The sequence below is a fragment of the Paraburkholderia sp. GAS348 genome, assembly GCF_050434205.1.
GTDB lineage: Bacteria > Pseudomonadota > Gammaproteobacteria > Burkholderiales > Burkholderiaceae > Paraburkholderia.
Genome location: NZ_JBNPVT010000001.1, coordinates 282,924 through 339,952 on the forward strand (window position 1 = coordinate 282,924; position 57,029 = coordinate 339,952).

At 60.0% G+C, this 57,029-nt stretch carries 51 protein-coding genes and 7 pseudogenes (2 of these 58 cut by a window edge); 37 read left to right on the top strand and 21 right to left on the bottom strand.

Annotated elements, in window-relative coordinates; all coding sequences use genetic code 11:
* Positions 1–6: the 5' portion of a GNAT family N-acetyltransferase gene (locus P3T22_RS01335; protein ID WP_429324004.1), read on the bottom strand. The gene continues 732 nt to the left of window position 1, outside the view; only the first 6 of its 738 coding nucleotides appear in the window; its start codon is at positions 4–6; its stop codon lies off the left edge, out of view.
* 108 nt (positions 7–114) lie between these two features.
* Here P3T22_RS01335 and P3T22_RS01340 point away from each other — a divergent pair, with 108 nt between their 5' ends.
* Positions 115–1,710, top strand: coding sequence for a PLP-dependent aminotransferase family protein (locus tag P3T22_RS01340; RefSeq protein ID WP_429324005.1), 1,596 nt, complete (start codon positions 115–117; stop codon positions 1,708–1,710).
* 224 nt (positions 1,711–1,934) lie between these two features.
* Positions 1,935–2,267 carry a hypothetical protein gene (locus P3T22_RS01345; protein WP_429324006.1) on the top strand — a complete coding sequence of 111 codons (333 nt, stop codon included), beginning with the start codon at positions 1,935–1,937 and terminating at the stop codon, positions 2,265–2,267.
* A gap of 142 nt (positions 2,268–2,409) precedes the next feature.
* Here the strand turns inward: P3T22_RS01345 and P3T22_RS01350 are convergent, their stop codons facing one another.
* Both P3T22_RS01350 and P3T22_RS01355 read right to left on the bottom strand, forming a co-directional pair.
* Positions 2,410–2,670, bottom strand: a complete 261-nt coding sequence (locus tag P3T22_RS01350) for an aminoglycoside phosphotransferase family protein (RefSeq protein WP_429324007.1) — start codon at positions 2,668–2,670, stop codon at positions 2,410–2,412.
* A gap of 161 nt (positions 2,671–2,831) precedes the next feature.
* Positions 2,832–3,317 (bottom strand): N-acetyltransferase family protein, encoded by a 486-nt coding sequence (locus P3T22_RS01355; protein WP_429324008.1) that lies wholly within the window; start codon positions 3,315–3,317, stop codon positions 2,832–2,834.
* A gap of 164 nt (positions 3,318–3,481) precedes the next feature.
* Between P3T22_RS01355 and P3T22_RS01360 the strand changes: the two are divergent.
* Both P3T22_RS01360 and P3T22_RS01365 read left to right on the top strand, forming a co-directional pair.
* Positions 3,482–3,688, top strand: a pseudogene (locus P3T22_RS01360) (hypothetical protein); the annotation flags it as partial.
* A 186-nt stretch (positions 3,689–3,874) separates the two neighbouring features.
* Positions 3,875–6,631 (top strand): UPF0182 family protein, encoded by a 2,757-nt coding sequence (locus tag P3T22_RS01365; protein WP_429324009.1) that lies wholly within the window; start codon positions 3,875–3,877, stop codon positions 6,629–6,631.
* A 40-nt stretch (positions 6,632–6,671) separates the two neighbouring features.
* Here P3T22_RS01365 and P3T22_RS01370 read toward each other — a convergent pair whose 3' ends face one another.
* Complete coding sequence (locus P3T22_RS01370) at positions 6,672–6,797, bottom strand: hypothetical protein (protein WP_256390493.1); 126 nt, start codon at positions 6,795–6,797, stop codon at positions 6,672–6,674.
* 29 nt (positions 6,798–6,826) lie between these two features.
* On the opposite strand from P3T22_RS01370, the gene P3T22_RS01375 reads away from it, so the two are divergent.
* The 3 genes from P3T22_RS01375 (at position 6,827) to P3T22_RS01385 (ending at position 9,536) form a co-directional block, all read left to right on the top strand.
* Entirely contained in the window at positions 6,827–7,393 is a 567-nt protein-coding gene (locus P3T22_RS01375; protein ID WP_429324164.1) for a LysR substrate-binding domain-containing protein, read from the top strand.
* A gap of 85 nt (positions 7,394–7,478) precedes the next feature.
* The gene (locus P3T22_RS01380; RefSeq protein WP_063500435.1) at positions 7,479–8,294 is read left to right on the top strand and encodes a helix-turn-helix transcriptional regulator; all 816 of its coding nucleotides are present in this window, start codon (positions 7,479–7,481) and stop codon (positions 8,292–8,294) included.
* 153 nt (positions 8,295–8,447) lie between these two features.
* The gene (locus P3T22_RS01385) at positions 8,448–9,536 is read left to right on the top strand and encodes a threonine aldolase family protein (protein ID WP_429324010.1); all 1,089 of its coding nucleotides are present in this window, start codon (positions 8,448–8,450) and stop codon (positions 9,534–9,536) included.
* Positions 9,537–9,625: 89 nt separating this feature from the next.
* Here the strand turns inward: P3T22_RS01385 and P3T22_RS01390 are convergent, their stop codons facing one another.
* On the bottom strand, positions 9,626–10,540 hold the full coding sequence (locus P3T22_RS01390; protein ID WP_429324011.1) for a LysR substrate-binding domain-containing protein: 915 nt from the start codon (positions 10,538–10,540) through the stop codon (positions 9,626–9,628).
* 163 nt (positions 10,541–10,703) lie between these two features.
* On the opposite strand from P3T22_RS01390, the gene P3T22_RS01395 reads away from it, so the two are divergent.
* From P3T22_RS01395 to ycaO, 4 genes are all read left to right on the top strand, one after another.
* On the top strand, positions 10,704–10,838 hold the full coding sequence (locus P3T22_RS01395; RefSeq protein ID WP_429324012.1) for a hypothetical protein: 135 nt from the start codon (positions 10,704–10,706) through the stop codon (positions 10,836–10,838).
* A gap of 68 nt (positions 10,839–10,906) precedes the next feature.
* The gene (locus P3T22_RS01400) at positions 10,907–11,773 is read left to right on the top strand and encodes an NmrA family NAD(P)-binding protein (RefSeq protein WP_429324013.1); all 867 of its coding nucleotides are present in this window, start codon (positions 10,907–10,909) and stop codon (positions 11,771–11,773) included.
* Between the two features lie 133 nt (positions 11,774–11,906).
* The gene (locus P3T22_RS01405; protein WP_063500431.1) at positions 11,907–12,671 is read left to right on the top strand and encodes a ParA family protein; all 765 of its coding nucleotides are present in this window, start codon (positions 11,907–11,909) and stop codon (positions 12,669–12,671) included.
* A gap of 719 nt (positions 12,672–13,390) precedes the next feature.
* Positions 13,391–15,118, top strand: a complete 1,728-nt coding sequence (ycaO, locus tag P3T22_RS01410; RefSeq protein WP_063500430.1) for a 30S ribosomal protein S12 methylthiotransferase accessory factor YcaO — start codon at positions 13,391–13,393, stop codon at positions 15,116–15,118.
* Between the two features lie 141 nt (positions 15,119–15,259).
* On the opposite strand, the gene P3T22_RS01415 is transcribed toward ycaO, so the two are convergent.
* Complete coding sequence (locus tag P3T22_RS01415) at positions 15,260–15,853, bottom strand: TetR/AcrR family transcriptional regulator (RefSeq protein WP_429324014.1); 594 nt, start codon at positions 15,851–15,853, stop codon at positions 15,260–15,262.
* Positions 15,854–15,956: 103 nt separating this feature from the next.
* Between P3T22_RS01415 and P3T22_RS01420 the strand changes: the two genes are divergently transcribed.
* Both P3T22_RS01420 and P3T22_RS01425 read left to right on the top strand, forming a co-directional pair.
* Positions 15,957–16,925 carry a quinone oxidoreductase family protein gene (locus P3T22_RS01420; RefSeq protein WP_429324015.1) on the top strand — a complete coding sequence of 323 codons (969 nt, stop codon included), beginning with the start codon at positions 15,957–15,959 and terminating at the stop codon, positions 16,923–16,925.
* 105 nt (positions 16,926–17,030) lie between these two features.
* The gene (locus tag P3T22_RS01425) at positions 17,031–17,762 is read left to right on the top strand and encodes an SDR family oxidoreductase (RefSeq protein WP_429324016.1); all 732 of its coding nucleotides are present in this window, start codon (positions 17,031–17,033) and stop codon (positions 17,760–17,762) included.
* A 283-nt stretch (positions 17,763–18,045) separates the two neighbouring features.
* Here the strand turns inward: P3T22_RS01425 and P3T22_RS01430 are convergent, their stop codons facing one another.
* Positions 18,046–18,699 carry a protease pro-enzyme activation domain-containing protein gene (locus tag P3T22_RS01430; protein WP_063500426.1) on the bottom strand — a complete coding sequence of 218 codons (654 nt, stop codon included), beginning with the start codon at positions 18,697–18,699 and terminating at the stop codon, positions 18,046–18,048.
* A gap of 367 nt (positions 18,700–19,066) precedes the next feature.
* Positions 19,067–19,354: a hypothetical protein gene (locus tag P3T22_RS01435; protein ID WP_148662397.1), complete on the bottom strand. Its 288-nt coding sequence runs from the start codon at positions 19,352–19,354 to the stop codon at positions 19,067–19,069.
* Between the two features lie 346 nt (positions 19,355–19,700).
* Between P3T22_RS01435 and P3T22_RS01440 the strand changes: the two genes are divergently transcribed.
* The 3 genes and pseudogenes from P3T22_RS01440 to P3T22_RS01450 form a co-directional block, all read left to right on the top strand.
* Positions 19,701–20,498 (top strand): hypothetical protein, encoded by a 798-nt coding sequence (locus tag P3T22_RS01440; RefSeq protein WP_429324017.1) that lies wholly within the window; start codon positions 19,701–19,703, stop codon positions 20,496–20,498.
* Between the two features lie 60 nt (positions 20,499–20,558).
* The gene (phaP, locus tag P3T22_RS01445; RefSeq protein WP_429324018.1) at positions 20,559–21,125 is read left to right on the top strand and encodes a TIGR01841 family phasin; all 567 of its coding nucleotides are present in this window, start codon (positions 20,559–20,561) and stop codon (positions 21,123–21,125) included.
* A gap of 135 nt (positions 21,126–21,260) precedes the next feature.
* Positions 21,261–21,404 (top strand): annotated as a pseudogene (locus P3T22_RS01450) (antibiotic biosynthesis monooxygenase); the annotation flags it as partial.
* 180 nt (positions 21,405–21,584) lie between these two features.
* On the opposite strand, the gene P3T22_RS01455 reads toward P3T22_RS01450, so the two are convergent.
* Positions 21,585–21,986, bottom strand: a complete 402-nt coding sequence (locus tag P3T22_RS01455) for a hypothetical protein (RefSeq protein ID WP_429324019.1) — start codon at positions 21,984–21,986, stop codon at positions 21,585–21,587.
* 40 nt (positions 21,987–22,026) lie between these two features.
* On the opposite strand from P3T22_RS01455, the gene P3T22_RS01460 reads away from it, so the two are divergent.
* The 4 genes and pseudogenes from P3T22_RS01460 to P3T22_RS01475 all read left to right on the top strand — a co-directional run bounded on the left by P3T22_RS01460 (position 22,027) and on the right by P3T22_RS01475 (position 24,532).
* Positions 22,027–22,446: an aldo/keto reductase gene (locus P3T22_RS01460; RefSeq protein ID WP_429324165.1), complete on the top strand. Its 420-nt coding sequence runs from the start codon at positions 22,027–22,029 to the stop codon at positions 22,444–22,446.
* Positions 22,447–22,778: 332 nt separating this feature from the next.
* Positions 22,779–24,173, top strand: a complete 1,395-nt coding sequence (locus P3T22_RS01465) for a TIGR00366 family protein (protein WP_429324020.1) — start codon at positions 22,779–22,781, stop codon at positions 24,171–24,173.
* Complete coding sequence (locus P3T22_RS01470; protein WP_429324021.1) at positions 24,170–24,295, top strand: hypothetical protein; 126 nt, start codon at positions 24,170–24,172, stop codon at positions 24,293–24,295. The genes P3T22_RS01465 and P3T22_RS01470 overlap by 4 nt, the downstream gene beginning before the upstream one ends.
* Positions 24,285–24,532: pseudogene (locus P3T22_RS01475) on the top strand (hypothetical protein). The gene P3T22_RS01470 and the pseudogene P3T22_RS01475 overlap by 11 nt, the downstream one beginning before the upstream one ends.
* Positions 24,533–24,586: 54 nt before the next feature.
* Here P3T22_RS01475 and P3T22_RS01480 read toward each other — a convergent pair.
* Complete coding sequence (locus P3T22_RS01480) at positions 24,587–25,504, bottom strand: LysR family transcriptional regulator (RefSeq protein ID WP_063500419.1); 918 nt, start codon at positions 25,502–25,504, stop codon at positions 24,587–24,589.
* A 139-nt stretch (positions 25,505–25,643) separates the two neighbouring features.
* On the opposite strand from P3T22_RS01480, the gene P3T22_RS01485 reads away from it, so the two are divergent.
* Positions 25,644–26,408: an SDR family oxidoreductase gene (locus P3T22_RS01485; protein WP_063500418.1), complete on the top strand. Its 765-nt coding sequence runs from the start codon at positions 25,644–25,646 to the stop codon at positions 26,406–26,408.
* 8 nt (positions 26,409–26,416) lie between these two features.
* Here P3T22_RS01485 and P3T22_RS01490 read toward each other — a convergent pair whose 3' ends face one another.
* On the bottom strand, positions 26,417–27,454 hold the full coding sequence (locus P3T22_RS01490; protein ID WP_063500417.1) for a methyl-accepting chemotaxis protein: 1,038 nt from the start codon (positions 27,452–27,454) through the stop codon (positions 26,417–26,419).
* 338 nt (positions 27,455–27,792) lie between these two features.
* Here P3T22_RS01490 and P3T22_RS01495 point away from each other — a divergent pair, with 338 nt between their 5' ends.
* Complete coding sequence (locus tag P3T22_RS01495) at positions 27,793–29,139, top strand: 2-hydroxycarboxylate transporter family protein (RefSeq protein WP_429324022.1); 1,347 nt, start codon at positions 27,793–27,795, stop codon at positions 29,137–29,139.
* A gap of 273 nt (positions 29,140–29,412) precedes the next feature.
* Here P3T22_RS01495 and P3T22_RS01500 read toward each other — a convergent pair whose 3' ends face one another.
* From P3T22_RS01500 to P3T22_RS01515, 4 genes and pseudogenes are all read right to left on the bottom strand, one after another.
* Entirely contained in the window at positions 29,413–30,309 is an 897-nt protein-coding gene (locus tag P3T22_RS01500) for a fructose bisphosphate aldolase (RefSeq protein WP_429324023.1), read from the bottom strand.
* A gap of 73 nt (positions 30,310–30,382) precedes the next feature.
* Positions 30,383–31,693 (bottom strand): MFS transporter, encoded by a 1,311-nt coding sequence (locus P3T22_RS01505; RefSeq protein ID WP_429324024.1) that lies wholly within the window; start codon positions 31,691–31,693, stop codon positions 30,383–30,385.
* 185 nt (positions 31,694–31,878) lie between these two features.
* Positions 31,879–32,513: pseudogene (locus P3T22_RS01510) on the bottom strand (pyruvate kinase).
* A 70-nt stretch (positions 32,514–32,583) separates the two neighbouring features.
* The gene (locus P3T22_RS01515) at positions 32,584–33,660 is read right to left on the bottom strand and encodes a tartrate dehydrogenase (RefSeq protein WP_063500412.1); all 1,077 of its coding nucleotides are present in this window, start codon (positions 33,658–33,660) and stop codon (positions 32,584–32,586) included.
* A gap of 109 nt (positions 33,661–33,769) precedes the next feature.
* On the opposite strand from P3T22_RS01515, the gene P3T22_RS01520 reads away from it, so the two are divergent.
* From P3T22_RS01520 to P3T22_RS01550, 7 genes are all read left to right on the top strand, one after another.
* Entirely contained in the window at positions 33,770–34,696 is a 927-nt protein-coding gene (locus tag P3T22_RS01520) for a LysR substrate-binding domain-containing protein (RefSeq protein WP_429324025.1), read from the top strand.
* Between the two features lie 152 nt (positions 34,697–34,848).
* Positions 34,849–35,337 (top strand): SRPBCC family protein, encoded by a 489-nt coding sequence (locus P3T22_RS01525; protein ID WP_063500411.1) that lies wholly within the window; start codon positions 34,849–34,851, stop codon positions 35,335–35,337.
* Positions 35,338–36,014: 677 nt separating this feature from the next.
* On the top strand, positions 36,015–36,719 hold the full coding sequence (locus P3T22_RS01530) for an SH3 domain-containing protein (protein ID WP_429324026.1): 705 nt from the start codon (positions 36,015–36,017) through the stop codon (positions 36,717–36,719).
* A 516-nt stretch (positions 36,720–37,235) separates the two neighbouring features.
* Complete coding sequence (locus P3T22_RS01535) at positions 37,236–38,318, top strand: hypothetical protein (RefSeq protein WP_429324027.1); 1,083 nt, start codon at positions 37,236–37,238, stop codon at positions 38,316–38,318.
* A gap of 25 nt (positions 38,319–38,343) precedes the next feature.
* A complete protein-coding gene (locus P3T22_RS01540) occupies positions 38,344–39,174 on the top strand; it encodes an FAD binding domain-containing protein (RefSeq protein ID WP_429324028.1) in 831 nt (276 codons plus the stop codon).
* Positions 39,171–41,891 (top strand): molybdopterin-dependent oxidoreductase, encoded by a 2,721-nt coding sequence (locus P3T22_RS01545; RefSeq protein ID WP_063500407.1) that lies wholly within the window; start codon positions 39,171–39,173, stop codon positions 41,889–41,891. The genes P3T22_RS01540 and P3T22_RS01545 overlap by 4 nt, the downstream gene beginning before the upstream one ends.
* Positions 41,892–41,894: 3 nt before the next feature.
* Entirely contained in the window at positions 41,895–42,884 is a 990-nt protein-coding gene (locus tag P3T22_RS01550) for an antibiotic biosynthesis monooxygenase (protein WP_429324029.1), read from the top strand.
* Positions 42,885–43,043: 159 nt separating this feature from the next.
* Here the strand turns inward: P3T22_RS01550 and P3T22_RS01555 are convergent, their stop codons facing one another.
* The 3 genes from P3T22_RS01555 to P3T22_RS01565 form a co-directional block, all read right to left on the bottom strand.
* Positions 43,044–43,331 (bottom strand): DUF1330 domain-containing protein, encoded by a 288-nt coding sequence (locus P3T22_RS01555; protein ID WP_063500406.1) that lies wholly within the window; start codon positions 43,329–43,331, stop codon positions 43,044–43,046.
* 87 nt (positions 43,332–43,418) lie between these two features.
* A complete protein-coding gene (locus tag P3T22_RS01560) occupies positions 43,419–44,393 on the bottom strand; it encodes a quinone oxidoreductase family protein (RefSeq protein ID WP_429324030.1) in 975 nt (324 codons plus the stop codon).
* A 208-nt stretch (positions 44,394–44,601) separates the two neighbouring features.
* On the bottom strand, positions 44,602–45,519 hold the full coding sequence (locus P3T22_RS01565) for a DMT family transporter (protein ID WP_429324031.1): 918 nt from the start codon (positions 45,517–45,519) through the stop codon (positions 44,602–44,604).
* Positions 45,520–45,603: 84 nt separating this feature from the next.
* Here P3T22_RS01565 and P3T22_RS01570 point away from each other — a divergent pair, with 84 nt between their 5' ends.
* Positions 45,604–46,470, top strand: a complete 867-nt coding sequence (locus P3T22_RS01570) for a LysR family transcriptional regulator (protein WP_063500403.1) — start codon at positions 45,604–45,606, stop codon at positions 46,468–46,470.
* A 266-nt stretch (positions 46,471–46,736) separates the two neighbouring features.
* A complete protein-coding gene (locus P3T22_RS01575) occupies positions 46,737–48,182 on the top strand; it encodes a DEAD/DEAH box helicase (RefSeq protein ID WP_429324166.1) in 1,446 nt (481 codons plus the stop codon).
* Between the two features lie 437 nt (positions 48,183–48,619).
* On the opposite strand, the gene P3T22_RS01580 is transcribed toward P3T22_RS01575, so the two are convergent.
* On the bottom strand, positions 48,620–49,315 hold the full coding sequence (locus tag P3T22_RS01580; protein ID WP_158515378.1) for a TetR/AcrR family transcriptional regulator: 696 nt from the start codon (positions 49,313–49,315) through the stop codon (positions 48,620–48,622).
* Between the two features lie 285 nt (positions 49,316–49,600).
* On the opposite strand from P3T22_RS01580, the gene P3T22_RS01585 reads away from it, so the two are divergent.
* The 4 genes and pseudogenes from P3T22_RS01585 to P3T22_RS01600 all read left to right on the top strand — a co-directional run.
* Positions 49,601–51,232, top strand: a complete 1,632-nt coding sequence (locus P3T22_RS01585) for an AMP-binding protein (RefSeq protein ID WP_429324032.1) — start codon at positions 49,601–49,603, stop codon at positions 51,230–51,232.
* A gap of 105 nt (positions 51,233–51,337) precedes the next feature.
* A complete protein-coding gene (locus P3T22_RS01590) occupies positions 51,338–51,994 on the top strand; it encodes a 2-hydroxychromene-2-carboxylate isomerase (protein ID WP_429324033.1) in 657 nt (218 codons plus the stop codon).
* Positions 51,995–52,003: 9 nt separating this feature from the next.
* Positions 52,004–53,029: an NAD(P)H-dependent flavin oxidoreductase gene (locus P3T22_RS01595; protein ID WP_429324034.1), complete on the top strand. Its 1,026-nt coding sequence runs from the start codon at positions 52,004–52,006 to the stop codon at positions 53,027–53,029.
* A gap of 751 nt (positions 53,030–53,780) precedes the next feature.
* Positions 53,781–54,157: pseudogene (locus P3T22_RS01600) on the top strand (phosphate ABC transporter substrate-binding protein PstS); the annotation flags it as partial.
* A gap of 60 nt (positions 54,158–54,217) precedes the next feature.
* On the opposite strand, the pseudogene P3T22_RS01605 reads toward P3T22_RS01600, so the two are convergent.
* Together P3T22_RS01605 and P3T22_RS01610 are read right to left on the bottom strand one after the other, a co-directional pair.
* Positions 54,218–54,736, bottom strand: a pseudogene (locus P3T22_RS01605) (LysR family transcriptional regulator); the annotation flags it as partial.
* Between the two features lie 208 nt (positions 54,737–54,944).
* Positions 54,945–55,334 (bottom strand): annotated as a pseudogene (locus P3T22_RS01610) (class II aldolase/adducin family protein); the annotation flags it as partial.
* 403 nt (positions 55,335–55,737) lie between these two features.
* Here P3T22_RS01610 and P3T22_RS01615 point away from each other — a divergent pair.
* Together P3T22_RS01615 and P3T22_RS01620 are read left to right on the top strand one after the other, a co-directional pair.
* Positions 55,738–56,226, top strand: a complete 489-nt coding sequence (locus P3T22_RS01615) for an NUDIX domain-containing protein (RefSeq protein ID WP_063500394.1) — start codon at positions 55,738–55,740, stop codon at positions 56,224–56,226.
* A 381-nt stretch (positions 56,227–56,607) separates the two neighbouring features.
* Positions 56,608–57,029: the start of a methyl-accepting chemotaxis protein gene (locus P3T22_RS01620; protein WP_429324035.1), read on the top strand. 754 nt of this gene lie beyond the right edge of the window; the window shows 422 of its 1,176 coding nt (coding positions 1–422); it begins with the start codon at positions 56,608–56,610; its stop codon lies beyond the right edge, outside the window.

Here is a 57,029-nt window from a genome sequence, read left to right on the forward strand (position 1 = left end):
TTCCATGTCTGCTCTCCTGTCGATAGTGGGTGACCCCTGCTTATGGAGAACGATACGGCAAACGTGGTATGTTAAAAAGATCCACGAGAACAGCATTTGATAGGTCCAGCCGAGATGATCGAGATCATTGGCCCGCTCGCCAACCGGGCCGCCGCGCCCCCCGTTGGTAGTGGTGAAAAGTCCGCGCCGCTGCAAAAACAACTGATCGAGCGTTTGCAGCAGGCCATCCTCGCGGGGCGTTTGCCGACGGGGTCGCTGCTGCCGTCGTCGCGCTTGCTGGCAGCGGAGATGGGCGTGTCGCGTAATACCGTGATGATCGCGTACGAGCATTTGGCCGCGGTCGGCTACGTGGTTGCCGACAAAAAGGGCACACGTGTGAGCCCGCTCTCCAGTCCGGCGGCACGCGGTGAACCGCAGACACTGCCGGCCGCACCGGAGATCGCGTACGCGGCGCGTGTCGAGCAATTCGCGGCGACGCGCACCCATGCCGACAACACCTTGCCGCTGACACCCGGCACGCCTGCGCTGGACCGCTTTCCGCTAGCTGCCTGGCGGCGCGCGCTCGAACGTTCGATGGAGCGCGCGTTGCCGCTCGCGCTCGGCTACGGCGACCCGGCGGGCGAACCGGCGCTGCGCGACGCGATCGCGGCGCATTTGCGGATGGCGCGGGGCGTACGCTGCGAGGGTTCGCAGGTGGTCATCACCGAAGGCGCGCAGGAAGCGCTGAACCTGTGCGTACGGCTGTTCACCAATCCGCGCGACATCGCGTGGGTTGAAGATCCGGGCTATCGCGGCGCCAAGGCTGCGTTCAATCTCGGCGATCTGGCCATGCTGCCGATGCCGGTCGATCCCGAGGGCATCGCGGTGCCGCCCGACGCGTGGCGGACGCATCCTCCCAAGCTGATCTATACGTCCCCCGCGCATCAATATCCGACCGGTGCGGTGTTGTCGGTGGCGCGCCGGCTGGAGCTGATCGCGCAGGCGCGCCGCTGCGGCGCCTGGCTGATCGAAGACGACTACGACGGCGAATTCCGCCATACCGGCGAGCCGATCGCCAGCATGCAAGGGCTGGTCGAGGACGCGCCGGTTTTGTACGTCGGCTCGTTCAGCAAAACGATGTTTCCGGCGCTGCGTATCGGCTTCGTGGTGCTGCCGCGCGCCATCGCCGCGCACACGGCTGTCGCGTTGCAGGAGATGCTGCGCGGCGGGCATCGTCTGGAGCAACTGGCGCTGGCGCACTTCATTGACAGCGGGGAATTCGGGCGGCATCTGGGCCGCATGCGGCGTTTGTATCGGGAGCGCCAGCAGGCGCTGCGCGATGCGCTCACTGCGCATTTCGCGCCGTCGCAGATTCTGGGCGGCAATTGTGGCATGCATCTGACGCTTCGCTTGCCGCTGCATATTTCCGATCAAACCCTTGCCGAACGCGCGCTCGCCGAGCGGCTCAATCCGCGTGCGCTGTCGGGTTTTGCGTTGCAGCAGCGTGAGGAGGCAAATGGCCTGGTGATCGGCTATGGCAGCACGCCAGACGGGCAACTGGCGCCCGCTGTGCGCGTGTTGGCCGAGTTGGCGCGCGAGATGGCGCGCGAGTCGGGCAACGGGTCGGGCAACGGGTCGGGCAGCGGGTCGAACCGCGGGTCGATAAGGGGGGCGGTGAGCGGGTCGACAAGCGGGTCGACAAGCGGGGCGGCCACGCGGCGTGCCGTGTAAGTTTTTACGTTTGTCCGCGTGACCCATGTCGCGCTATCGTGTTGTTTATGCGCGGCGATTTCGAAGTGCGCGACGTCGACGAATCGCCCGCAGCTCATGCCCAGCGCACCGCTCCGCAGCATCGGGTGGCATGCGGCGCCCACCTGCCGGGCCGCCAACGGGCGCGGGCATGAAGAATGCCTTTGTTGTGGTTACCTATGACGATCTATCTGACCGGAGACGACATGAAGGAAATCGAACCGACCGCCTGGTTTGAGCTTGCTGCCCATACACCCGTCCGTGAAGGCTGGTACGAGGTGCAGTTGACGAGCGGAGACACGGCATTTGCGAAATATGGCGACGGCGTATGGACCGAGAAGCCGTTGCTGGTGTTTACGCACTGGCGCGGCCTCTCCGCCGACCCGTCGAACGCTGCCGACGGCGAGGCAGAATCGATTGGCGCCGAAGCCACCGTGGCTCAGGGCGTGCGCGCCGCATGGAACGCGTTCTTCCCAGGGCTGGGCGAAGAACAGCACAAACCGCTGGATGCCCTGCCCAACGGCAAAGCTCCGCATTGATTGACGGAATGTCTGGGCGGCGGCTTGCCGGCTGCCGCCTGACGATGTCTGCTCGCCCCGGGATTGGCAGGCTCGGGGTGATAGCGGCGAGGCCTGGGGGTAGCGGCTGTCCCGGATGGTTGTCCTCTTCAGTTCCCAGCGTTCACTTCTGCCTCAGCGCTTCGGCCGCCATTCTGCCGATGTCTATGTCGATGTCCGGCGTCTCACCCGTTTCGAGAATCCACGCCGCGGACAAACCCGACCACGCCATCAGCTGCGCGCCGAATCTCTCTTCGGGATCCTGTGCAACTTTTAGCATCGCGGGGACGCCATGCCGGCGCACGGGCAGCAGACGGCTGCTGTGCGTGCGAATCGGCTCACCGTCCGGCAGCAAGTCCCACTTGATCATGTACTCGGTGAACATCGCGCTTCAGGGGGCGAGTGCGGCTGCGTGGATTGCGGCGGTTCGGCCATGCCGCGCGCTATTTCCACCGCTGAGGGTTGCGCAGGCGGTTCTTGCTGCAGATAGACAAGGCGCGCATCGCTGATTACCTGGCTACGTTTCTGTTCGGGGGCAAGCGTATCTCACGTATTGCCATCGGCGAAGGCCGTGAGTGCATCGCCCGCCAGCCGGTAGCGCACCCATTCGCTTTGCGCGCTCGCGCCGATCGATTCATAGAAGCCGATCGCCGGCTCGTTCCAGTCGAGCACGCTCCATTCGAAGCGCCCACAGCCGGCTTCGCACGCAATTTGTGCGAGGTGGCGAAGCATCTGTTTACCCGCGCCGCTGCCGCGCGATGTCGGCGATATGTATAGGTCTTCAAGATAAAGCCCTTGCTTGCCGAGCCACGTCGAATAGGAAAAGAAGTATACGCAGAAGCCGATCGGCTCGCCGTTCATTTCGCAGATCAAAGCCTTCGCGGTAGACGTGGCGGAGAACAGACTCGCTTCGATGTCTTTAACGGTCGCGACGACTTCGTGCTCCGCTTTCTCATACACCGCGAGTTCGGTGACGAAGCGGAGAATCAAGGCGGCGTCGGACGCGTGAGCGGGGCGGATGTGGATCGTCAAGGTAAGGTGCTCGGTCGGTTGGATAGGGGATTGAAGTTTAGCGAAGCCGCGTCGGCTTCGGATCAAGCATCCATCGTATCGGTTTTTCTGCTTGCCACGCGGCCCGCGATGCGTGCGAGCCATTCGGCACCGCGTTCTGCACGACCGATACCAGGCACGCCAGGCCGGACGTTGATATTCAGATCGTGCAAGGGGATCCAGCCAAACCGGGTGGCGTTGGGGAGCGGTCGAGTCCCTCGGTGGCGCACGCGGTGGCTAGTGCGGTGTTTAAGCTGACGGGACGGAGGTTGCGGGATACGCCTTTTGATTTGGAGAATGTGGGGGGCCAGGCGGGTGTTCACGGCAAGGTCAGCGAGAAGGCGAAGGCTTGACCGGGTGAGCGTACGCCCCCTGTCTCACCGGACTACAATCACTTATATGACCCTAATCATGCGTTGACCATGCACCGGCTTCGACGGCGCATTGGCAAGGCGGTCAGCCAACTTCACGGCAGATCAACGGTTTAAGCAGAGCTGATCGCAGCCAGCCACGAGTGGCGTCCCGGCAAAGGAAGGGCGATGCATTGGCAACCAAGCTCCCGCGTGCACTTCAGACGCACCGCAATCACGGTGGCGGTCGTCGTGGGCTGCCTGATCGTCGCCGGGCGCATCACCGGCGTCGCGGTCGACTGGCTGTGGTTTTCTTCAATCGGTTATGTCGACGTTTTCTGGACGGTTATCTCCGCCAAGGCGATCCTGTTTGCCGCCGTGTTCGCAGCGTCGGCGGCCGTCATAGCCGGATCGGGGTTCCTTGCGCATCGTTATGCGAGGCGTCCCGGCAGCTGGCAAGTAGAAGCGGCCCGTCTGTCCGGTACGCCTGAGTTCATCAGCGAACTGGCAGACCAGCTCGCCCCGCGCATTCCCTGGCGCGCCTGCATTGCCGGTAGCGCTATTGTCCTGGGGCTGATCATCGCCGCCGGCGACATCTCCAACTGGGATCTGGTGCTGCGCTTCCTGCGCCAGGTGCCCTATGGCGACCGCGATCCGATCTTCGGCCAGGACATCAGCTTCTATCTGTTCTCACTGCCCGCCAATATTGCGTTCAAGAACTGGCTGCTGCAGTTGCTCTTTTGCAGTGCGATCATTGCAGCCGCGGTCTATGGGGTACGGGGCGACATCACGTTCGAGCGGCCGCCGTGCCGACTCTCGCCCGCTGCCGCTGCTCATGGTTCGGCGCTGCTCGGTGTGTTCTTCGTCCTGAAGGCCTGGTCTTACGCACTCGACCGCTTTCTGCTGCTCTACGGCGACAACGGCGTCGTGGTCGGCGCCGGCTATACCGACATCCACGTCGAGCTCCCGGTCTTATGGGTACTCATTGGCCTCGCCGCCGCAGCAGCCGTCGCGTCGTGGGTCAATATGCGCCGGCTGGACTATCGAATTTCTGCTGCCTCGGTGCTGCTGGTGTTCGGCACCTCGTTCGTATTCGCCCTGATCTACCCGGCGCTGTTCCAGCGCCTCTATGTCAAGCCGAGCGAACTGCAACTGGAGATGCCCTATATCAAGCACAATATCGCGCTAACGCGGATGGCCTATGGCCTCACCCAGATCGCGGTAAAGCCGTTTCCGGCCGAGCAGGAATTGAATCTCGCCTCGCTCGATGCCAATCGCGCAACCATCGGCAACATTCGCCTGTGGGACGTGCAGCCGCTGATGGACACCTACGCGCAGCTGCAGGAGATCAGGACTTACTACAAATTTCTCTCTGTCGACATCGACCGCTACCGGCTCGACGCCGGTTACCGGCAGGTGATGCTGTCGGCCCGCGAACTGGAGCCGTCGATGCTTCCCGCGAACGCCCAGACCTGGGTGAACCTGCACCTGCTGTTCACGCACGGCAACGGCGTCGTGATGTCGCCCGTCACGGAGAAATCGACGGAAGGCTTACCCTCGTTTTATCTGCAGGATATTCCGCCGGTCGCCCACGGTGGGCCGGACATTCACGAGCCGCGTCTGTATTTCGGGGAGGGAGGTGAAGGTTACGTCATCGTAAAAGGCAGCGTCCCCGAATTCGACTACCCCAAGGGCAAGGACAACGCTTACACCACCTACGGCGGGAGAGACGGTATTGCTATCGGCAGCACCGCGCGCCGCAGCCTGTTCGCCTGGCAGTTCGACGATCCGAACATTCTGCTCACCGACTACATCACGAACGCCAGCCGCATCCTGCTGCACCGTAACGTACAGGACCGGGTGCGTACGATCGCGCCGTTCCTCAGGCTCGACCATGATCCCTATCTCGTCACAAGCAACGGGCGCCTTTTCTGGATGCAGGACGCCTATACGACAAGCCGCTGGTTCCCCTACGCCCAGCCGGGTTTCGGCGATGGCGTGAATTACATCCGTAACGCAGTCAAAGTTGTGGTCGACGCGTATAACGGCACGGTCGATTTCTATGTCAGCGATCCTAACGATCCGATCCTGCGAACTTATCAGCGCATCTTCCCGGGTCTGTTCAAATCTCTCGCGACGATGCCGCAAGACCTGCAGCAACATATTCGCTACCCCGAGGATCTGTTCCTGATCCAGGCGCAACTTTATCGGGCCTACCACATGGATGCGCCGGAGGTCTTCTACAATCGCGAGGATCTCTGGCAGTTCCCCCGGGAATTGATCGGCATTGATGGTGGGAATAGTCCCGGCACACCGATGACGCCTTACTACATGATCATGCGGTTGCCCGAGGAACCGCGCGAGGAGTTCGTCCTGATGCTGCCGATGGTGCCAAGCCAGCGCGACAATATGATCGCGTGGCTCGCGGCGCGTTGCGATCCACCCAACTACGGCAAGCTTATCGTCTACGCGTTCCCGAAGGATAAGCTCGTCTATGGACCCTTCCAGATCGAGGCGCGCATCCAGCAGAACACCGAGATATCGCAGCAGATTTCGCTGTGGAACCAGATGGGGTCGCGTGTCATTCGCGGCCATCTTCTCGTCGTACCGATTGAAAACTCCATCCTCTACGTCTCTCCGCTCTACTTGCGTGCCGAGTCGGGTCAGCTACCCGAGTTGAAGCGGGTAATCGCCGCGTATGGGGACCGGGTGGTGATGCAAGAAACCCTGGGCGAAGCGCTGGCGGCGCTCTTCAAGGAACGCGCCCCAATCGCATCGCCGCCTCAGGGCACGGCGGACGCGCGCGCCCGCGAGGCGCTTGCACATTATGACCGTGCAATGGAGCGATTGAAGGCGGGAGACTGGAGTGGTTTCGGTGCGGAACTGGATGCCTTGCGGCCACTGCTCGAGGCGCTAGGTGGGGGGCGTTCGGAGGGGCAAAAGTGACTTGTGTGCGAAAGGCACGGTATGCCGCGCCTTTCGCTGGTTATCCCAACTTGACGAGATTAAGCACCGGCAGCGGCCCGCCCGGGATTTGAACCAGCCGGCCCCCGCCTTCGAGCGAACCCAGGTCGATGCCGAAGAAGCCGAGCCGCTCGATCAGTCCGCTCACTGCCGCTTTCGCATGCGCGTCGTCTTGCGCTGACGCCCGCCGCGGTCAGCAGGAACGTCGCGCTGCTCGAACGCAACCTGGGCGTGCGACTGTTCCAGCGCTCGACGCGCAAGCTCACGCTGACCGAGGCGGGCGAGCGCTTTCTCGTGGAAATTGGCGACAATCTGGACGCGCTGCAGGCAGCGATCGCGTCCGTCTCGACCGATCGCGGCGATCTTGCGGACCTCGACGGCATCGTGATGCGCTCGAGCCGCACCGGCCGCGTGCACCACCGGACGATGCGCAACGCGGCGGGCGGCAAAATGCCTGCGCAGCTTGGCGAGACCATCATGGTCAACGACCCGGCAGCGATGCGCGAGGCTGCGATTCTCGGGCTGGGTGTTGCGCTGCTGACTGTGTCGGACGTGCTGTCGTCGATCGAACGTGGGGAACTCGTGCGATTGCTGCCGCACTGGTACGCGGACGCCGGGGCAATTTCGATCTATTACGCGACGCGAGCGCTGCTGCCGGCGAAAACACGGGTGTTTGTCGATTTCGTTGTCGAGGCGTTCGAGCGGGAGAAGTTGGCTGAAAGGTTTGCGGGAAGCATCGGATGAGTGGTGCCGGGCAGGCAAACAGGCCGAGATTAGCGGCGTTATACTCTGCGAGCGCCCGCCAACACGTGTCATCGCTTCCTGTTCAATGACTGAGTCTGTCCAATTCCAGCAAGTGTCCGAGATACCCGGCCTGGTGCTGAGTACCGCACGCTTCGCGGCTTTCAGTTTCGACCGCCACTTCCACCTTGATTTGCACGTCGGGCTGGTGACGGATGGGGTTCAGCGCCAGAGGGTCAACGGAAAGACTGTCCTGCACGGACCTGGGTCCATCGTTCTGATGCCGCCAGGCGAGATTCACGACGGAATCACTGTGGACGGCAGCCAATCCACGCTCAAGACATTCCGCCTTTCGCAGGAACTCGTCGCAAGCGTGGCGGAAGAGATCAGCGGCTTGCACCGCGAGCCGGAATTCGCAGGAGCCTTGCTTGAAGACCCGCTGCTCGCCGGCCATCTTCTGCGCCTGCACAATGAGATGCGGTGGTGCAACGCCGCGAGCAGTCTTGCAATGCAGGCTGAGTGGCTCACGTTGCTGGAGCGCTTGTTGAGCCAATCGCGCACGATCGTGCCGGAAACGGTCCCGGGCTCGCTTTCGCGCATTCAATGGCAACGCGTCAGAGACTACTGCTTCAGTCATCTCAGCGACAAGATCACGCTCGACGAACTGGCCGGGTTGTGCTCACTCGGCAGATTCCAGTTCCTCAAGCAATTCAAGCAGACCATCGGGATGACGCCCCACGCGTGGCTGCTCCGTCTTCGTCTCGAGCGGGCTTGTGCGCTCCTGTCGCGAAGCTCGCAAGCGATCGCAGCAGTCGCTCAGGAAGTCGGGTTCTACGATCAAAGCCACTTCAACCGCGCTTTCCGGCAGGCATACGGCGTCGCGCCGTCGTGCTACAGGGCGTAAGCCGCGCGGTCGTCGGCAGAGTACGAGGTTCAGCGCTATCTCGCCCCGTGGCTGGGCGACTGATCAATTTTTTACAAGTCCGGCGGCCTCACTCGACATAGGATGCGCCAATCCGGGGGGAAGTTCTCCTCCCGCCGAGTTGAGGATATGACAATGGACAGCAGTAATCGATCACACGGTGCTAGGGCGCCGGCTTTGGGTTTCACGAGCGATAACATCGCAGGCGCGTCGCCAGAGGTAATTGAAGCCATCGCGGCGAGCAGCGCCGGGCAAGCGAGCCCATACGGAGGAGATGATCTTACTGCCCGCGTCGAACGCAAACTGAGCGAAATCTTCGAGCGCGAAGTCGACGTGTTTCTCGTGCCGACCGGCACCGCCGCCAACTCCTTGTGCCTGAGCGCGATGACGCCGCCCTGGGGCAACATCTATTGCCATCCGGCGAGCCATATCAACAACGACGAATGCGGCGCGCCCGTGTGGTACACGAATGGCGCGAAGCTGGTCGGCGTAGAAGGGCAATCGGCGAAGATAGACCCCGCAAGTCTTCATAGCGCGGCTCGCGTGAAGGTGGGCGACGTACATTCGACGCAACCGTCGTGCGCGAGCATCACGCAGGCGACGGAAGAGGGCGGCGTGTACACACTGGCCGAGATCGAAGCGCTGGGGGAGGTCTGCAAGGCATCCTCCATCAAGCTTCATATGGATGGCTCACGATTCGCCAATGCGCTGGTGTCGCTGGACTGTTCGCCCGCGGAGATGACATGGAAGGCCGGGGTCGATGCACTGTCGTTCGGCGCGACCAAGAACGGTGTGTTCGCAGCGGAAGCGATCGTGCTGTTCGATGCATCCCTTGCGCCCGAAATGGGCTACCGTCGCAAGCGCGCGGGCCATCTGTTCTCGAAGATGCGCTTTCTTTCGGCGCAGATCGACGCGTACTTGACCGACGATCTCTGGTTGCGCAACGCACGCCAGGCCAACGACGCTGCGCAGCGCCTGACCCGAGGACTTGCGGGGTTGAGCGGCGTCGAAGTGCTTGGCGCGACTGAGGCCAACATCGTCTTTTGTCGATTGCCTTCCGCGATGATCGAATCACTACATCAGGCGGGATTCGAGTTTTATCACGATCGTTGGGGACCAAACGTTGTCCGGTTCGTGACTTCCTTCTCTACCACGGTTGAGGATGTCGACAACCTGCTGACACATGTGACGCGCGCCGCCGTCACTCATCGATCCGGCAATTGACGGCAGGAGACGTTGCATGCTCGCGCCGATCGACGTCAGCATGGTCCTGGATGCGCACGGAATCTCGACAACAGGCCTATTTCGGCTTGCTAACTCGTACTCGTCAAAGCGACGATAAAGTCAAGAAATACCCTTGTCCTGGCCGGCACGTGATGCCGCGATGGATGGTACGCATAGAGCGGGAAGCGCTCATCCGGCCAGTCTGGGAACAGGTTGACGAGCTGTCCTTCCCGGATCAGGTGCTCGGCGCCGAGCAGAAGCATCTGCGCGACGCCGGACCCGGCCAGGCACGCGTTGAGGAGTGCGCTCGGATCATTCACCGTAAGCCGTCCATTCGTTTCGACAACAAGCTTTTTGCGCTTGCGATGAAACGCCCACGGATACGGCTTTCCGGTTTCCGGGTTCCGGAACTCGAGACACCTATGCGCACCGCACCCCAGCTCTTGAGGCTCCGCTGGCCGCCCCCGGCGAGCGAGGTACGAGGGCGATGCGACGGTGACAACCGTGGTGTCAAGGAGCTTTCGCGCAACCAGACTGGATGAGCGAGGTTCGCCAAATCGCAGGGCCAGATCGAAGCCGTCCATGATGAGGTCGCCGAGCTGATCTCTCGCAATGAACTCGAGTTCAAGTTCAGGATGCACATCCATGAATTCGTCGAGCTTCGGGCCCAGAATAATTCGCGAAACAACCGGATCAAGATTGATTCGCAGCTTCCCGCGCACCGTCGCGACGCCTCCTGCCGCGGCGACGGCCGCTTCCTCCATTCCCCTTAAGTGCGGCATGACCTGCTCGTAGAACCGTCGGCCCTCTTCAGTGAGGGAAACGGCGCGGGTCGTCCGATTGAAGAGCCGTATTTTCAGCCGCTTTTCGAGTCGAGCGATTGCCCGGCTAACCCCCGGTGGCGACATACCCATCAATTCGGAGGCGGCTGCGAACGTCCCCGCATCGACGACGGCAGCAAATACGCCGATACCGCTGGAGAGATTCTCGCTGGGCGATCTCATAGGGCCTGCACAGTGCGTCAAAAACCGCACTATGACTCATTGGTAACTATCCGTCATTTCACAAGTGTCATTCGTGTCATTTAGTTTCTTGTCGCGTTTACCCACAATGCATCCCAACAGGACGTTTCAACCTCAGTTCGTTCCAATTTCCAAGGAGTAGGAGATGACCGTTCAACTCACTCGCCGTGACCTGTTGAAGCGAGCGTCCGGCTTCCTGGCCGTCGACAACGGCACCGTAGCTGGTGTGGCAGCCGGGGAGTTTGAACGGAGTTTGTATCAGGGCTTGCAGCGAGCCTGAGCGAATAGCGAGCTGTGATGTACCGATGAAATATTGAAAGACGCTTATTTATGCAAGGAGAAGCAAACATGTACGCGATAACAGGAATAACAGGGAAGGTCGGTGGCGCTATGGCCCGCACGCTGCTCGCGGCAGGTCAGTCAGTACGCGCGGTGGTGCGCGATGCCGCTCGGGCACGTTCATGGGCTGAGCGCGGGTGTGAAGTCGTGACAGCCGACATGGACGATGCGGCGTCCCTGACCGCCGCTTTCGAGGGCACGCACGGCGTCTTCATTCTGCCGCCGTCCGAGTTCGATCCGTCGCCGGGCTTTCCCGAGGCACGGGCTGTCATTGACGCCGTGCGCGGGGCGCTTCAGTCGGCAGCACCTGGCAAGGTTGTCTGCCTGTCGACGATCGGCGCGCAGGCCACCGAGACCAATCTGCTCACGCAACGTACGCTGATGGAGCAGGCGCTTCGCGATTTACCGATGCCCGTGACATTCCTGCGTCCCGGCTGGTTCATGGAAAACGCCGCATGGGACGTTGCGCCGGCCCGGGACATGGGAGTGATCCCCAGCTTTCTGCAACCACTCGACAAGGCTGTGCCGATGGTCGCGACCGCGGACGTTGGTCGCATTGCCGCACAACTCCTTCAACAAACCTGGCGCGGCGTGCGTGTCGTCGAGCTCGAGGGGCCGCAACGTGTGAGCCCGAACGATCTGGCCGAGGCATTTGCCCAGGTGCTCGGTCGTCCGGTTCGTGCGGAGGTGGTGCCGCGCGAAACATGGGACGCGCTGTTCCGGTCACAAGGTATGAAGGAACCATTGCCGCGCATCCGCATGCTCGACGGGTTCAATGAAGGCTGGATCGCCTTCGAAGGCGATCCAGCCGACATCGTCAAGGGCGAAGTGGACCTGGAAGCCGTTCTGCGAGGCCTCGTCTCGCAGGCGGCCTAACGCGGGCATACCCGGCGACGCGCACGCCCGACCAACTGACCGCTAAGCCAGAAAACAGCCGATCGAATCCAACCAGGTCCGCTGGCTCAGGTATGCTGAGCGCTTTTGGGTAGGTTCCGCTCAAGGGGAGAACATGCGGCGCGTCGTATTCAATCAGAAAGGTGGTGTAGGCAAATCGACCATTGTTTGTAACCTGGCGGCAATCAGCGCCAGCGAAGGCATCCGCACACTGGTCATCGACCTGGATGCTCAGGCGAATTCAAGCCAGTACCTGCTCGGCTCGCAGGCCGGCGAGGCCAGCCCCACCGTCGCCGGCTTCTTTGAAACCGCGCTAACGTTCAGCTTCAGGCCTGTAGAAGTCACGTCGTTCATTCATCCGACGCCATTTGAGAACCTCGACGTCATGCCCGCTCATCCTGATCTGGACACGTTGCATGGCAAGCTGGAATCCCGTTACAAGATCTACAAGTTGCGTGACGCGCTGAACGAGCTCGACATGTATGACGCGATTTATATCGACACGCCGCCTGCGTTGAACTTCTATACACGCTCCGCGCTGATCGCGGCCGAGCGTTGCCTGATTCCGTTCGACTGCGATGACTTTTCCCGTCGCGCGCTTTACACGTTGATGGAGAACGTGAAGGAGATCCAGCAGGATCATAACGTCGCGCTTGAAGTGGAAGGCATTGTCATCAACCAGTTTCAGCCTCGCGCGAGCCTGCCCCAAAAGCTGGTCGATGAACTTGTCAGTGAGGGCTTGCCGGTGCTGGCTTCAAAGCTGTCTTCGTCCGTGAGGATCCGCGAATCGCATCAGCAGGCAACCCCCCTCATTCATCTCGATCCGGGACACAAACTTTCGCAAGAATATCGAGCCTTGCATCGTGAATTGGCTGAATAAGGGGGCAGCGGACGGCCGCCCTTGGCCGATTGCATTATTCAACAGCTGCGGGTGAATCGTTGAATCTGCGTCTCTGTCGATGCGGTCCCCGTCCGTGCCATGCTGGCGCGAATACGGCACAATGATCAAACCCACGGGTGCCTGCACCGCAAGTGTGAAGGTGCGCATCACTCGCCAGCGTATGGTCGGAAAAATCGCCCGACACAGTGGTGCGAACATAGCAGCCGGAGTAACGTCCGGCCGCCCGTGGCATGCCGCTCTACGAGCAATCGGAACCGAGTGACCATTGCTCGCGGCGGACGGAGCGTCAGTTCACGTCTCGACAACGGACGACGGAGTGCAACTGTTGGCAAGCAACTTATCGCGCACCGGCCGTTCGACATCGGGCCGCGAATCGTCGACAATCCCGTACGCGAAAGTGGACCACACACGACGCGTGCGGTCCGCACTGTAAGATCGAGCCGTTTTATCGTGCGGCGAATTAACTGACCGGGATCGCGCGCGGTCAGGACTGCAAAGCCCGCATCCAGCCCCATCACACTGCCTGCGCCGAATTGGCGTGGATCCGTTTCACTGAGACTGCCAGACGGACCTGAGACTTGCCGTCTCCTCAATCAGGTCAAATCCCAGATATCCGATGACTGCCTTCGGCAGCGGTTCAAAAATCCGAGCGTTCGGATGAAATTTACGTAAGTCCCACTAGATAAAGGCATTACCTCATGCAAACCGAAAGCTTCATTCCTGGCAAGGATGCATCGCTGGAATTTTCCATTGCCACCATGCAGCAGAAGCTGGCGGCGCGCGGCTTTTTCCTCGAAGAAAGCTCGTGGCTCAATCCGGCCGAGAACATCTGGTCATGCCACATGCGCGACAAGGCATGTCCGATGCTGTTCACCAACGGCAAGGGCGCCTCGGAACTGGCTGCCCGTGCCAGCGCGATCGGCGAATTCATCGAGCGTTTGGGTTGCCACTATTTCTGGACGCACTTTTATCTTGGCGAGACCCGGGCCAACCGTCCCTTTGTTCACTATCCGCAGGAACGCTGGTTCGCTCCCACCGAAGATGGTGCTTGGCCGGCGGAATTGCTGAACCCCGAGTTGCACGCGTTCTACAACCCGGACAGCGATATCGACGGATCGGTGATTGTCGATTTGAACTCCGGCAACGTGGATCGTGGCATTTGCGCTTTGCCCTACACCCGTCTGCGAGACGGTACGACGACATGGATCCCGGTGAATATCATCGGCAACCTGTATGTCAGCAACGGCATGTCGGCGGGCAATACCAAACTCGAAGCGCGGACCCAGGCGTTGTCCGAGATTTTCGAGCGCCAGGTCAAGTACCGCATCATCAGCGAAGGCCTGTGCCTTCCCGACGTGCCGGAAGAAGTGATTGCGCGTTACCCGGGGATTGCCGCTGGTGTGAAATCGCTGCGTGACGCGGGCTTCGGCATCCTCGTGAAGGACGCGTCGCTGGGCGGCCGCTATCCGGTGATGAACGTGACCTTGCTGCATCCGAAGGATCAAGGCGTGTTTCCGAGCTTCGGCGCGCATCCGCGTTTCGAAATCGCACTGGAACGCGCGTTGACTGAGTTGCTGCAAGGCCGCTCGCTCGAATCGCTGGAAGATTTTCCGGAGCCCGGCTTCGACATGGACGAGATTTCGGCTGTGGCGAATCTGGAGATTCACTTCGTCGATTCGAGCGGTGTGGTGAGCTGGAATTTCCTGAGCGACAAACCCGACTATGACTTCGCGGACTGGAATTTCAGCTCGACGACGCAGGAAGATTATGACTGGCTGTGTGCGTGCATCGCCGAGGAAGGCAAAGATGTCTACGTCGCCGACTTCGAAGAACTCGACGCCTACGCCTGCCGGATTCTCGTACCGGGTATGTCGGAGATCTACCCGGTCGAAGATCTGCAATGGGAAAACAACAGCGTGGGCAACGACATCCGCCCGGCGTTGGTCCGCCTGAACGATCTTAGCGACGAGGAGTGCCGCACGCTGCTTGACGATCTGCAGACCATGAATCTCGGCGATGAACGCCCTCTCTGGGAAATTCTCGGTCTCGCCGTACCGCTCGGAACAGCGTGGAAAGAACTGCGCATCGGCGAACTCAAGACCTTGTTGGCGCTCGCGATCGGCGACGTGGAGGTGGCGCGCGAAGGCTGCGACTGGATTCACCATTACCGCCAGATGAATCAGGGGCGCTGGCTGGTTTACCGTTGCGTCGAGGCGCTGCTTAATCTCGACGAGCCGGCTAATTTCACCCATTCGCTGACCTTGCTTTATGGCGCGGAAACGCTAAGGCAAGCGCGAGCGCTGGTGGATCGCAAGGAGCGTTTCTTTGGTCTCGCTACGCTCGGCGTGGATTTTGAGGGAAGCGCCATGCACAGCAACCTGCTCGCGGCTTACGACAAGCTTTTTGCTTCGACAGCCGGGGCTTGATCAAGCGCGCCCGTCGCGTCCTCGGGCGTCGAGGACCGGTGTCGTAACCGGTGCCTCCTATCGTCCAAGGACGTGGTATCGACGTCCTCGCCATCCACACACTCGAGGCAAGAACCGATTCCGGCAAATGACCGCGTGCGACTAGGCCAACAATTTCATGGCAGCGTCGATGAGGTCGCCTCTCAGATCGTCCGACTCCGCTATCAAACCGGTGACGTACGCACCGTTGATGAGCAGTGCTAGCTGAGACGCGGTACGGTTGGGATCACTGACGCCCAGCCTGGCAACAATGGTTGCAAGCCTTGCCCGCATTTCCTCCTTGTTGTTTCGGGCGATAAGCCTGCCTGGATAGTTGCCGTCGGGAAACTCCGCCACCAGGTTAAGAAACGGGCAGCCACGAAAGGCGGGGTGAGCAATCCGCTTCGCGATTCCGGATAGCAGCGCGTCCAGCGAAGCGCGCGGGTCCTCAGCGTGCTTCTCTTCAACGTTATCCCACCACGCCCAGAACAACCGATCTTTCTCGGCGGCGAAAGCGGCGATCAAAGCGTCCTTGGAGTCGAATACGCGATAGAGGCTCGTCTTCGATACCCCGGATCGTTCGACGACCGTGTCCACACCGATGGCACGTATGCCCTCGCGGTAGAACAACTCGCTTGCCGTCGCGAGGATACGCTCGCGTGCGCTCACTTCGCCCTTTGGCGGGGCTCCCCGCCGGGGCCGGGCTCCTGCCTTCATAGCCGCAAACTCCTTTGATTCGGATTTTTCAGGTTGACAAAGTAACAGATCGGTACCTAGTATGAAAGTTACGTACAGGTCTGTTACTTTAAAGGATATACCAATGCGCGTGATCGAAGCGGAAACCTTTTTGGGCTATGACAGGTTACGGCAGATTGAATTACCAAAGCCGCAACCGGCGAAGGACCGGGTGCTGGTTCGCGTGACGGCCGCCGGCGTCACGCCGCTCGAATACACGGTCCTGTCGGGTGGGCATCCTCGAGCCAAGGCGCCGCTGGTGCTTGGCAATGAGGGTGTCGGTGTCATCGAGGACGCAGGCGACTCAGGGCTAGAGGTGGGAAGCCGCGTGATGTTTACCGGGCCCTACGGCGTTGGTGAGAATGGCACATGGCAGGAATGGCTGCTGGTGAGGCCGGAACATCTGGCGTCGCCTGACGCGATCGGGGACGTCGTCGCGGCCAGCCTTCCGGTGGCCTATCTGACGGCACAGATCACGCTGACGCAGGCCGGGTTCAAGCCGGGCATGACGGTGCTGGCTCCGGGAATCGGCGGGTCGGTCGGCAACGCGACCTATCAGCTTGCGCGGGCGCAGGGCGCCGGCAAGGTAATCTCCACGGCCGGCAGCGCGGCCAAGGCCGCTAGAGCGCGCGAACTTGGCTTCGAGGACGTGATCGACCTCACCGCGGAAGGTCTTGCCGACGGCGTTCGTCGGATAACGGCCGGCAAGGGCGTCGATATCGTCATCGAGAGCATCGGCGGCACGGTGACGAGTGAGGCATTGAGCAGCCTGGGTCTCGGCGGTGTCCTGATCACGCTGGGCTATTCCGCAGGACGCAAAACCACGATCGATGTCACTGACCTGATCTGGAAGCGTGCGCGGATGGCTGGCTTCTCTTTGTTTGCCCAGTCACCGGCCACAATCGCCACTGCGTGGCAGGACATCGTCCCGTTAGTGCTAAGCGGAAAGGTCAAGCCGATCGTCGAGCGGATCTACCCCCTCGCCGAAGCGGGCGAAGCCTTGCGCCACCTGATAGAGGATCGGCCGTTTGGCAAAGTCATTTTGACGATGTGACCTCTGCCCACTATGCTGCACAAGGGCGCCCGGCCATTTTTTGGCAGCTGACCGGCAGCCCAGAAGCGCTGCCAACCGGAATTAACAATCGACGGAGTAGTCGCTATGGCTAAGTTGCAGGGAAAGGTGGCCGTCATCACCGGCGGCTCGTCGGGGATAGGCCTCGCCGCCGCGAAGCTCTTCGTCGCGGAAGGCGCTTACGTCTTCATCACCGGCCGTCGCCAGAAGGAACTCGACGAAGCCGTGCGGGCCATCGGGAGCAATGTGACCGGCATCCATGGAGACGTCGCCAATCTGGATGACCTTGATCGTCTCTATGAGAACATCAACGCGACAGGGCGAAGAATCGACATCGTCTTCGCCAACGCTGGCACGGCTGAGTTCGCCGCCTTGGGCGATATTACTGAAGCGCATTTCGACAAACTGTTCAATACCAACGTGAAGGGAGTGCTCTTCACCGTCCAAAAGGCTCTGCCGCTCTTGAATGACGGCGGATCGATCATTCTCACGGGCTCCGTCGCGAGCGCCAAAGGGACGCCTGCCTTCTGGGTATACGGCGCGACCAAGGCCGCCATCCGCAATTTCGTACGAGGATGGACTGTGGAACTGAAGGACCGTCGCATCCGTTCAAACGTCTTGAGCCCGGGGCCAATTAATACCCCGGTCATTGGCCAGCAGCCTCCGGACGCCATGGCGAGAATTTTATCTACCATCCCGATGGGACGCATGGGGGAAGCCGACGAAGTTGCCAAGGCTGCCCTGTTTCTCGCTTCGGATGACTCGAGTTTCGTCACGGGCATCGAACTATTCGTGGACGGGGGCAGAGCGCAGATCTGACGCGCACGCTTTTCCCCAGCGGATTGGCTGACGTTCCGCAACCCAATGCCCTATAGGGCATGCCCGGGCGTCGTGTCTACTTAGGCATCCATCGAAGAGGCGTTTCATCACGAAAGGTATGGTGCTCACCGCCTATGGCGACCCCGCAAGGGGACTTGAATTCCATGAGTTGCCCGAACCCGCCAGTCCGGGCGCGGGCCAGGTGATGGTCGCTGTCGAGCATGCCCCAATCAACACATCGCGCGCGATGTCAGGCCCCGTTTGCGGCTTTGCGGGATCATCATCAACGCGGCCAGGCGTTCACCAGATTGGTGACGTTGACCGTGCCGATACCGGTGGCAAAGTTCCAACCCGCACCGGTGCCGTACGCTTTCGAATAGCTGCTATTGCTCGTTGAGAGGACACCGTAATTGCCGCTCGGGCGATAGCAACCATTCGTGCCCGAGCAGTTTACGTCCATGTCGCCGAGCGTGGTCCTGATGTCTCCGCAGGACGCGAGTACAACGGCGGCGCCTGGCGCCGCTGCACTGGCCCATTCCGCGTCCAGCTCAGCACCTGCCTGCACGCCATTCACTGTTAGACCATGCCTTGAAAGCCGGTCAATGACCACGCCCACATCGGCGTCAGCCGGGCCGAAATTCGCACGGAACTGCTCAGCCGTGAGCCACTGGTGGAAATAGGGTGACTTCGAATCGTGGAGCTGGTCGATGAAGCGAACGAGTGCGGCTTCCCTCTCGGCTGGACGCTTCAGGAGGAGCTGCATGTGCTCAAGAACGAGCGTGTCTTCGACGCGTCCGCGATCACCCCCTGCGTTCACTTCGGGTCGGGTATTGCCGGCCAGTTCGACGGTTTGGCGCTCGTCAATGACCTGGGCGACCAGTTGCCGGGCGGTTTGTGCCATTGATTCGGATACCGTACTGCCCAAGGCGACGAGCATCAGAAGAAAGACAGGGACGCCTGATCTGAATCTCGGGAATATGTAGTTTCTCCCCACGCGTCCTCGCAGCATCGGCCACCAGCCTTGTGCATCCGAAACTGAGCAACTAGCCGTATTCGGAGCTTTTTTTGAGCTAGCACTTCAATCATCTGGTCGAGGCGAATTCCGTCGGCCTTCTGGGTGCATACATTGCTTACAGACAAAATCAAGCAGTGCAGAATGACCAGCCGCTGCAATGGCTGTTCACTTTCACTCGGACCTTGCTCCATCGAGAAGAGGAAGAAAGCCCGTGCACCTATCCGGGAACCGGGGCACTTGCCGCTATTTCACCGCGCACCAGGGTGCCCCATCCTAATGCGGTCTTTGCTCAGCGAGCAATATGTGCGATAGAAATTTTTTTGATAAATTCAGCATGGTGATTCCCTGTTTCGTCATATTGCTCGATACAGGAGCGGGAAAGCGTTTGGATCGCTCCGCCGTATTCAAGAGAATGCGTAATAGATTGGGCGATTTCCGGATAGGCATTCTGTTTAAATCGATGGTTTGGATCACCGGGCAACGAGCCACGCAATGCGAGCAGACCGAAAGGACAGGTGTCCGATAAGAGGGCTCGTGCGGTCGCCTGAAGTCGCGCGACGCTAGGGTCAAGAGACATTCATGATGTTTCGCGCACTAACGTGGTGCCTCAAAAGTGGCAGAAATTCCACATATCGCCTTTTATGCGACTGCATTCACTTTTGTTGCACCAACGACAAATGCATGTCGCATGCTCGCGGGCCTGCAGGTCGGACTTAAATTGCGCTTCCAGTTGCAATGGACTCGGGTTTTGCCATTTCCAGCGGAGCTCATTTTTTGTGCATGGTAGAGTGAAATACCTTTTCGCAATTATGTCGCTTGCAATTGGCTTTTTCGGAAAATAGCCTATAGTTTCTGCTTATATATAAATGTACACCGGTCAATGACCAACATGCGAGGACGTACCGGGGGCGGGCGTGGGTATATTGATTGATGACGACATCGCGCACATTGCGCGCGTGATGCGGCCGTCGTTGTGCGGGTTTCTCGGCGGTCCAATTTTGCCGGCCGAATACTGGCGCAAACGACTCCATGAGCTACTCGACTCGTGTCACCTGTCGAAAGGCCAGTTGTGTTCGATCGATAGCCTGCTCCTGCAGCTAGACCAGTTCGACGCAGAACGATCCGCGAAACGGAATAGACTACAACGCACTGCATCCATCCGCCGGCCGAAGACCACGCTTCCCGGCCTTGAGGACAACAGACGCGATACAGAGGGAAAGGGCGGTCGTCGCAATTCAGTTGCAGCTTTGTTTGTGGTGCCCCCTGATCCGGCGATGTGTGATGACGTCAAGGCTCACTGCCGCAAGGTCGTCAGAGGTCCGCGTGCGATAACGCGAAGATCGAGGATCCCGGTAGAGGCTGCTTGTCCTGCGGCTGACGAGATCCGGCCCGGGCAGTCCGCTACCAGAGCTAACATTGACGGGTCTGCTTCGATGCCCGATGGACACGCCGCGAACGAGCATGCGTCGCCCGGCGAAGGGGACGGGCGGAATGCTTCAATTTTGCTCGCGGCGGCCGTGCATGAATTATTCGCGGACGGCCTGGCCGCCACATTGAACGCTGCGGGCGCCGGAAATGTATTGCTCGGAGTTCGAGCGATGACGTTGGCGCAGATTTCAGCTTTTGAGGCATGGCAGGACGGTATAAGGCAGCAGCTGGAAATGGAGCGATTCGATGGCACCATTCGCACCGTCAACGAAGATCGCATGACGCAACCCTAATCCAGGGAATGAAAGGTTGTCCTCAGCATACCCCTGGCCAGGCACTTCTCGGAGCAAGCAATGAATCTGTGGAATCCAGAACAAAACGCTGCGCTGCAACGAGCCAACGCGCAAACATCGTTTGCTTTGCTAAACAAAGCCTTCGAGAGCTTTCAGAAAGTGATCGATCTGAACCTGCAAGCCACCAGGTCGGGTATCGCCGAAGCTGACGAAGTGATGCGCAATGCACTATCGGCAAAAAGTCCGCAAGAGTGGGCCACGCTGCGCAGGGGCGCGGTGGAACGGAACGCTCCGCGAATCCAGTCGTACTATGGCCAACTGTTCGCTATTGCTTTAAATGCACAACTGGACGTTGCAAACGTCGCAAATGAGCATTTCACTGCGCAGCAGCGCAAATTGCGAGAGCTGATCGACGGGGCCGCGCAGCATGCGCCGGCTGCTGCAGAACCGGCCATCACAGCCTTGAAGTCTGCGATCGACGCCACGGGCACCTGGTACGAAACGGCGCGCAAGGCCGCTCAACAGGCGATCCATGTTGCTGAAAGCAACGCCGAAGCAGTGAGCGCGGCCGTGTCGAGAACCACCAGACAGGCGGTCGAGCAGGCTTCTCGCGTCACATCAAAGTAATCGTTCCCGCTGCGCGCACGGCCTGCTGCGCGCATTTCCGCGTGTCGTTTTATTCGGGCGAAACCGATTTGCAGCCGCTGGACACGTTCCGGATGCGCTCACTGTCCCCGTTTCCCCCGCCGCGTCGCGTTGAATGCCGTGTGGGAGTCCATCGCCCACTTTCGAGCGGCGTTCACTCATCCGGAATTCAAGGCGAAACTCACCGCGTATCCTTCGTTGGCGATCGCTTCGCCACACCTGTTCCAGAAGATCGCAGTACCGGGTATTTGTGTCGGTTAGGGGGCCGGTCGGGCGTCATCTTGGGAGCGAACCTTCATGCGATGTGGCCATTGAGTCATCCGTCGACGCGCTTCAGTACGAAAAGCTTGCCTTGTCGGCGTTCAATTTATGCGACCGTGAGCTGTACCAGGTGATTGCGCTTGATGCGAAAGGTGTTCCGCAAAGCCGCATCGCGGCCATTCACTCTTCGCATTTCACGTCCTGCTTTCGCACGACGATAATCACCGGGTAGGTCCCGCGCTCGAGTTCCACGCGCGCGACTACGGCCATCGTCTCGTTGTCGATGTCGTCGTACACGCTGACCTCTTCATGCCGAAGGCTTGTGACGCCGGTACAGGCTGACGCGCGACCCTCATCGGAGATCTTGCATTGGATCGGGTTGTCAGCAAGGTAGCGATATCTGTCTCTGTCGGGGGTCGCAAGGTATTCACGAAAGCTCTGTGCCGATCCACCGATGCCGGTGACGTACCCAATGGCGCACTGCAGTTTGGGTGTGTCGCTGGCCCCGGATGTCTGGGCTGCCGCGGCCGTGCTTGCGGCCGCGATGATTGCCGCGAGTGTCGATGCAAGGAGGTATCTCATGGCGAAAATCACCGTTGTTGGATCGAAGTGCTGGATTGTAATGGCATCTTGCCCGAGGGGTCTGAAAGCGAAGAACGTTACCAACGGCGTGTTGCACTCTCCCGGAACCCTCCGCTGTTGCCCAGTCTTTCATTTGCTACACTTGATCAATGAGCAGACCTGTCTGGGACCTGGCGCGGCGATTGCAAGTCCAAGAGCCGGCTATCGTCACTTCGATTGTGCCGAACGATATCGGAACGAGCGCGAGGTGGGCGAGGCTCTGCGGATAGGGCTTGCTGCCGGAGGGATCGCGCGCGAAGGCATCTTCGTGACCACAAAATTGTGGAAATCCAATCGTCGGCCCGAGCGTGTCGAACCGGCTTTCGAGGCAAGTCTTGAGAGGCTCGGGCTCGACTATCCTGATCTCTATCTGATACACACTCCGTGTGCATTTCGATGTATTCCGCGCAGTACGCAATAGATAGGCGTGAACGATACTTCCGCTGCAAGATCGATCAGCTCTGCTTGCGGCGATCTCCACTTCGACCTCGGGATAAGCCTGGCAGAAGGATACGACGGGCATTTTTACTTAGGGGTATCTGCCGACCCCGGCACCACAGTTTGCTCGACGTGGCGATGGTCATCCTGGCTTGTGTGACCCGTGCTGCAGTAGACTCAGAAATCATGTATGGTCCGCCGCGGCGATACGATGCTGCGGCGTAGGGCATTTGTCAGCCGAACGCACCTGTTAGCGTCACGCGCGGGTGCTGGGGAGTGTTACCACAAAAGCGTGCGTCCAAAGTACTGGAAACCATGAACAAGAGAGACATCAAGTCAGCCGACACAGGTCACAGCGAGCGCCGTAGGAGCGTTGTTTCGGGCCTCGTCTACGTGTTTGAACAGGTCATGCCGGACCCCTTTATCCTTGCGATCGGCTTGACCCTGGTCGTGGCCCTGCTGGCGTTGGCCTTCGCGCCCCATGCTTCGCTGCCGGTCATCCTGACCTCCTGGTACGGTGGCACGTTCAACATTCTCGGCTTTGCGCTGCAGATGATCCTGATCCTGGCGACTGGCTACGCGATCGCCGACGCACCCCTCGTCCAGCGCGGCCTGCGTGCGATGGCTGCCGGCGTGCGCACGCCGACCCGCGCCGCGCTGCTGGTTTTCCCGATCGTCGCGGTGGCCGCGTGGCTCAACTGGGGACTTGGCCTGGTTGTCGGTGCACTCCTGTCGCGCGAAATCGCGAGGCGCGTGAAGGTCGATTTCGCATGGCTCGTCGCAGGCAGCTACTCGGCGTGGTCTGTCTGCAATAGTGGCCTGTCTAGCTCCATCGCGTTGTCGCAGGCATCGCATGGCAACGCGTTAAATCTCGTTGAGAAAGCCACCGGACAGGTGATTCCGCTCAGTGAGACCGTGTTCGCACCGTTCGTCTTCATCCCGACCGTACTGGTTGTTGTTGTCATGACGGCGATCTTCATCTGGATGCACCCGAAGCAAGAAGATGTTGTCGCTTTCAATGAAACGCAGCCCGAGCCCGCCGTCGTTGCAGAGGCAGATCCGCATGCGCGGGACGCGAAGGTATCGTCCTTCGCTGCCCGTGCAGAACGGTCAATGCTCGGCACCCTGTTCTTGCTGGCGTTGGGCGGCGGCTATCTTGCGATGACGTGGACCAGCAAGGGCTTCGAGTTGGACATCAACACCACGATCCTGATCTTTCTGCTGGTGGGGCTCGCGCTGCAGCGCACACCGATCGCCTATGCCGATGCGATTCGCCGCGCCGCGCGGCAAACCGGTTCGATGCTGCTTCAGTATCCGATGTACGGCGGCATCATGGGCATCATGACGGGGACCGGGTTGGCGTCGGCGATCGCCAAGACGTTCGTCGCCATTGCGACTCCGCTCACGCTTCCTGTCTTGAGTTACTTCAGCTCGCTTATCATCACGCTGCTTATTCCAAGCGCAGGCGGACATTGGGCTGTTCAGGGGCCTTTCGTTCTCCCCGCGGCGCTCAGCCTGCATGCTTCGGTTCCGCGCACCGCCATGGGTGTCGCCATGGCCGAAAACGTCTCGAACATGCTGCAACCTTTCTGGGCCGTGCCCGTCGTTGCTATTGCCGGCATTCGCATTCAGCGTGTCATGGGCTATACGGCGATTACGTTTGCCGTATCCCTCGTCATCTATGCGGCGGCGCTTTGGCTGATTCCATGATGACCATTCCTCCGCGACACAGCCACGCGCCGCTGCTGCTCCTGGCCCTCTTGCTGTTCACGGGGCTCTACCTGTTTGTGCTGCCCTACGTCCGGGTGACAGGATCGCGCAATGTCACCTGAGCATAAATACTGGTTTCCGGCGAAACGCTACGGCTGGGGTTGGGGCTTCCCGTCGCGCTGGCAAGGATGGGCCGTGTTGTTCATGTACGTTGCGCTGATTGGTTTCGGTATGCGCTTTCTCCGTCCGGACCTGGAGCCTGTCACTTTTGCCTTGTTTGTCGCGCTTTGAGTGTCGCCCTTGTGGCCGTATGCTGGCTCAAGGGAGAACCGCCGCGCTGGCGGTGGGGCAAAGACTGAGCCGACCCGTCACCGCGGGTTTTGCTGCGCCCGCGATGCCGGCGCGACACCCGCTCAACCCCCGTCATCCCGATCCCATGGCGGCACACCGCCGAACGCATCGACCAGGAAATCGACCATTGCGCGTGTCTTGGCACTCAGGTGCCGACGGCTCGGGTACAGCGCGAGTACGTCGATATCAGGCAAGCGGTACTCGGGCAATACCCGAACGAGCTTGCCGGTGCGCAGATCGTTGCCGACCAGAAACGTGGGTTGCCAGATCACGCCTTGCCCGGCGATCGCGGCGGCGCGCGCCGTATCGCCATTGTTGGTATGCATGTGACAGTTGACCTTCACGGTGTGAGCCTTGCGCTCACTGTCGATCAGTTGCCACTCGTCGCCGGTGGCTGCATACGAGTAGCCGATGCATTGATGCTCCATCAGGTCCGCTGGCGCTGCGGGGTAGCCGCAACGCGCCAGGTAGTCTGGCGACGCACACAGGATGTTTCTCGATGTCGCCAGCTTGCGGGCCGCCTGGTTAGTCGAACCGGCGCGTGAGATGCGAATGGCGAGGTCGTAGCCTTCATCGACGATATCGACCACGCGGTCAATCAGCGCAACGTCGAGTTCCACTTCCGGATACTTCCGCATGAACTCGGGCCATAGCGGCGCCAGGTGCAGAATCCCAAAGCTCACAGGCGCGTTGATGCGCAGTCGTCCGCGCGGTTCGACCGACGCAGACGACACGAGCCCCTCGGTCTCGGCGACGTCGTCGAGGATGGATTTGCAGCGGGCGTAAAAGGTCTCGCCGCCCTCGGTGAGAGAAAGCCTGCGTGAGGTGCGATTCAAGAGGCGTGTGCCGAGATGCGCTTCCAGCTCATTCACGTAGCGGGTCACGTTGGCGGGCGACGTCTCGAGCGCATCGGCCGCGCGCGTGAAGCTGCCGCGGCTCACCACCGTCACGAAGACTTCAAAAGCGCGCAGCCGATCCATGTGCTTCTCCGATCATTCATAAATGCTGAATGATATCCCCATATTTTGTGCCTTTCTGTATATGTGGCTGAAGCCTATATTGCTTCTCACGGACCAAGGCATTGGGCACTGGCCAACAAACTGCAGCAGGAGATTGAACATGCAACGCTTGACAGGAAAAGTCGCCATCGTGACTGGCGCGAGCGCGGGAATTGGCCGTGCCACGGCAAAACTGTTCGCCGCGGAAGGCGCAAAAGTCGTGATCGCAGCGCGCCGCGAAGCTGAACTTGAAACGCTCGCTGCCGAGATCGTCAGCGCAGGCGGCGAGGCGGCGTTTCTGGCGGGCGACGTGCAGTCGGAGGACTTCGCGAAAGCGCTGGTCGCGCTCGCTGTCAGCCGCTTCGGCCGTCTTGACATCGCCTATAACAACGCCGGCACGCTGGGCGAAATGGGCCCGACCACGGGTGTGTCGGAGGCCGGCTGGTCGGCCGCCCTGGCGACCAACCTGACGAGCGCCTTTCTGGGGGCGAAGCACCAGATCCCCGAAATGCTGAAGCAAGGCGGTGGATCGATCATCTTCACGTCGACGTTCGTCGGTTATTCGTTCGCTTTCCCGGGCACCGCGGCATACGCTGCGAGCAAGGCCGGGTTGATTGGGCTGACGCAGGCGCTCGCTGCCGAATATGGACCGCAAGGTGTGCGCGTCAACGCCATTCTGCCCGGCGCCGTGGACACAGAGATGTATCGCGGCATGAACGACACCGCCGAGTCCCAGGCCTTCGTGACCGGCTTGCATGCGCTCAAGCGGGTCGCACGGCCGGAAGAACTCGCCCGCTCGGTGCTTTATCTTGCGTCGGATGACTCGTCCTTCGTGACCGGCACCGCTTCGCTAGTCGACGGCGGCGCATCGATCACGCGTACGTGAGCCAAGGCTTAAGCCGGAGGTGACTGCACGATCACGCCATACCACCCCAAGCCGCGATAGCTCTCGTAGCCTGGGGTGGCGGCGAACGATACGGTGCGGCCATCAGACAGTTGATAAAAGCCTGCTGAACGGCCGTCGGTGTTCAGACGGAACTGTTCGTCGAGCACACCTTTGTCGTCCGAACTCGCAATCACGCGGTGCGACGCGTTGACGATCATGCAGCGCGTGCGCCGCCATTCTTCGTCCGTGAGCCGCACGCCTTCAACGACGGCCGACGCTTGTGGCGCCCAATCGAAAAAGATCACCAGCGCACCGAGCGGCTTGCCGTCGACCGCGCCGTTTTCGCGGATCGCCGTCGCATAGGTCGCGACGTGCGCGTGTTTCAAAAGCGGCAGCGCCTCGATATCGCCGGCCACGAAGTCCGCGCCCGAAGGCGTTTTCATCGCTTCGCGAAACCAGCTGGCTTCACCGACATTACGGTCGTGCACCGCATACATATCCGGGCGGCCATTCGCGACCACATTGCCTGCTGCGTCGATGATCCATAAATCACGGTACACGGTATAGCTGTCGAGAATGACCGACAGACGGCGCGACGCATACGCCCGCGTTTCGGCGCTCTTGTTGGCGAGGCAGTCGACCACCGCGGAGTCGGTGGCCCACCAGCGCACATCGCATGAACGCTCGTACAGATTGCGGTCGATCACGTCGATCATGTTCAGTGCGAGATCGGCGCAGCGCTGACCCTCGTGCGAACGCAGCCGTTCGATCATGCTGTCGCCGAGATCGGTCAGCTTGGTCAGCGAGCCGGCAAGTTCGCGATTGAGCACCGTGGTGATTTCGCCGATCCGCGCGGACACATGCTTGACCTGATTCGCCACGACCGCGAAGCCGCGCCCCGCATTGCCGGCGCGCGCCGCTTCGATCAGGGCGTTGAGTGCGAGGAAAGTGGTCTCGCGATTGATGTCGTTGATATCGGAGATTTTCCCCGTCGCGAGCTTCTTGACGTAATGCGTCAGTTCGACGATTTCGAGCGGATTCGACATGGTCTGGTCCCGGTAGCCTGGAGATGTTGTGCTTGCATAAAAGCAAGCATCGGGCCGGGTCGATTCCGCGGGCATCGTGCGCGCTGTCATGCACCCCGCAAACGTTTAGTGATGCATGTCATGGTGCAGCCAGAAGATGCGATGACCGGCGGCGCACCGGGTGCGTGCATCGCCGGGAAGGACGACATAGGCAGCGGTGCGGTAGGGGTAGACACGCTATCCGCGCTGCGCACACGGTGCTACGCTCAGATTGCTACGCGCACGATGCTATTGCCATACACGCGCCGTTGGCACGGGTGGTTGCTGTAAGCAGACGAATATCCGCGCAGGAGACACCGATGAAGACAGCGGCTTCCACGCCTCTACCGCCGAACCAGGCGAAGAAGCAGGCCTTCTGGCCCCACGGATGGTGGAGGCTGATGGAAACCCGTATCGGCATCATTCCGCTACCGATCTACGTGACAGCCGCAGCGCTGATCGCGGGTCTTGTCTACATGGGTAAGCTGCCGAACGAGATCTCAGTGGTCATCGTGATGTTCGCCTTTTTCGGCTTCACCCTCGCCGAGATCGGCAAGCGCATTCCGATCATCCGCGCAATCGGCGCCGCCGCCATATTTGCCACCTTCGTCCCGTCCGCGCTGGTTTACTACAAGTTGCTGCCGCCACAAATCGTGAAGGTGACGATTGATTTCACCAAGTCCACCAACTTTCTCTACCTGTTTATTGCGTCCATTATCGTGGGCAGCATCCTGGGCATGGACCGGCAGGTTCTCATCAAGGGCTTCCTCAAAATCTTCGTGCCGCTGGCGAGCGGAACGATCGTGGCCGGCGCGGTGGGCACAGCCGTCGGTACGGTATTGGGTCTAGGCGCGTATCACACATTTTTCTTCATCGTCGTGCCGATCATGGCTGGCGGCGTCGGCGAAGGGGCCATTCCGCTTACAGTCGGTTACGCCGGAATTCTGCACCAGGACCCTGGCGTGCTGTTCGCCACCGTGCTGCCGCCGGTCATGCTTGGCAGCCTGTCGGCGATCATCTTCGCGGGGACGTTGAACTTCGTCGGCAAGCGATATCCGCGCTTCACGGGTGAAGGGCGCTTGCAGCCCGGCGAGAACGACGAGATGGACCCTGCACACGAAGAGATATCGGGAAACATGGACGTGACCCATATCGCCGCGGCGGGCATCACCGCCTTGACGCTCTACGTTGTCGGGATCATGTGCCAGCGACTGTTTGGCCTGCCGGCGCCGGTTGCGATGCTTTTCATCGCGGTCCTCCTCAAGCTGACGCAGGCGGTACCGCCGCAACTACAGGAGGGCGCTTATGTTGTGTACAAGTTCTTCTCCACGGCGGTCACCTACCCGTTGCTGTTTGCGATCGGCGTGGCGTTGACGCCATGGGACAAGCTGATGGCTTCCTTCAACCTGCCGACCATCATCACTATCGTGTCGACCGTTGCGACACTGATGGCGACCGGCGCCTTGGTGGGGTATTGGATAAAGATGTATCCGATTGACACGGCTATCGTGAACGCTTGCCACAGCGGCCAGGGCGGCACCGGCGACGTCGCCATCCTGACGGCGGCCAATCGCATGACGCTAATGCCGTTCGCCCAGATCGCGACCCGGATCGGCGGTGCGGTCACCGTGACGACCGTGCTGATAATCCTGTCGCGCTCTGTCTAGATAAAAAAAAGCCGCAGACGATGCTGCGGCGAACAAACACACACGCCGAACGTTGGGAACGCTGACGTGTTTCCTCATGCTATCCAAGCTTGCTGCGGATGCAAATCGGGTATTTCGTATGAAGTGTCCGATCGTCCTGCGGAGGCTTGCAGGACGTGCTTGTTGTCATGCCTGAGCCGAGCGGAAGTCGCGAAAAAACCACACGTGATCGCGCGTCGGCGTCGACCGGGCGATTCGCTGGGTATAGGCACGGCCGCCCTCCTGAAAGTCGCTTCAAACCTTTACGACGGAGGCCCGATAGATCTCGTCGATGCTCTTCGCGAGCGCCGCGTCGAACTCACTGTCGCTCATCGATTCCTTGAGCTCGTTGATCAATGCCCTTGAGAAGCTGGCGATCATGCCGTGATTGGAGGCGAGCCGCTCGCAGGCGTCGGCTCGCGTGTAGCCTCCTGAAAGCGCGACTACCCGCGCGACGCGCGGGTGCTCGATCAGTGGACGATAGAAGTCCGCTACGTCAGGTATGGTCAGCTTGAGCATCACGCGACGGCTATCCGGCAAGGCGTCGAGACCTTTGCTCAGTTCCGCGAGGAGGGTGGCTTCCGCCCCTGGCTTGTCCGGACTCTTGATCGAAATTTCGGGTTCCAGTATCGGCATGAGACCGTGCGCGTCGATCTGCGCTGCCAGCGCGAACTGTTGCTTCACAATCGCAGCGATACCGTTTGCCGAATTCAGGTTGATGACCGACCGCATCTTGGTGCCGCAGATGCCGAGCTTCGTGGCCCGATCGAGCAGCGCGTCCAAGCCGGGTATCGGCTTCATCAGTTGCACACCGTCGGCTTCGGCTTCCAGGCCCTTATCGACCTTCAGGAAGGGTACGACGCCGCGCTCCTCCCACAGGAACGTCGGAACGGGTTTCCCCAGTGCCTGTCCGTCCATGGTTGCTTCGAACAGAATGGCCCCAATGACCTTGTCCCCTGTAAAGGCAGGCGCGGTGATGATGCGCACCCGCATCTCGTGGATCAGTTTGAACATCTCCGCGTCACCGCTGTAGGCACTCTCCGGAATGCCGTAAAGCTTCAAGGCGCCGGGGGTCGATCCGCCGCTCTGGTCCAGGGCCGCGAAAAATCCCTGTTTTTCAAGAACTTGCGCAAGCATCTTCTCGTCTGCCACGATCGTCTCCCTTTTTCAACAAGCGAATATCGGACCCAGCACGTCTGGTCCGGACCCATTGCGTTCAGTACGTTCAGTGCCCGTGCCGCTCGCCAGCCGGTGCGTGTGTTTGCTGGGCTCGCCGACTCAGCATCAACGTCACGACGGCAGACACCGCCAATGTTCCGGCGACGACATACAGCCCGGCCGAATAACTCCCCGTCACATTCTTCAGCCAACCTATCACAAACGGGCCGACGAAGCCGCCCAGGTTGCCCACCGAGTTGATCATGGCGATGCCCGCAGCCGCTCCCGCGCCGGAAAGAAACATGCTCGGCATGGCCCACAGCGGCGCTTTTGCGGCGCTGATGCCGATGTTGACAATGACAAGTGCCAGAATGACCGTTAATGCCGTGGTGGCTTGGCCGACAAGGACAAAACCCAGGCACGCGACGACACACGGAATCACCACGTGCCACGTGCGTTCTTCGGTGCGATCGGAGTGTTTGGCCCACAGGATCATCGCGATAACGGCCAGCACGCTGGGAATGCCTGCGATGAGGCCGGTCTCGAACGAGCCGAATCCATACTGACGGATGATCAGCGGAGCCCACAGGCCGAGTGTGTAGAGGCCCGCCGACGTGCCGAAGTAAATCAGGGAGAGCGCCAGAACACGGGGATCGCGCAAAGCACTCAGCGCCCCGGCAGTATGTCCAGCGTGCGATTCCCGTGCGTTAGCTTCGCCCTTCAGCTTCGCAATCAGCCACTCGCGTTCTTCGGGTTTCATCCAGTGTGCTTTCGACGGCGTGTCCGTCATGTACTTCAGGACCACAAAACCAAGAATGATTGCGGGCACGGCTTCGAGGATGTACAGCATCTGCCAGTCAGCCAGTCCGGCGATTGGCGGGAGCTTCATGATCGCGCCCGAGATCGGTGAGCCGATCGCCGTGGAGATGGGGGCCGCCGCCATGAACCATGCCGCCGCCACCGCTCGCTGGCGGCCCGGGAACCACAAGCTCAGGTACAGGATGATGCCAGGGAAGAAGCCGGCTTCCGCGACGCCAAGCACAAAGCGAAGCGCATAGAAGCTGTTCGGCCCGACCACGAAAGCCGAGGCTGCCGAGACGATGCCCCATGTCACCATGACTCGTGCGATCCACAAGCGCGCGCCGACGCGGTGAAGAATCAGGTTCGACGGCACCTCGAACAGGAAGTAGCCGATAAAGAACAGTCCGCCACCCAGACCAAACGCCGTCGGCGAGAGTCCGATGGCCTTGTTCATTGTCATCGCGGCAAATCCTACGTTGACGCGGTCCAGAAAGCTGACGAAATACAGCAGCATGACAAACGGAATTATCCGCAGCATGAGCTTCCGGGAAACCCGGGCTTCGAGATCGGAAATCATTGTCTCCTCCTTGGAGGCTTGAGCCGTGCTCTATTGGAAATGGGATACGCCTGGGCGTAGTCCGGCAGCCGTTGGTTCGGCTTTTATGGTTTGCTGATGGCCGACGGGAGGGCAGATGCGCCCCGCTACGAGGCCATGTCACCGAGTTCGGCCTCGATGCGTAGAAGCCGGTTGTCCTTCACACCTCACTGGATTTGCGCGATGCGCAGCAGATTGGTCGTGCCGGGTGTGCCAAAAGGCACACCCGCGGAAATCACGACGGTCTGTCCTGTTTCTCCAAACCCTTCCTCGCGCACGGTGTGGCACGCGAGCTCGCTGACTTCGAGCACGTCGATCACTTCGGCACAGAGAACGGGATGCACTCCCCACGCCAGTGCCAGGCGACGGGCAGTGGCTTGTCGCGGGGTCATGCCGATAATCGGCGCACACGGCCGTTCGCGTGCCATCCTGAGCGCCGAATAGCCGGAGCTCGTGTAGGCAACGGTCGCGACCGCGCGACACGATTGATGTCGCCGGGTGTCTCTGCGTCGAGATCGAGGCGAAACCTCGCGCCTTTCTCGAGCCTGATGGGGCCATCGACGAACGTGCCGATCCGCAGCTTCGGACCCTGAAGGTCAAGAAGCACGCCGATGGGCCGGCCTGCGTCCTGCTCGATGGACCGGATGACGTCGAGGCGGCGTTGATGATCCTCGTGAGTTCCGTGGCTGAAGTTCAGCCGGAAGACATCGGCGCCCGCCTTGAACAGCGCTTCAATGGTTTCGCGGCTGGTGCTAGCCGGACCCAGCGTAGCGACAATTTTTGCATTTCGATTGCGGCGCATCTTATCTACCCTCTGAAAGATCAGCCGTGCTGAGCGGCAATGAAAATGGCACGAAAATCGTTGACGCTGGTCAGCGTCGGCCCGCTTCGATCAGCGCACAAACAGCGGCCGTCACCTGTGCGGTCGTTGCCGTGCCGCCGAGGTCACGCGTGTGCAGTGACGTATCGGCGGTGACCGCTTCGACTGCCTGCATGACTCGCTTGGCGGCGTCCACTTCGCCGAGGTGCTCGAGCAACATGACGACTGACCAGAAGGTGCCGACCGGGTTGGCGAGGCCCTTGCCCATGATGTCGAACGCGGAGCCGTGGATCGGCTCGAACATGGAAGGGAAGCGCCGCTCGGGATCGATGTTGCCCGTCGGCGCGATGCCGAGGCTGCCCGCGAGCGCGGCGGCCAGATCGCTGAGAATATCCGCGTGCAGGTTGGTGGCGACGATCGTGTCGAGCGTCGCGGGACGATTGATCATGCGGGCGGTCGACGCGTCCACCAGTTCCTTGTCCCATTTGACGTCCGGGAATTCCTTTGAAATTTCCAGCGCGATCTCATCCCACATCACCATCGCGTGACGTTGAGCGTTGCTCTTGGTGATCACCGTCAGCAACTTGCGGGGGCGGGATTGAGCGAGACGGAACGCGAAACGCATGATCCGCTCGACACCGGCGCGGGTCAGGATCGACACGTCCGTTGCCGCCTCGATCGGATGTCCCTGGTGGACCCGACCGCCCACGCCCGAATATTCGCCTTCTGAATTTTCACGGACGATGACCCAGTTCAGATCTTCCGGTTTGCAGCGCTTCAGCGGCCCGTCGATGCCCGGCAGAATGCGGGTCGGCCGGACGTTGGCATATTGGTCAAAGCCCTGGCAGATCTTTAGGCGCAGGCCCCAGAGCGTGATGTGATCCGGAATGTCCGGGTCGCCTGCCGAGCCGAACAGGATCGCGTCCTTGTCGCGGATGGAGTCGAGGCCGTCTTCGGGCATCATGACGCCATGTTTGCGGTAATAGTCGCCGCCCCAATCAAAGTTTTCAAACTCGAACGCGAACGACTTCGTGGTCTTTGCGAGCGCTTCGAGGACCTGTGCGCCAGCCGGTACGACTTCCTTGCCGATGCCGTCGCCAGGGATGGTTGCGATGCGATAGGTTTTCATGTCTCCGTCCTTCAGGTGTTGTGGGTGTGAGCGAACTCTACCTATCTCCGGACGCAAAAACCGGTGCTAAACTCAAAGCATCCTTAACTTATATTCACAAGTGAAGGCTATGCGCGAAACCGTCCAACCGTCTGATTTAAGCTTCTTTTCGACGCTCGCAGCGTCCGGCAGCCTGAGCGCGGCGGCGCGTGAGCTGGGGCTGACGGCGGCGGCCGTCAGCAAGCATCTGGCGCAGATGGAGAGTCGCGCGGGCGTTCCGCTCGTCAACCGGACCACGCGGCGGATGATGCTCACGCCAGAGGGCGAGTTGTATCTGGAACACGCTCGCCGGATTCTTGATGAGATTGACGAACTGGCCGAGTTGCTTGGCAGCGCGAAGAAAAGCCCCACAGGGTTGCTGCGGGTCAACGCAACGCTAGGCTTCGGTCGCGGGCATATCGCTCCGGCGATTTCGCGTTTCGTAGCGAAATACCCGCAAGTGTCTGTGCAGCTCCAGTTATCCGTGACCCCGCCGCCTTTGACAGACGACGCGTTCGATGTCTGCATCAGATTCGGTGAGCCGCCTGACACGCGCGTGGTCGCACGTCGTCTTGCGGCGAATCGTCGACTGCTGTGTGCTGCGCCTTCCTATATTGCGTCACGCGGGATGCCGCTGACCGCGCACGACTTGACCCGGCACAACTGTATCGGCATCAGACAAGGTGACGAGGCGTACGGTGTCTGGCGTTTGACGTCAGGGCGGGGCGCTTCCCGCAAAACGGAGGCTGTGCGAATTAACGGCAGTCTGACGACGAACGACGGCGAGATCGCCGTGAAGTGGGCGCTCGAGGGGCACGGGATTTTGATGCGGGCCGAGTGGGATATCAAACAGTACGTGGCCGACGGTTCCCTTGTGCCGGTGCTGCCCGATCACGACACGCCGAACGCCGATATCTTCGCGGTCTATTCGCAGCGACATCAGATGTCTAATCGCATCCGTGCGTTCGTTGAGTTCCTGGCATGCGATCTTGGAGGCGGAGCGGGCGAGTTCGCGTAGGCAACTGAAAGTGGACCGTCGCCCTGCCACGTTGGGGAACCGTTGTAGATCGACATGACGAGGGACGGAAGCGTAGTGCTGTTTCGCCGGCGATGGCAAGTGCAGTGAGCATCTGACAAAATCTCTAGAAGAATACGAAGAATGGAGGCAGCTTGCGGACAGTCGAATACCGCTTTTCCACCATTTGGCGCATCGATGCGCCGGTGCAGAAAGTTTGGGCGGCAATCCAGGATTCGGCGCGCTGGCCCGAGTGGTGGAATAGCGTCGAGCGCGTGGACCAGCTAGAGGCCGGTTCTGATCAAGGCGTGGGCGTCGTACAGCGCTATACATGGAAAGGCTGGTTGCCCTATCGGCTGGTGTTCGATATGCGGGTGACACGCGTCGACCCGTTGGTCGCGCTAGAGGGGGAAGCCAGCGGCGACGTCGAAGGCGCCGGCCGGTGGAGCTTCTCGACGGACGGACGCAACCTTACCGTGGTCCGCTATGACTGGTGTGTGCGTACGAACCGCGCATGGATGAATGCACTGGCACCGTTGTTGCGGCCGGTTTTCCAATGGAACCACGATGCGGTGATGCGCGAAGGCGGCGCGGCGCTAGCGCGGCGGCTGGACGCGCGGCTCCTTGGCATAGAGCATGGATGAAGCCAGCGCGGCAATGGATTGAACGCTCTGCGATGTTCCCCCGTTGCCTCGACAGGATGAAGCGCATCGCGAACCCTTGGTTTTCCCTTTGACATGTGCCACGCAGTCAACCGGCCGCCCCCGGAAAACCGCAACGAGCTTTCGCGAAAGAAAGACCCGCCTGTAGTCGCCCCATTAACGGCGTTATCGAAACAGGACCGATAAGCAGCAAGACAACATGCGTCAGCGAATGGCCGTTGGACTTTGAGAACGGCCCTTCGTGTCACCGCTATCCGAATGACGGCAAGGGGTCGAAGCTGTGTGAAAACGCAAAAGTACTCGGTTTTCGGGTGTCGCTTTACCCTTCCCGAGTTGCTGCCAGCCCAATCCTCGGTCGATAGCACGCGTTCGCCGCTAACCGTCGGGCAGAAGGGCACCCCAAATCGCGTGCGGATCTGCCCACGCTGCGCAGCTTCCAGGGCTGGTTCTTTGCTCAGCTCGACGCATGAGCGGCAAAGCATGAAAATTGCTGAACGGTAAGAACGCTGACAAACCGTAATTGCGCAGGCAGCCGGGTGCAATTCGAACGCCACCCGGCTTGTCCAAGCAGTGTGGCCCTGCTATCGAGGCGCCGTTATGGCCTTGACGAAACGAATAGCGCACCTCATGCATGGGCCGCTCTTTCCGAGGGAGGAATCGTGCAAAAGAAAATCGTCATTCGAGCCATCGCAGGAGGCGTTTGCCTGATGGCGCTGTCCGGCGCGGCGTTCGCTCAATCGCTGGCGTATACAAATCAGCCCGTGGACGTTTATGCGGGTCCGTCCGGGGAGTATCCGGTGGTCGCGCAAGTGCCGCCGAGCGCGCAGCTTACGGTGTACGGCTGCGTTACCGATTACAGCTGGTGCGACGTCGGAGCGCCCGGACTGCGCGGCTGGGTCTATGGCGAATATCTCGACTATCCGTACCAGGGTACCGAGGTGCCGATCATGACTTACGGCTTGCAGATCGGGCTGCCGATCGTAGCGTTCTCGTTCGGAACTTACTGGGATCACTACTATCGCGGCCAGCCTTGGTATCACGACCGGGACCGGTGGGCGAATCATCCGCCGCCGATGCGGGGCGGTCCGCCGCCGCATGGTGGTCCGCCGGCGGCGGGCGGTCCGGCTATGAACCCGAGGCCAGTCATGCACGGCGGCCCGCAGCCGCAACCCCAGCCGGGGTACGCGCATGGGCCGATGCAGCCGCAGTCGGGATATGCGCACGGGCCAGCGCAGCCGCCCGGGCAAATGAAGGGTGGTCCTCAGGGACAGGCTGCCGTGCACCCGGGCGGTCCGTCCGATGAGCACGGCGGCGAGGCGCGCGGCGGCAATGAAGACCGCAATCATCCGCCGGATAACCATTAGCGATTGAACGCTTTTCGCCCGCCACCGCTTCGCGATCGCATGGCAACGCGCCTGGCGCCCATGCCGCTCAATTCGACGGATGATCGTCGGCGTGATCGTGAAGCGGGTCCGGGCTCTTTTGCGTCGAGCGCAACACGCCTGCGTCGTCGAATTAGAAGTGAAAGAGCTGGTACCGCGTATTGTCTTCCAGGTACCGGTAGGTCCAGACTTCGCGCTTGACGAGCGGCAGATACATCGTTTCTTCGGGACGGCCGAAATTGACGAGCACGTCCGCGCGGAACCTTCAGTCTTGGCCGATAGCGACCAATCGCGAATGTTTGCTTGCGCTCCAGTCGTGCCTATACTTTTCTTGGGAATAAGACGTACCGGCTTCACAAGGAGTCAGAGAAGTACGCAGTGCACTGTTAACGTCGCGACTCACCACTGCAGCGTCCGCCATTCATGCAACAACGGCGGGTGAGTCGCCCAAGTCATTAAGAACAAAAAGAAAGGGACAGTATGATCCGGCGTGCACGTTTGTTCGGCTATATTTTTGCTTGCTTGCCATTGCTGGCTTTTGCCGGATCGTCTGATGGCAACGCTCTTCCAGATTACTGGAACGGCCTGATCACTACCCAGTCCACCCCGCCGGAAGCCTCCGCGACCGCGAATGTGCTGGCGCTCAACACGAGCATGTTCGAGTTGTATGACGCGGCTGGCCAGACCTTCACCAAAAACATTCTGGGGACCCACCCCGTCATACTCGCGCTGTTCTCCGGGGAGGGTGGCAATTTCACCCTCTATCGTCCCGGCCAGCCGCCGCTGCAAGCGCCAGCAGTGCCGATCGTCTATCAGGTTTTGAAGTCTGTTGGCCATAGCACGATGGCGCTGGCCGAAGTCGTAAGCCCTTATCTGACCAGCCCGCAGAACCAGTCGTGGCGCGGCCCGATCCTCGCATTTCGCAGCCGGATGAAGTCGGCGATCGACAGTCTCGATGGCGTGACGATGCAGCCCGGCTGGCGTGAAAACAGCCGCAAGATCCTGCAGGGCAACCTCGATTTCATCGATCAATGCGTTGCTAACGGAGCGATTACGCCGGCCATGCTGGAGGGGTTCGGCCATCGGCAGGCACCGGCGCTAGCCAAAGAAGTCGCATGGGCGGCTCAGACCCAGGTCGCGCATTGGATGAACGTGATGGACGACTGGAAGGCGATGCTGGGCCCGGACTGGGACAAGACCATTGCGGCCAGCAATACGATTTACGTCGCCCGCCAGAACAACGTCCTGTTTAGCGTGCTGGCGCAATACTTCGGCCCGGACGCGATTAACGACCGCTTGCTGCTGATTGAAACCATGTCTTTCACGACGACCCGGGAAGACATGCTGGCCGCGTTGACCCGGATCATCGCCGATCGCTCGGTGGGCCAGCTCTTCTTCGGCAACTACCATCTGATGGATTACGAACTAATGGGCGGCGATGCGCGCGATGCGATTGTCACCGAAACCGCCAGGCGCAACATGACAGCGTTCTTGCCGCCGCCGGTGCCATTCGGTTCCCACCAGTGGCCCACGCTGATTACGCCGGGCCCCGGCCCGAGCTCGCTGTCGACGCTGCATTGACCACCATTGCCCGAGGGCCTGCATCATGAATCTGAATACGATCACGACTGTCAAGCGCCCTGCGAACGCCGACGAGATCGGCGGGTGGGAGGCGGGCGACGCCTGGCTAGCTGGGGGCACCTGGCTGTTTTCAGAGCCCCAGGCCGCCACGCATACCTTGATCGATCTCGAGCAACTCGACTGGCCTGCGCTGCAGGTGAGCCCCGACGGGATCGAAATTGCCGCGACATGCCGCATCATGGAGATCTATCGCTTGGCGTGTCCGGCTGAGTGGACGGCCGCACCCTTGCTGCGCGAATGCTGCAACGCGTTGCTGGCTTCGTTCAAAATATGGAACGCGGCGACGGTCGGCGGCAATATCTGCATGTCGCTTCCGGCAGGCGCGATGATCTCGCTGGTCACGGCGCTCGATGGCACGCTCAGCTTGTGGCCGCGCAATGGCCAACCCCGCGTGGTTCCTGCGCTGGATTTCGTCACCGGCAATCACCAGAACATCCTGCAAGCCGGTGAATTGCTGCGCAGCATCCACCTGCCGGCCACCGCGCTCGCCAGGCGTTACGCGTTGCGACGCGCCTCTCTCGTCAAGCTCGGACGCTCGGCCGCGCTGTTGATCGGCACAGGCGGGGACGACGGCGATCTTCTGATCACCATCACCGCGTCCACGCAGCGGCCTGTTCAGTTGGCTTTTGCGGCTATCCCCACGGCGGAAGAACTGCGGCGCGCGATCGCCGCGGCCATTCCCGACGATGAATACTTCGACGACGTGAACGGCCTACCGGAATACCGGCGGCACCTTACCTACAACTTCGCGGAACAGATCCGTGTCGAGCTGGCACAGTCAGGGAGCCAAGCATGAAATATACGGTCAATGGCGAGCTTTTCGTAGCCGAGCCGGATCCCGGCCAATGCCTGCGCACCTTGCTGCGTGATTTCGGCATGCTGGGGGTGAAGAAGGGGTGCGACGCTGGCGATTGCGGTGCTTGCACCGTGTGGCTGGACGGTGAGCCTGTGCATAGCTGCCTGATGCCCGCATTTCGCGGCGCAGGCCGTCAGATCACGACGATCGAAGGGCTGGCGAGGCACGGCGAGCTGCACCCGTTGCAGCAGGCGTTTCTCGATGCACAGGCATTCCAGTGCGGCTTCTGCACGGCGGGCATGATAATGACAAGCGCGTCGCTCGACGCGGACCGCCGCCAGGATCTACCGAACGCACTCAAAGGCAATCTGTGCCGATGTACGGGCTATCGCAGCATCGACGACGCACTGCATGGCCGAAAATCCGCGGTGGAAGATGTGGCGGGAGAGGCGTGCGGCGCGAGCCTGCAAAACCCGTTCGGCCACGACATCGTGACAGGCCAGGCACGCTATACGATGGACGTGGTAATCGAAGGCCTGCTGCATCTGAAAGTGGTGCGCTCGCCGCATGCCCATGCCCGCGTCCTCAAGATAGACCGCACGAAGGCGCTGGCCGTGCCCGGCGTGGTCGAGGTCTTTACCTGGGAAGACGTACCACGCCGGTTGTTTAGTACTGCAACTCATGAAGATCACCTGGTCGACCCGGACGACACCTACGTGCTGGACAATGTCGTGCGTTTTGTCGGCCAGCGGGTGGCAGCCGTGGTTGCCGAGACCGAAGCTGCCGCGGACAATGCCTGCCGCCTGATCGAGATCGAGTACGAAACGCTGACGGCGGTGTTCGATCCGGTCCTCGCCATGGCGCCAGACGCGCCGCTCCTTCATGACAAGGGGCAGGCCGCGCAAGGCAATATCTATGTCGATATTCACGGCGAGGTGGGCAGCGTCGAAGAGGGCTTTGCCGCGGCCGATGCAATCCACGAGAAGACCTATTCGACGTCGCGGGTCCAGCACGTCCATCTGGAAACGCATGGTTCGATCGCCTGGCGTGGCGAGGATGGCCGGTTGCATGTGCGTACCAGCTCACAGGCGCCTTTCATCGCGCACCAGAAGCTCTGCCACATCTTCGGGCTCAGGCCGGCTCAGGTGCATGTCTTCACGGAGCGGGTCGGCGGCGGCTTCGGCGGCAAGCAGGAAATGCTGTCGGAAGATCTGTGCGTGCTCGCGACGCTCAAGACCGGGCGGCCGGTCAAGTGGGAATTCACCCGCGAGGAACAGTTCATCGCCGCGTCCACGCGCCATCAGATGACGTCCCACGTCAAGCTCGGCGCGACTCGCGATGGCCTTCTCACCGCGTTGCAGGTCAAGGTGATCTCCAACACCGGCGCGTATGGCGGACACGGCGGCGAGACGCTGGCCGCCGCGCTGGGTAGCCCGCTGGCCGCGTACCGTTGCGCCAACAAGAAAGCCGACGGCTATGCGGTCTACACCAACATGGTGCCGGGCGGCGGCTTTCGTGGTTACGGCGCCTCACAGACGACCTTTGCAATCGAATGTGCGATCGACGAACTGGCCGAGCAGCTTGGTTTGAGCCCGTTCGAGATTCGCCGGCGCAACATGGTTGGCCCCACGGACTGGATCGAGTCGGTCTGGAAGGACGTGGCCGATGTCGAGTTCGGCAGCTATGGGCTCGATCAGTGCATGGATCTGGTCGAATGCGCGCTAGCCGCCGAAGGCGGTTTGCCCAAGCCGGCCGGTGACGAGTGGGTCGAGGGCGTTGGCGTCGCCCTTGCCATGCTCGATTGCGGGCCGCCCACCGAACATCGGTCTGGCGCCGTCATGTCGCTCCTGGCCGACGGTACCTATCACCTCGCCGTGGGCTCGACGGAGATGGGTAACGGTTCCGTGACCTCTCACCGGCAGCTTGCAGCCGCGGTGGTTGGCACGCGAGCTGATGCGATCGCGATCATCAATGCCGATACGGATCGGACACCGTACGATAGTGGCACGTTTGCCAGTACCGGCACCGTAGTGGCGGGTAAGGCGGTGACGCTCGCCGCGGCCGCACTACGCGATAACATCACAGATTACGCGGCCCAACATACCGGTGTGCCCGCCTCGGACTGGCGGCTGGAGGGCACTCACCTGGTAGCAGGCGGACAACGCCTCGCGCTGACTGATCTGCATGCCGCCGGAACACGTGACGGGCATCGTTTCGAGGCCAAACGCAAGGCTTATCTTTCGCCGCGGACCACCGCCTTTAACGTGCAGGGTTTTCGCGTTGCGGTACACCTGATTACCGGAGAGATCCGGATTCTGCGCAGCGTGCATGCGGCGGATATCGGGCGGCCGATCAATCCGATGCAGTGCCGTGGCCAGATCGACGGCGCCCTCGCGATGGGGATCGGCTGGGCCTTAACAGAGAACATGGTGCACGACTCAAGCGGCCATATCGTGAATGCGGCGCTGCGCAATTATCGGATACCGGCTTTTGCCGACATCCCCCGCACCGAGATATTCTTCGCCGACACTTACGACAGAATCGGACCATTGGGCGCCAAATCGCAAGGCGAGTGCGCGATCAACCCGGTGGCACCAGCGCTCTCGAACGCCGTCAAGAATGCAACCGGAGTGCGGTTCACTGCGCTACCCATGACACCCGACCATATCTTCGACCGTCTCGTACCCGTCCTTACACCCTTGTTCGAGCGAGGCTGAGAGGTGAATGAAGATCGCAAGACCGGCAACCGCAGCAACGACAGCATGACCACCGAGGGTGGCGCGACTATCGTCACGCAAACCCGTCCGCTGGCCGGGCACGAAGAGGCCTTTAAGCGTTGGCAGGATGCGATGGGAGCGGTGATCGCCACGTGGGAGGGCTTTATAGAACAGGAGGTCATACTGCCGAGACCGCCTGCCCAGATCGACTGGGTGATCCTCCAGCGCTTTGTATCGTCGGACGCGGCCGCCAGTTGGCTACGCTCGGCGCAACGGCTCAACCTGGTCGACAGCATTCAGCCGATCCTCGCCGGCAACGACGATATTCATCTGGTCAGGGACGGCGCGTCGGGCGTGTTGCCCGCGCCGGTTTCCGTGGTGATCTCGACCCGGGTCAAGCCCGGCGAGGAAATCGCTTATCGGCGCTGGGAACAGCGCATCGCCGCAGTCCAGTCTCGCGCTGCCGGCTTTCAGGGCTACCGGTTGGAGCCGCCCGTCCCGGGCGTGCAGGACGACTGGCTGGCAATCGTTCGGTTCGACTCGGAAGCCAATCTGCAGATCTGGCTGAACTCACCCGAGCGGCTCGAGCTGTTGAGTGACTCGGATTGCTTTACTGAGCACCTGGATACACGCATCGTTCGCAGCGGCTTCGATCAATGGTTTTCGGTGGGCAAGCGGGATGCGGCGCCAGTACCGGTCTGGAAGCAAAACATGATCGTGCTGAGCCTGCTGTATCCAGTAGTGTTCCTGTTCGGATTGCTGGTGCAGACGCCGTTGTTGATCAAGCGTATCGGCATGCCGTTCTGGCTGGCGCTATTTGTGGGAAACGTTGTTAGTGTGGTGTTGCTGAACTGGCTGGTACCGTGGGCCTGCAAGCGCTTGAGCTGGTGGCTGCAGCCGGCCGTGCAGAAATCGATGGGCAATCACGTGCTGGGAGCTGGCATCGTCGTCGGCATCTATGCGGTGTCGCTGCTGGTGTGCTCGTGGCTTTAGCCCCCGCCAACGATCGCCGACTGTCGGCAAAGACCGGCGGCCCGACCGTGGCGATCTTCGCGCAATTGGCAGTTCAACCTTCGGAAGCTGTCTTTTGAATGATGAGCAGCCGTAGGTCCGCAGAGGGTCGGTTATCGTCCCAGGTGGTCGGTGCTCCAATTACACACCATCCACCACCGCGAAAATGCCTTTACTGCTCGAGAGTCGCATGGGCAGGATTTCCTGGTATTCGGAAGAGTTGTACCATGCAATCGCGTCCTGGCGCGTAGGGAACTCGATGATGACGAGCCGCTTGTGCGGCAATTCGCCCTCCATCACTTCGAGGTTGCCGCCACGCGCGAGGAACTTGCCGCCATATGCCTCGATCGTCGCTGGCGCCTTTGCGCGATATTGATTGAAAACAGCTTCGTTTTCTATCGATTCCTGTACGACGACAAATGCTGCCATGTGTTAGCTCCTTAAAGTGAACAGCGCTGCTGCAGTAGAACGGCGCCTGAGCGTTGAATGGGTACAAAGGGTACGCCGCGCGGCTCCTCAGGGCTTGAGTACCAGTGAAGTTGTCCGCTCCCGAGACTCGAGCTCAGTATGCGCCTGGGCGGCGTCCCGTAGAGAAATCGACTGAATTTGACCGGTCCTGATGATGCCCATCGACAACGCATCAAACAGGCTCGCTGCAGCCTCACGGAACTTTTGAGCGGTGCGGAGATGCTGCATTATGTTGGGGCGAGATAGCGAGTTTGATTTCGGAAAGAGTTGCGAGACCTCGAACTGCTCCACGGCGCCAGAGGCCTGGCCGAAGTTGGCCAGATGGCCACACGGCGCGAGGCACTGTAGTGAGCCGAAGAAGGTGTCCTTCCCTACAGAGTCATAGGCAACCTGAACGCCTTCGCCGGCAGTAATGTCAAGCACCCGCGGCACGAAGTCTTCGTCACGATAGAAGATGACAGATTCACAGCCGGCCCTGGATGCCGCCTCGCCTTTCCGCGGTGTACTTACTGTTCCAATCACGCGAGCACCGAGATGCCGCGCCCACTGGCAAAGAAGCAGGCCGACGCCGCCTGCGGCGGCATGGACCAACACCCAGTCATCTTTTTGCACGCGGTAGACCTGCTGGACCAACACCTGGGCGGTAAGGCCTTTCAGCAAGGTTGCGGCAGCTACCTCGTCAGACACGTTTGGAGGCAGCAGCACCAAGCTCTCCTGGCCGATGACACGCTTCTCCGCGTATGCTCCGTAGGATTGTGAGACATAAGCAACACGGTCACCGGGGCGGAAATCTGTGACATCCGCGCCAATCGCTTCAACAACGCCTGCCGCTTCGATGCCAGGAACGCCAGGCAATGACAGGGTGTTGTAGAGACCGGATCGAACATACGCGTCATGAAAGTTGACACCGATCGCGGTGTGACGAACGACAACTTCGTGCGACTGCGGCTGTGGCACAGTGACTTCTTCAAATTTCAGAACGTCTGGGTCGCCGGGGGCGTGCATCACGACGGCAAAGGGCATTGGATTTTCCTTTTAGGATTTTCATGTTCAGAATGAATGTCTGCTTTCTCTCTGATCGACACAAGAAAATCAGGAAGCCGAATTAGCCAAGGTCTCCAGATTCTCTGCTCAATACGCGTGGCTTTCATGATCGCCTCCAAATGGAGTCGAGTTCAATACGTCAAGCCGACGTGGTTGCCTCTGCGCCAGACGGCATTTTGCAGACGCGTTAGCTATCGCGGCGAACGCTCCACAATGCGCCCGCCATGATGAGGACCCCAACGGTCTGTAGTGCGGTTAGTTGGTGTCCGTATACAACCCGGTCCACGACAATGGCTGTCAGCGGATAGACGAATTGCAACAGCGCCACACGACTGGTGCGCAGCTGGCTCATCCCGGCATAGAGAATGACGTACGCGACGCCACTATGGATGCTTCCTAGCCCGGCTAACCAAAGCCATGCAGTCGTAGTTTGCGGCAGTCCATGCCAGAGCGGCCACCAAGCTGTAAGCAACACGCCGACAGCACTCTGCCACCAGGACAACACAAACGAACTAACTCGTTTCGCCTTGCGCGCGATTAACGGTAAGCCAGCATAGGCGACGGCACCCACGAGGCATAGGGCGACGCCGGTCTGATAAGACGATGTTGCGATCAAGCTCGTCTTGCTTCCAATGAGTCCGGTGGCGAGTACAAGTCCGGCCAGCGCTACAACGCAAGCAATGACCTGCGTTTTGGATACGCGTTCACCCAGCCACCAGGCACCCAGACCGATGACGAAAAAGGGCTGGATGTGAAACAAAACTGTCGCTATTGCAATAGACACCCGTGGAATGGCGGCAAAGAACAAAACCCAATTGAGCACGATTAGCACGCCTGCGCCCAGCGCCACCGTCAGCTCGTGCCATCGCAGTTTGAGTTCATGCAACCGTCCCGTTGCCGCGCCCCACAGCGAAAGGGCCAGCATCCCAAAAAAGCAGCGAAAGAACACCGTGGTCATCGGGTCCTGGCGGGCTTCTTCGACGAAAATGCCGATGGTCCCGAGAATTAGCCCGCCCGCGACCATCAACGCAGTGCCTTGCCGTTCCGAGGTGCTTGATGGGGCTAGCACGGCAGATTCAGGCGGGGAAGAAGTTGCGCTTTTCATGTCCTGAATTGTGGAATGGATTGACCGTCACGAAAAGCGAATTTATCGTTTCGTTATTATTCGATTTTCAAATGACCGACCACCATGTCCCAATCTCCCGATCTACAGCTTGACTGGCTGCGCGCGTTTGTCGCCGTCGCCGACACGGGGTCGCTCACGGCAGCGGCGAAGCAGGTCTATCGCTCGCAGTCCGCTGTGAGCATGCAGTTGAAGAAGCTCGAGGATGCCGTGGGGCAATCGCTGATGTTGCGCGGGCCACGTCATATGCTTTTAACTCCAGCCGGCACTGAGCTTTTGAGCTATGCGCGGAGAATGCTGGATATACACGCCGAGGCCATCACTGCGCTTCGGGGGCCAGAGGTCACAGGCCGTATTAGTTTGGGCGTGCCGGAGGACTATGCGACGGCTTATCTCACACCAGTCCTTCGCACCTTCTTGAGTCGCTACTCAGCGGTGGAAATCACTTTGGTCTGCGAGCAGTCAACTGCACTCATTCCCAAAGTAGAACGGGGCGAACTGGACCTGGCGGTCGTCACGCGGGATCGCGCTGACAGAGGGACGTTGCTGTTTCGAGAAAAGCTTGTCTGGGTCGGAAAAGAACAATATGAGGCCTGGCGTCGTAATCCATTGCCCATCGCCGTCCACGAATCAGGAAGTCGACCGCGCGATGCCGTGCTCAAAGCTATTTCATCCCAGCGACGTCAGTATCGGATCGTCTATCACAGCCCAAACGTCGCTGGACAACTGGCCGCCGCAGAGAGCGGCATGGCGGTGGCGGTGCTAACGCAATGCAGTCTCCCTGCCGGCCTGAAAGTGCTCGACAGCCGCCACGGACTCCCGGATTTGCCTGAAATGGAGGTGGTCGTCATCCGCTCAAAGCAGGCCAAACAATCGGCTGCGGCAGGAGCGATGTTTGACCAACTCATCCGAACTTTGCGCCGCGCGGAGTAAGAACCCACTACGAGTCGCTGCTGGGTTTCGCGCGAAGACAACGGCCCCGCGTTATACGACCGCTTTCGAACGCGAAACGGACGTACGAGCGCGTTGCGCGAGCGACCGAATCGAACAGGATGCGCCGACAACTTACGACCGGAGCGAACGGGATCGCGCTCGCCTTGAACGGCGGCAGATCAACGTCGATCTGTTTGACCATTGATGTGCGCGGTGCAATCAGCGCGGTAACCGCTAGAATTGCGGTTTTAGCTCGGAATACGCCCGTGTCTTTTGCCTCGCTTGGCCTGATCGATCCCTTGTTGCGTAATGTGCAGGACCTCAATTACCAGACACCTACGCCGGTGCAGGCCAAGGCGATTCCTGCTGTGCTCAGTGGCAAGGACGTCATGGCTGCGGCACAGACCGGCACTGGCAAAACGGCGGGGTTTGCGCTTCCGCTGTTGCAACGGCTGGTGCAACACGGCCCGGCGGTGACCAGCAACCGCGCGCGTGTTCTGGTGCTGGTGCCCACGCGTGAACTGGCTGAACAAGTGCTGCAAAGCTTTATCGAATACGGCAAAGGCCTCGATTTACGATTTCTGGCCGCCTACGGCGGTGTGAGTATCAACCCGCAGATGATGAAGTTGCGCAAAGGCGTGGATGTGCTCGTTGCCACGCCGGGTCGTTTGCTGGATCTCCATCGCCAGAACGCAGTGCAGTTTGATCAAGTACAAACGCTGGTGCTGGATGAAGCCGACCGCATGCTGGATCTGGGCTTTGCGCGCGAACTCAACGCCGTCTTTGCTGCCTTGCCCGTTCAGCGCCAGACTCTGCTGTTCTCTGCCACGTTTACCGATGATATCCGCGCCATGGCGGCGGGCATTCTGCGCGGCCCGGTCAATATCAGCGTCAGCCCGCCCAATGCCACGGCCAGCAAGATCAAGCAGTGGGTGGTGACGGTGGATAAAAAGAACAAGCCTGATCTCTTCATGCACCTTGTGGCTGAGAACGACTGGGAGCACGCGCTGGTGTTTGTCAAAACCCGCATTGGCGTGGATTACCTGGCGGCCATGCTGGATGAAGCGGGCTATGCGGTCGACACCATCCACGGCGACAAACCGCAACCCGCGCGCCTGCGTGCGCTGGAACGCTTCAAGACGGGCGAAGTAAGTATGCTGGTAGCCACCGATGTGGCTGCGCGCGGGCTGGATATCGACGACCTGCCGCTGGTGATCAACGTTGATCTGCCGATCGTGGCGCAAGACTATGTGCACCGTATTGGCCGTACCGGCCGCGCGGGCGCCAGCGGCGTGGCGGTGTCCCTTGTGTGTGCCGATGAAGCGCCGCAACTGGCCGCGATTGAAGCGCTGATCCGGCAAACGCTGCGCCGTGAAGAAGAGCCGGGTTTTGAAGCCGAACATCGCGTGCCGCAAACTAGCGCGACGGGCGAGATCATCAAGAAACCCAAAAAGCCCAAGAAGCCCAAAGTGCCGCAAGCTGCGCCGGGCGCCATGCAGGTGCTCAGCAAAAAACCGCGTCCGCAAAGTGGCGAAAGCAAACGCAAGCCTACGACGCAGCGCGCTGTAGCCGCAGGTAAAGGCACAAGTTTGTCCAGCGGTAACCCATTCAGCGTGCAAAAGCCACGCAGCAAACCCGCCAGCAAGCCAGCTGCGGGTTCACGTAAGCCGGCTGGCAAACCCGCTGGTGGCCGTGGCAAACGTCAACCCTGATCCGCGGGAAGAGTAACGCCAGCCTTGGAACAGGCTGGCGGTTTGCGGCCCGCTGGTAGGCAGCGGCGCGGCTTCGACGTGCATCTGGTCGGCAGGTAACGGCGCACTGAATCCAGAATCCATAACAACTTCGGGGCCGAACGGACGTTGAAATCGTGCGTAGCGAGCGTCCGATCAAGGTCGTCTCTGGTGAATGTGTCCGCTTCTCACACGAAAGCCGTCATTTGATCGGCTCATCGCGAACTACCGCTTTGGCTCGGTGCATGACTGCGCGAGCAGAAGAAGTGTTGCATCCCCCGATTAATTCCGCAAAGCCACCCGGCCAGATATGCGAGGTCCTAATGCAACCAGTCCTGGCTGCCCGACGAGGGTGCATGTTCAGGACCGACGGCATCGTCCTCGATTCGCGTATTCCGTCCGAGGTGGACCCGGAAGTGTCACGCCTGCGAGGGCGAACCGTCCGTGCTCGCGAGATAGAGGCGGGTCATGAGTTTCCACTCGCGCAGCAACTCATCGTTTAGGAGATCGTCTCCGTAAAGAATGGCCCTATGTAAAAGGGCTTCTCCGGATGATTCAATGACAAAAGCCGCGAGGCGCAGGTCCGGCCTGGGTACTGGCTCCCCGCATTTGCGAAGTGCGCTTTCGAGAAGGTCAGCAATAGCGAGAGAAATGCGTCTCAGGTGCTGCGTCTTGCTCACCTTGCCCATCTGATCGAGAAGAACGCGATGCAGTGCAAGATCTTTTGCGTACGCGTCCACACTTGTATCGATCCACGCGTCGACCAATGACGCTATCCCCTTGCCCTCCACCTCCTTGAAAGCTCCGGCGTACGTGTCAAGCAGGTTGTCACAATGGCGTTTGATCAGCTTTGCGACAAGGGCTTCCTTGCTGGTGAAGTATTCATAAAGAGAACCAACACTGACACCCGCTGCTTCGGCAATGCGAGTCGTGCTCGTGGCTTCAAATCCATCTCTTATCAAAAGCTGTTGAGCCGCCTCGAGAATGGCGTCAACAGTCATCAGGGACCGTCCTTGCCTCGGCCTGCGGCGCACGGCAATCTGTGCGTTCGTGCCAAATTTCCGACCTTTGACAGGCACCTCTTCCTCCTCGGCAACAACGTTCTCGACGGCCACCACAAGGCGCGACCTACGCCCTATCGATTTTAGCCTTATGCGCGTGCCCTGAAACTTCGGAACATGCGATATCCGAGTAGGCGCCCAGCAAGTCACGCGGGCACCCTAGAAGAAAGGCGTCGTGGCGGACCGAAATCGGGGCGCCGAAATCCGAATAGAAGCACGAAAGTGCGCCGCTTATGATAGGGCCGTAACCAAGTTGCGGCCTCGCGGGCGATATGCTGCACCGAGGAATATTACACTTATCTTACGCCCGGTGCGAAGATAGACGGAGACATAAGTCACATGGAACATGGCGCTTCACAGAATCTGGCGTACTGGCCCGCAGACCAAACCGAGCCGTTCCTGGAGATCAGCATTGGGGACGCGCTCACGAATGCAGCTGAGCGTTGGAAAAACGAAGTCGCGCTGATTGAGGGTGTAAGCGGAACCGGCAGGCGTCGCTGGACCTATGGCGAGCTGCTGGCGCAATCACGTAAAGTGGCGGGCGCACTTCTGAGTTGCTTTCGCCCGGGCGAGCACGTCGCGGTGTGGGCATCGAACCGCCCGGAGTGGGTGCAAATCGAACTGGGTGCAGCGCTCGCGGGTATTACGCTTGTCACTGTGAACCCGGCGTATCTCGCTGCGGAGCTCAAGTATGTCCTCAAGCAGTCACAGGCCTGCGGAATCATCGTGGAACCCGAGTATCGCGGAAGGAAACTCGCAGCGGTCGTGGAGGAAGTCAAACCTGAACTGCCACTCTTGCGGGAAATCATTTCGCTGAAGAGTTGGGGAGATTTTGTTGAGGGTTCGTCAGAGGTCGCCACGTTGCCACGTGTTGAACCTGGCGATATAGCCCAAATTCAATACACATCTGGCACCACAGGATTTCCCAAAGGCGCGCTTCTAACCCATCGGGGGTTGGCAAACAATGGGCGAATCTATGCGCAAGTTATCGGTGCGCGTAAAGGCGACGTATGGGTCAATCCCATGCCCCTGTTTCATACTGCCGGGTGCGGTCTCGTGACTTTGGGAGCATTGCAGACGGGAGGAGCTCATGTGCTTCCGTCGACGTTCGATCCGGCGTTGATATTGAATCTGATTGAAACGGAGCGCGGTACATTGATGTCCGCAGTTCCAACTATGCTAGTTCGTATTCTCGAGTACCCAGAGTTGACCGTCTTCGACTTGAGTTCCTGGAGACTCGCAACGCTCGGCGGCGCGCCGGTCCCGCCGGAGCTTGTACGGAGGATCGAGAATACCCTTCGCATTAGGGTGGGCATTGGATTCGGGCAAACGGAAGCCTCCCCATATATCACTCATACGCGCGAGAACGAGTCTCGATCGGGTTGGGCGTCGACTGTCGGGCGGCCCATGCCACAAATCGAAGTCAAAGTGGCCAATCCGCAAAGCGGCGAAACTGTGCCGATCGGCACATTGGGTGAAATTTGGACTCGGGGAAGTTGCGTAACCACGGGCTACTTCGATAATGCGGAAGCAACGCGACAGGCGCTGACCGACGACGGATGGCTTCGGACGGGCGATTTGGGTTCGATGGCAAACGACGGCTATCTCACCATTCAGGGAAGAATGAAGGAGATGATCATTCGCGGTGGCGAAAACGTATATCCGCGCGAAATCGAGGAGGTTTTGCTCAGCCATCCTGCCGTTTCAGGCGCTTGCGTGGTCGGGTTGCCCGACACCGAATGGGGTGAAATCATCGCTGCCTTCGTCCAGCTCAGAGCCGGACATGCTGAAGGAGAGAGCGAACTCACGAGCTTTTGTCGAACGCGTCTCGCAACATACAAGACGCCACGGGTCTGGCGTTTCGTGGATGAGTTCCCTCAGACTGCATCGGGAAAGGTCCAGAAATATGTTCTACGTGAGCAGCTTCTTAAAGAAGTTCGTGCGGACAAGTCACTGAACGGCGCCCCGTAATTCGTAAGTCACGCCCCGGTGAGGGCAACCTCTTGGGGCGGACTATTTCAAACTCCGCCGGGGTCACAGGATACGGGCAGGACGCTGAATTTTCCCAATGAAACTATGGATTCGATCGCCTTCTATTTTGATTTCGTCTCGCCCTACGCGTACCTCGCATCGAATGAGATTGAGGCCTTGGCAGAGCGTCACGGTATAAAACTTCATTGGCTACCTTTCCGGCTTGGCGTTGCGGTGGTGAAGGTAATGGGGCTGAAGCCGCTGCTTGATACGCCGCTCAAAGGCCCCTATGCTCGTCACGACGCGTCACGAATGGCAAAAGTATTAGGACTGCCGCTTACCGATGATTTCTCCATGTTTGACCCTGTACCCGCTCATCAGTTGATGTACACGCAACCGCTTGAAAAGCGACCGGCGCTGGCGAAGGCGTTGTTGAGTGCACGTTGGGGTGAGGGGCGGAACCTCGGGGACAGGGATATCTTGTTCGATGTTGCTCAGAAGGCTGTGGGTATCGACAAGCAATGCTTTCGAGAAACCATTGAATCGAAAGAATCACGTAGCGCTGTCAACGAGGCGACTCAAGCTGCAGTCTCCCGAGGGGTGTTTGGCTCCCCAACATTCGCAGCAGGAAACGAACTTTTTTGGGGCGGGGACCGCATTTGGCTACTCGATCAGTATCTTGCCGCTGGGGCGCGATATGTGCCGGCCACGGTCACCCCTCTCACCCCCAGATTAACGGTAGAGAAACTCAAAAGGATATGAGGAGCCAGCATGAAGACACGTATAACCGAACTTTTCCAAATTAAATATCCCATCATACAGGGAGGGATGCATTACGTCGGCCTCGCAGAGCTTGCCTCTGCGGTTTCCAACGCGGGCGGCTTGGGCATTATCACTGCCCTGACTCAAAAGACGCCTGAACAACTTGCAAAGGAAATTGCACGGTGCAGGGAAATGACCGATCAACCGTTTGGCGTGAATCTCACATTCCTTCCAACGTTCTCGGCCCCTCCCTATCCTGAGTACATTGATGCTATCAAACAGGGTGGCGTGCGCATCGTCGAGACGGCGGGTCGCAATCCAGAGCCCTACATGGGTCGTCTCAAAGACGCGGGCATCAAGGTTTTTCACAAGTGCACGTCAATACGGCATGCCCTTAAAGCACAGCAGATAGGATGCGATGCTGTCACTGTGGATGGCTTTGAATGCGGTGGCCATCCGGGAGAGGACGACATTCCGAATATGATCTTGCTGCCACGTGCGGCCGACGAGCTAGCTATTCCGACTATCGCTTCGGGTGGCATGGCTAACGGGCGCAGTCTGGTGGCGGCACTCGCGCTGGGCTCTGAAGGCATCAGCATGGGCACTCGGTTCGTTGCTACGCAAGAAGCACCGGTTCATGAGAATGTAAAAAGGGCGATTGTTAACTCAACCGAGTTGGACACGCGACTGATCATGCGCGGCTTGAGAAATACTGAGCGCGTGCTCAACAATGCAGGTGTGGAGCGTCTTCTGGAGATCGAGCGCGAGAAGGGAAATAATCTTCGTATCGAAGACATCATTGACCAGGTGGCCGGTGTTTATCCTAAAGTCATGCGCGACGGCTTGCTGGATTCCGGCGCCTGGAGTTGCGGCATGGTTGCCGGCTTGATTCATGACGTTCCGTCTGTGAAGGCACTTATTGACGATATTATCGACGAGGCCAAGACACTGATCGGGGCAAGGCTCCGATCAATGCTCGATGCGACGAGCGTCGACAAGCCGAACCAGAGCTGTGTTGAGGATGTTTTGCGATAGTACGGTGACACGCAACTATTCGGTCAAAGATGCAGAATTACTCATGTTCGGGGTGGGTCTATTGCAAATCTTGTCGAGAAAACGGAGGTGCTGTTCGCTCACCGTCGCCCTCACCACACTCCTGAGACGATAGTCGCGACGATCGCATCAGCCATTCGCGATTGATGGCCCTTGCTACAGCGCGCAGGCCCGATCGGGCCAAGCGGCAAGCCGCCGGCGTCAGCGAGCGTCCGGTTTGCCGTACAACAGCGGACACTCGTCGACGCTGGGCGAAGGGCAAGAGTGGGTCGTGCGCCGCCGATCAGATATGTGCGCGGTTCAGGTTGCGTATGCCGTTTGCACGAGGCAGTACGCGACCGAGACCAGCCGACCAACCGCGCTCTCAGCGGCACATTCGAACGTCGTCTGCACTCGGGTAACAGACCATGCCAGATCATTCTGTTCGCTGGACCACGTACCAATACAAATTGATACTTTCACCAGTCCTGTAACTGGAGCTATTCTCAATTATTGTCGAGTCCTATACGCGTGCGGGACAGCGCAAAAAATGTCCTCAGACGCAATCTCCTCCCACGACGTATCTCGTCGCCTGGCTAGCCCCGCTCAGCGATATCGCACACCAGTTCAAAGTGAGATATTCGTGAGACCTTTTCTTCTATTGATTGGCGCTCTGGCTGGCGGGTCTTTCGTCGCCACGGCCCAAGCCACCGACATTACTGTGGCGCCGGCAGCACGTTTGCGCCTCCCCCAGTTGAATTCGCAGATCAAACTGCCTGACACCCCCATTGCCGCAGTGCTTCGCCAGGATGGCTCTGGTACAACCCTCATCTGGACGCACTATCTTGCGCAAGTTAGTCCCGAGTGGAAGCGCAAGGTTGGTGAGGGCACCATGATGGGTTCGGATCGCTCAATCAATTCCTGACCAATCAAGCGGGCAAGGATGCGTGGCCAATTATTGGTGCCACCTACGTGTTGTTGCATGCAACGCAGGACTAGCCAGACCACGGCGAGGCAACGCAGAAGTTCTTCGACTGGGCGTTCAGGAATGGGGGGCAGGCTGCGGAAGACCTAGACTACATCTCACTGCAGGACTCGGTTGCAACGGAAATCCGCTTGCGATGGCACACGGGGGGGAGGGCTGATCCTTCGGCTCAAGCCAGTCGCCGGGCAATGATTCGACAACCCTCGTGCGGGGGATGCCACGACAAACCGACGCACGTGTGCAATGTGACGCGCGACGAGAGATGAGTCTTCCATGATGGCGATGCGCAGGGCGGCATCGAAGCCTTCCCCAATCAGATCGGCATGGACATCCGTGAGATGAAGATCCACGGAAATATCCGGGTAGGTCCGGAAAAATTCGGGTAGCAGTGGTGCAACCCACCGAGCGCCAAACGTGAGCGGCGCAGCGAGCTTGACGAGACCACGTGGTCGGCTTGAGGTCTCACGGGCGAAATCCTCGGCCTCCTCGGCGTCGGCATAGATTTTCGCCGCTCGTTCGGCGAGTGTGCGGCCATAGTCCGTGAGTGCAAGTCGTCGGGAAGTCCGGTTGAACAGTCAGCCTCCCAGCCGCTCTTCAAGGCGGGTAACGGCCCGAGAGATCGTGGCGACCGAAACACCCATGGCCGTGGACGCCGCAGCGAACGAACCCTCTTCGGCGACCTTCGCGAACATCGCGAGCCCTTCGAAATCCGGGAGCTTCGACATCGACAATCCTGCAACGATGGGGCGGGCGATGGCGGACGGATCCAATGGGTATCCGGCCGTCCAGGTGAGGCTCCAGCTTACGCTGGAACTGATTTCATCGTTGCCCGGGAAGGCCGCATAGCCGCCGTTTATCTCTTCTTCGACAAGCTGCCCTGAACGTGTCGCTAAGTTTTTTGAATTGACGAACACTGTATGCCGCACCTCGGATTTACTCGAACATGTCCGGCTGCTGCACCACTAGCTGATCGTAAATCGTTTGGAAACGCAGCCAGCCGATGAACGGGCTACCCACGTGCTCGCGACTGTAGCGCGCGCGCTCCGGCGTCACCATCGTCGGGGTGATGCCTGTCGCTTCAACCAGCAACTGTTGCTGGCACGCGCGTTCGAGGGCAATAAACCAGAACGCCGCTTCGTCGATGCTATGCCTGCTGGCCGTCAGCAACCCGTGATTCTTGTGTATCGCCGCGCGCACATCCTTGAACCACCCCGCTACCGAACAGCCCGCCTCCTCTTCGACGGCGACTTGTCCCGCCTCGTCGTCGATCACGACGTGGTCTTCGAAAAAGACGGCTGCATCCTGCGAGATTGGATCGAGCTTCGAACGGCGAACTCGTTATCGTAGGGGAGGGGCTATACAGGCCCATCGAACGAGAGACTCATTTCTTCTGTTATCGCGCTGCTGACCGTTCGTCCCGAAAGATACAACAGTTCCACGACTGGCTCGTGCGTGAATCTCGCAGGCTATCCAGCGATGAGTAGTGCGGAAGTCCCGTGCTGTCGGCAACTGTCGAACTGCAATCGACGTATCCTGCCGAAAAGCCAGCCCCTTGGAACGAGCGACACACACCGTTGAATTGTTGACAATCGCTATTCCGAGCGAGAGCAACTGCTGGCTAAACTACGGTTTCCACGCAGTGGCGTGACAGACGCTGAATGACCCAAGCCGCACGAACGCGGCGACCCGGAAGATCCTATGACCATGAAAGGAAAGGATAGACCTCATGCCGAGCCTTGAACGAGTGCGACCGGCTACGCTTATCGACTCTGTCTGGCGCATGGCGCTTCGCCTCGGATTCCGGCTTGCTCGCGCCTGGTGGTACCTTCGACGGCCTCGCCATGAGGGGGCGCTAGTAGCAATCTACGTCGGGCGGGCGCTGTTGCTTGTGAAGTCGTCGTACCGGGCCGAGTGGAATTTTCCGGGCGGCAGTGTCCGGCCCGGTGAGACGCCTGATGCAGCGGCGCAGCGCGAAATGGAGGAGGAGATTGGTCTCTCGTCGTACCCATTACTCCCCGCGGGCAGCGCCTGCGGCATTTGGGACGGGCGAAGAGACCGGGTGCATTTCTTTGAGCTGCACCTCGACCGCATACCCGAGTTGCGGCTTGATAATCGCGAGATTGTCGCCGCGCGCCTGGCATCGCCGGAAGAATTGCACGGCATCGCGCTGACAAAGGCGGTCGCTGCATATCTCGGCAGAGATCTCTGCTGTTAGTTAGTTGCCCTTTTCCTTTCGGGACACCTCAATGGGGCCGGGGCCGGGGCCGGGCGTCGCGAGTAGGCGCAACTTGCCTGTGCAAACTAGTTCGATGGTCAAGCCTCGCAAACCGGAAACGCCCTCGCGGTTCGGGGTAAACGCGCATGCAAGATCCTAAACATCGGTCGTAAACAAGAGGCGCCGGGCAAACGCCTACAGTGGGTCTCGAAATGCCAGGCTCTGCGCATGCCGATTTGAAGGCTGGTTAGTTCAATGCCCGCATTTCGGTAAAACGGGCTCCCGCGACAGCACTTCGAAACGAGTCTGGCTGTGTCGTAGTCCCATACCTGGCGTTAATCTTCATGGCGCAGTCGCGTCGTCACTCACGAAGGAAACGAAGTGCAGAAATTTGTTTTCACGATCAGACTCAAGTTGATGCTTGCGTTCGGCACCTGGGCAACACTGATGTTCGTCGTCGGACTGATGGCGATCGTCGCACTATGCGGCCTCGACGCGAACGCGGCTTCGTCATACCGTTCGTTGCTGACGAGCCTGATTGCGGTGGCGTCAATAGGATGTGCCGTCGCGCTCTATTGTGGCCTCCATCTGAACGGTGTCGTCTGCGGTGGACTGAACCGCATGGGCAGAAAATTTGAGGATATTGCGACAACCCTTGACTTGTCAAAGCGGTCTTCGAGTCCGCGCATGGACGAGTTCGGCCGTTCAGCAGTCGCGTTCGACAAGCTGATGCGTCGTGTGGAAGAGACCATGTCTGCTGTGAATTTGTCGACTGATTCTGTTACCACCTCTACGCGCGAAAT

Bases quoted from the DNA above. Each gene is read 5' to 3' on its own strand.
- P3T22_RS01340 (WP_429324005.1), top strand. From the start codon at position 115: ATGATCGAGATCATTGGCCCGCTCGCCAACCGGGCCGCCGCGCCCCCC.
- P3T22_RS01345 (WP_429324006.1), top strand. From the start codon at position 1,935: ATGAAGGAAATCGAACCGACCGCCTGGTTTGAGCTTGCTGCCCATACA.
- P3T22_RS01350 (WP_429324007.1), bottom strand. From the start codon at position 2,670: ATGTTCACCGAGTACATGATCAAGTGGGACTTGCTGCCGGACGGTGAG.
- P3T22_RS01365 (WP_429324009.1), top strand. From the start codon at position 3,875: ATGCATTGGCAACCAAGCTCCCGCGTGCACTTCAGACGCACCGCAATC.
- P3T22_RS01380 (WP_063500435.1), top strand. From the start codon at position 7,479: ATGACTGAGTCTGTCCAATTCCAGCAAGTGTCCGAGATACCCGGCCTG.
- P3T22_RS01385 (WP_429324010.1), top strand. From the start codon at position 8,448: ATGGACAGCAGTAATCGATCACACGGTGCTAGGGCGCCGGCTTTGGGT.
- P3T22_RS01390 (WP_429324011.1), bottom strand. From the start codon at position 10,540: ATGAGATCGCCCAGCGAGAATCTCTCCAGCGGTATCGGCGTATTTGCT.
- P3T22_RS01395 (WP_429324012.1), top strand. From the start codon at position 10,704: ATGACCGTTCAACTCACTCGCCGTGACCTGTTGAAGCGAGCGTCCGGC.
- P3T22_RS01400 (WP_429324013.1), top strand. From the start codon at position 10,907: ATGTACGCGATAACAGGAATAACAGGGAAGGTCGGTGGCGCTATGGCC.
- P3T22_RS01405 (WP_063500431.1), top strand. From the start codon at position 11,907: ATGCGGCGCGTCGTATTCAATCAGAAAGGTGGTGTAGGCAAATCGACC.
- ycaO (WP_063500430.1), top strand. From the start codon at position 13,391: ATGCAAACCGAAAGCTTCATTCCTGGCAAGGATGCATCGCTGGAATTT.
- P3T22_RS01415 (WP_429324014.1), bottom strand. From the start codon at position 15,853: ATGAAGGCAGGAGCCCGGCCCCGGCGGGGAGCCCCGCCAAAGGGCGAA.
- P3T22_RS01420 (WP_429324015.1), top strand. From the start codon at position 15,957: ATGCGCGTGATCGAAGCGGAAACCTTTTTGGGCTATGACAGGTTACGG.
- P3T22_RS01425 (WP_429324016.1), top strand. From the start codon at position 17,031: ATGGCTAAGTTGCAGGGAAAGGTGGCCGTCATCACCGGCGGCTCGTCG.
- P3T22_RS01430 (WP_063500426.1), bottom strand. From the start codon at position 18,699: ATGCTCGTCGCCTTGGGCAGTACGGTATCCGAATCAATGGCACAAACC.
- P3T22_RS01435 (WP_148662397.1), bottom strand. From the start codon at position 19,354: ATGTCTCTTGACCCTAGCGTCGCGCGACTTCAGGCGACCGCACGAGCC.
- phaP (WP_429324018.1), top strand. From the start codon at position 20,559: ATGAATCTGTGGAATCCAGAACAAAACGCTGCGCTGCAACGAGCCAAC.
- P3T22_RS01455 (WP_429324019.1), bottom strand. From the start codon at position 21,986: ATGAGATACCTCCTTGCATCGACACTCGCGGCAATCATCGCGGCCGCA.
- P3T22_RS01460 (WP_429324165.1), top strand. From the start codon at position 22,027: ATGGCATCTTGCCCGAGGGGTCTGAAAGCGAAGAACGTTACCAACGGC.
- P3T22_RS01465 (WP_429324020.1), top strand. From the start codon at position 22,779: ATGAACAAGAGAGACATCAAGTCAGCCGACACAGGTCACAGCGAGCGC.
- P3T22_RS01470 (WP_429324021.1), top strand. From the start codon at position 24,170: ATGATGACCATTCCTCCGCGACACAGCCACGCGCCGCTGCTGCTCCTG.
- P3T22_RS01480 (WP_063500419.1), bottom strand. From the start codon at position 25,504: ATGGATCGGCTGCGCGCTTTTGAAGTCTTCGTGACGGTGGTGAGCCGC.
- P3T22_RS01485 (WP_063500418.1), top strand. From the start codon at position 25,644: ATGCAACGCTTGACAGGAAAAGTCGCCATCGTGACTGGCGCGAGCGCG.
- P3T22_RS01490 (WP_063500417.1), bottom strand. From the start codon at position 27,454: ATGTCGAATCCGCTCGAAATCGTCGAACTGACGCATTACGTCAAGAAG.
- P3T22_RS01495 (WP_429324022.1), top strand. From the start codon at position 27,793: ATGAAGACAGCGGCTTCCACGCCTCTACCGCCGAACCAGGCGAAGAAG.
- P3T22_RS01505 (WP_429324024.1), bottom strand. From the start codon at position 31,693: ATGATTTCCGATCTCGAAGCCCGGGTTTCCCGGAAGCTCATGCTGCGG.
- P3T22_RS01515 (WP_063500412.1), bottom strand. From the start codon at position 33,660: ATGAAAACCTATCGCATCGCAACCATCCCTGGCGACGGCATCGGCAAG.
- P3T22_RS01520 (WP_429324025.1), top strand. From the start codon at position 33,770: ATGCGCGAAACCGTCCAACCGTCTGATTTAAGCTTCTTTTCGACGCTC.
- P3T22_RS01540 (WP_429324028.1), top strand. From the start codon at position 38,344: ATGAATCTGAATACGATCACGACTGTCAAGCGCCCTGCGAACGCCGAC.
- P3T22_RS01545 (WP_063500407.1), top strand. From the start codon at position 39,171: ATGAAATATACGGTCAATGGCGAGCTTTTCGTAGCCGAGCCGGATCCC.
- P3T22_RS01555 (WP_063500406.1), bottom strand. From the start codon at position 43,331: ATGGCAGCATTTGTCGTCGTACAGGAATCGATAGAAAACGAAGCTGTT.
- P3T22_RS01560 (WP_429324030.1), bottom strand. From the start codon at position 44,393: ATGCCCTTTGCCGTCGTGATGCACGCCCCCGGCGACCCAGACGTTCTG.
- P3T22_RS01565 (WP_429324031.1), bottom strand. From the start codon at position 45,519: ATGAAAAGCGCAACTTCTTCCCCGCCTGAATCTGCCGTGCTAGCCCCA.
- P3T22_RS01570 (WP_063500403.1), top strand. From the start codon at position 45,604: ATGTCCCAATCTCCCGATCTACAGCTTGACTGGCTGCGCGCGTTTGTC.
- P3T22_RS01585 (WP_429324032.1), top strand. From the start codon at position 49,601: ATGGAACATGGCGCTTCACAGAATCTGGCGTACTGGCCCGCAGACCAA.
- P3T22_RS01590 (WP_429324033.1), top strand. From the start codon at position 51,338: ATGGATTCGATCGCCTTCTATTTTGATTTCGTCTCGCCCTACGCGTAC.
- P3T22_RS01595 (WP_429324034.1), top strand. From the start codon at position 52,004: ATGAAGACACGTATAACCGAACTTTTCCAAATTAAATATCCCATCATA.
- P3T22_RS01615 (WP_063500394.1), top strand. From the start codon at position 55,738: ATGCCGAGCCTTGAACGAGTGCGACCGGCTACGCTTATCGACTCTGTC.